Source organism: Glutamicibacter sp. ZJUTW, assembly GCF_008370855.1.
Lineage (GTDB): Bacteria > Actinomycetota > Actinomycetes > Actinomycetales > Micrococcaceae > Glutamicibacter > Glutamicibacter nicotianae.
This window is the reverse complement of the sequence record NZ_CP043624.1, coordinates 624,615-682,001: the sequence shown is the minus strand read 5'-3', so window position 1 is coordinate 682,001 and position 57,387 is coordinate 624,615. Positions and strand designations below refer to the sequence as shown.

At 64.0% G+C, this 57,387-nt stretch carries 50 protein-coding genes (1 of these 50 cut by a window edge); 20 read left to right on the top strand and 30 right to left on the bottom strand.

Translation table 11 applies throughout. The annotated features are described in order from the left end of the window. Positions 1-612, top strand: partial view of a histidine phosphatase family protein gene (locus F0M17_RS03285; protein WP_149596381.1) — the 3' portion only. It extends 57 nt beyond the left edge of the window; the window shows 612 of its 669 coding nt (coding positions 58-669); its start codon lies off the left edge, out of view; its stop codon occupies positions 610-612. A gap of 108 nt (positions 613-720) precedes the next feature. After that, on the top strand, positions 721-3,741 hold the full coding sequence (locus F0M17_RS03280) for a glycoside hydrolase family 38 C-terminal domain-containing protein (protein WP_149596380.1): 3,021 nt from the start codon (positions 721-723) through the stop codon (positions 3,739-3,741). A gap of 93 nt (positions 3,742-3,834) precedes the next feature. On the opposite strand, the gene F0M17_RS03275 is transcribed toward F0M17_RS03280, so the two are convergent. Further along, a complete protein-coding gene (locus F0M17_RS03275; RefSeq protein WP_246857122.1) occupies positions 3,835-4,365 on the bottom strand; it encodes a hypothetical protein in 531 nt (176 codons plus the stop codon). A 206-nt stretch (positions 4,366-4,571) separates the two neighbouring features. Between F0M17_RS03275 and F0M17_RS03270 the strand changes: the two genes are divergently transcribed. Together F0M17_RS03270 and F0M17_RS03265 are read left to right on the top strand one after the other, a co-directional pair. Next, on the top strand, positions 4,572-5,075 hold the full coding sequence (locus F0M17_RS03270) for a sigma-70 family RNA polymerase sigma factor (protein WP_149597691.1): 504 nt from the start codon (positions 4,572-4,574) through the stop codon (positions 5,073-5,075). Then, positions 5,072-5,749: an anti-sigma factor gene (locus F0M17_RS03265; RefSeq protein WP_168201936.1), complete on the top strand. Its 678-nt coding sequence runs from the start codon at positions 5,072-5,074 to the stop codon at positions 5,747-5,749. Before F0M17_RS03270 ends, F0M17_RS03265 begins: the two co-directional genes overlap by 4 nt. Before the next feature lie 24 nt (positions 5,750-5,773). Here the strand turns inward: F0M17_RS03265 and F0M17_RS03260 are convergent, their stop codons facing one another. Together F0M17_RS03260 and purN are read right to left on the bottom strand one after the other, a co-directional pair. After that, on the bottom strand, positions 5,774-7,288 hold the full coding sequence (locus tag F0M17_RS03260; protein ID WP_149596378.1) for an SDR family oxidoreductase: 1,515 nt from the start codon (positions 7,286-7,288) through the stop codon (positions 5,774-5,776). 32 nt (positions 7,289-7,320) lie between these two features. Beyond that, positions 7,321-7,890, bottom strand: coding sequence for a phosphoribosylglycinamide formyltransferase (gene purN / locus F0M17_RS03255; RefSeq protein ID WP_038989987.1), 570 nt, complete (start codon positions 7,888-7,890; stop codon positions 7,321-7,323). A gap of 148 nt (positions 7,891-8,038) precedes the next feature. Here purN and F0M17_RS03250 point away from each other — a divergent pair, with 148 nt between their 5' ends. Both F0M17_RS03250 and F0M17_RS03245 read left to right on the top strand, forming a co-directional pair. Further along, positions 8,039-8,569, top strand: coding sequence for a DinB family protein (locus tag F0M17_RS03250; RefSeq protein WP_168201935.1), 531 nt, complete (start codon positions 8,039-8,041; stop codon positions 8,567-8,569). 105 nt (positions 8,570-8,674) lie between these two features. Beyond that, entirely contained in the window at positions 8,675-9,313 is a 639-nt protein-coding gene (locus F0M17_RS03245) for a hypothetical protein (RefSeq protein ID WP_121866231.1), read from the top strand. On the opposite strand, the gene F0M17_RS03240 is transcribed toward F0M17_RS03245, so the two are convergent. From F0M17_RS03240 to F0M17_RS03225, 4 genes are all read right to left on the bottom strand, one after another. Further along, the gene (locus tag F0M17_RS03240; RefSeq protein ID WP_038989990.1) at positions 9,310-10,599 is read right to left on the bottom strand and encodes a DUF6350 family protein; all 1,290 of its coding nucleotides are present in this window, start codon (positions 10,597-10,599) and stop codon (positions 9,310-9,312) included. The two genes, F0M17_RS03245 and F0M17_RS03240, sit on opposite strands and share 4 nt — an antisense overlap. A gap of 105 nt (positions 10,600-10,704) precedes the next feature. Continuing rightward, positions 10,705-11,514, bottom strand: a complete 810-nt coding sequence (locus tag F0M17_RS03235) for an aldolase/citrate lyase family protein (RefSeq protein WP_210416690.1) — start codon at positions 11,512-11,514, stop codon at positions 10,705-10,707. Next, positions 11,499-12,284, bottom strand: coding sequence for a 2-oxo-hept-4-ene-1,7-dioate hydratase (hpaH, locus tag F0M17_RS03230; RefSeq protein ID WP_038989991.1), 786 nt, complete (start codon positions 12,282-12,284; stop codon positions 11,499-11,501). Before hpaH ends, F0M17_RS03235 begins: the two co-directional genes overlap by 16 nt. Positions 12,285-12,535: 251 nt before the next feature. Then, on the bottom strand, positions 12,536-13,219 hold the full coding sequence (locus F0M17_RS03225; protein ID WP_149596376.1) for a CE1759 family FMN reductase: 684 nt from the start codon (positions 13,217-13,219) through the stop codon (positions 12,536-12,538). A 152-nt stretch (positions 13,220-13,371) separates the two neighbouring features. On the opposite strand from F0M17_RS03225, the gene kynA reads away from it, so the two are divergent. Further along, positions 13,372-14,238, top strand: a complete 867-nt coding sequence (gene kynA, locus F0M17_RS03220) for a tryptophan 2,3-dioxygenase (RefSeq protein WP_066140102.1) — start codon at positions 13,372-13,374, stop codon at positions 14,236-14,238. Continuing rightward, the gene (locus tag F0M17_RS03215) at positions 14,228-15,067 is read left to right on the top strand and encodes a PaaX family transcriptional regulator C-terminal domain-containing protein (RefSeq protein ID WP_121866228.1); all 840 of its coding nucleotides are present in this window, start codon (positions 14,228-14,230) and stop codon (positions 15,065-15,067) included. Before kynA ends, F0M17_RS03215 begins: the two co-directional genes overlap by 11 nt. Here the strand turns inward: F0M17_RS03215 and F0M17_RS03210 are convergent. Both F0M17_RS03210 and F0M17_RS03205 read right to left on the bottom strand, forming a co-directional pair. Beyond that, on the bottom strand, positions 15,064-16,047 hold the full coding sequence (locus F0M17_RS03210; RefSeq protein ID WP_233125294.1) for a CoA transferase: 984 nt from the start codon (positions 16,045-16,047) through the stop codon (positions 15,064-15,066). The genes F0M17_RS03215 and F0M17_RS03210 overlap by 4 nt on opposite strands. Positions 16,048-16,547: 500 nt before the next feature. Then, on the bottom strand, positions 16,548-17,255 hold the full coding sequence (locus tag F0M17_RS03205; RefSeq protein ID WP_073706525.1) for a transglycosylase family protein: 708 nt from the start codon (positions 17,253-17,255) through the stop codon (positions 16,548-16,550). Between the two features lie 646 nt (positions 17,256-17,901). On the opposite strand from F0M17_RS03205, the gene F0M17_RS03200 reads away from it, so the two are divergent. Further along, positions 17,902-19,062 carry a YihY/virulence factor BrkB family protein gene (locus F0M17_RS03200; protein WP_157801616.1) on the top strand — a complete coding sequence of 387 codons (1,161 nt, stop codon included), beginning with the start codon at positions 17,902-17,904 and terminating at the stop codon, positions 19,060-19,062. Here the strand turns inward: F0M17_RS03200 and F0M17_RS03195 are convergent. After that, a complete protein-coding gene (locus tag F0M17_RS03195; protein WP_168201934.1) occupies positions 19,045-19,764 on the bottom strand; it encodes a M50 family metallopeptidase in 720 nt (239 codons plus the stop codon). The two genes, F0M17_RS03200 and F0M17_RS03195, sit on opposite strands and share 18 nt — an antisense overlap. 158 nt (positions 19,765-19,922) lie before the next feature. On the opposite strand from F0M17_RS03195, the gene F0M17_RS03190 reads away from it, so the two are divergent. After that, positions 19,923-20,243 (top strand): hypothetical protein, encoded by a 321-nt coding sequence (locus F0M17_RS03190; RefSeq protein WP_149596374.1) that lies wholly within the window; start codon positions 19,923-19,925, stop codon positions 20,241-20,243. Positions 20,244-20,320: 77 nt separating this feature from the next. Then, positions 20,321-23,776 carry a bifunctional RecB family nuclease/DEAD/DEAH box helicase gene (locus F0M17_RS03185; protein ID WP_149596373.1) on the top strand — a complete coding sequence of 1,152 codons (3,456 nt, stop codon included), beginning with the start codon at positions 20,321-20,323 and terminating at the stop codon, positions 23,774-23,776. A 21-nt stretch (positions 23,777-23,797) separates the two neighbouring features. Here F0M17_RS03185 and F0M17_RS03180 read toward each other — a convergent pair whose 3' ends face one another. After that, positions 23,798-25,054, bottom strand: a complete 1,257-nt coding sequence (locus tag F0M17_RS03180) for a polysaccharide deacetylase (protein WP_149596372.1) — start codon at positions 25,052-25,054, stop codon at positions 23,798-23,800. A 227-nt stretch (positions 25,055-25,281) separates the two neighbouring features. Between F0M17_RS03180 and F0M17_RS03175 the strand changes: the two genes are divergently transcribed. The 3 genes from F0M17_RS03175 to F0M17_RS03165 are packed head-to-tail and all read left to right on the top strand — an operon-like array spanning position 25,282 to position 30,755. Next, positions 25,282-26,742, top strand: a complete 1,461-nt coding sequence (locus F0M17_RS03175; protein ID WP_149596371.1) for a DUF3375 domain-containing protein — start codon at positions 25,282-25,284, stop codon at positions 26,740-26,742. Then, the gene (locus tag F0M17_RS03170; protein WP_149596370.1) at positions 26,739-27,425 is read left to right on the top strand and encodes a DUF4194 domain-containing protein; all 687 of its coding nucleotides are present in this window, start codon (positions 26,739-26,741) and stop codon (positions 27,423-27,425) included. Before F0M17_RS03175 ends, F0M17_RS03170 begins: the two co-directional genes overlap by 4 nt. Before the next feature lie 3 nt (positions 27,426-27,428). Then, on the top strand, positions 27,429-30,755 hold the full coding sequence (locus F0M17_RS03165; RefSeq protein WP_149596369.1) for an ATP-binding protein: 3,327 nt from the start codon (positions 27,429-27,431) through the stop codon (positions 30,753-30,755). 73 nt (positions 30,756-30,828) lie between these two features. On the opposite strand, the gene F0M17_RS03160 is transcribed toward F0M17_RS03165, so the two are convergent. From F0M17_RS03160 to F0M17_RS03140, 5 genes are all read right to left on the bottom strand, one after another. Then, the gene (locus F0M17_RS03160; protein ID WP_128471439.1) at positions 30,829-31,173 is read right to left on the bottom strand and encodes a DUF6176 family protein; all 345 of its coding nucleotides are present in this window, start codon (positions 31,171-31,173) and stop codon (positions 30,829-30,831) included. Between the two features lie 94 nt (positions 31,174-31,267). Then, entirely contained in the window at positions 31,268-33,763 is a 2,496-nt protein-coding gene (locus tag F0M17_RS03155) for an ABC transporter permease (RefSeq protein WP_149596368.1), read from the bottom strand. A 3-nt stretch (positions 33,764-33,766) separates the two neighbouring features. Further along, positions 33,767-34,516, bottom strand: a complete 750-nt coding sequence (locus tag F0M17_RS03150; protein ID WP_149596367.1) for an ABC transporter ATP-binding protein — start codon at positions 34,514-34,516, stop codon at positions 33,767-33,769. 122 nt (positions 34,517-34,638) lie between these two features. Next, the gene (locus F0M17_RS03145) at positions 34,639-35,565 is read right to left on the bottom strand and encodes a cation diffusion facilitator family transporter (protein WP_141358236.1); all 927 of its coding nucleotides are present in this window, start codon (positions 35,563-35,565) and stop codon (positions 34,639-34,641) included. 2 nt (positions 35,566-35,567) lie between these two features. After that, on the bottom strand, positions 35,568-35,939 hold the full coding sequence (locus tag F0M17_RS03140) for a metalloregulator ArsR/SmtB family transcription factor (RefSeq protein WP_038990007.1): 372 nt from the start codon (positions 35,937-35,939) through the stop codon (positions 35,568-35,570). A gap of 81 nt (positions 35,940-36,020) precedes the next feature. Between F0M17_RS03140 and F0M17_RS03135 the strand changes: the two genes are divergently transcribed. Together F0M17_RS03135 and F0M17_RS03130 are read left to right on the top strand one after the other, a co-directional pair. Then, positions 36,021-36,614: a DNA-3-methyladenine glycosylase I gene (locus F0M17_RS03135; protein WP_038990008.1), complete on the top strand. Its 594-nt coding sequence runs from the start codon at positions 36,021-36,023 to the stop codon at positions 36,612-36,614. 4 nt (positions 36,615-36,618) lie between these two features. Next, on the top strand, positions 36,619-37,464 hold the full coding sequence (locus F0M17_RS03130; protein WP_149596366.1) for a DNA-3-methyladenine glycosylase: 846 nt from the start codon (positions 36,619-36,621) through the stop codon (positions 37,462-37,464). 326 nt (positions 37,465-37,790) lie between these two features. On the opposite strand, the gene F0M17_RS03125 is transcribed toward F0M17_RS03130, so the two are convergent. From F0M17_RS03125 to F0M17_RS03115, 3 genes are all read right to left on the bottom strand, one after another. Next, positions 37,791-38,645, bottom strand: coding sequence for a siderophore-interacting protein (locus F0M17_RS03125; protein WP_052253557.1), 855 nt, complete (start codon positions 38,643-38,645; stop codon positions 37,791-37,793). A gap of 63 nt (positions 38,646-38,708) precedes the next feature. After that, positions 38,709-39,176 (bottom strand): thioesterase family protein, encoded by a 468-nt coding sequence (locus F0M17_RS03120; protein WP_038990009.1) that lies wholly within the window; start codon positions 39,174-39,176, stop codon positions 38,709-38,711. Between the two features lie 2 nt (positions 39,177-39,178). Continuing rightward, positions 39,179-40,264, bottom strand: a complete 1,086-nt coding sequence (locus F0M17_RS03115; protein ID WP_066140152.1) for an App1 family protein — start codon at positions 40,262-40,264, stop codon at positions 39,179-39,181. A 96-nt stretch (positions 40,265-40,360) separates the two neighbouring features. Between F0M17_RS03115 and F0M17_RS03110 the strand changes: the two genes are divergently transcribed. Further along, positions 40,361-40,795, top strand: a complete 435-nt coding sequence (locus F0M17_RS03110; protein WP_038990011.1) for a pyridoxamine 5'-phosphate oxidase family protein — start codon at positions 40,361-40,363, stop codon at positions 40,793-40,795. Between the two features lie 84 nt (positions 40,796-40,879). Here the strand turns inward: F0M17_RS03110 and F0M17_RS03105 are convergent, their stop codons facing one another. The 7 genes from F0M17_RS03105 to F0M17_RS03075 form a co-directional block, all read right to left on the bottom strand. Continuing rightward, entirely contained in the window at positions 40,880-41,737 is an 858-nt protein-coding gene (locus tag F0M17_RS03105) for a 3-hydroxyacyl-CoA dehydrogenase family protein (RefSeq protein WP_149596365.1), read from the bottom strand. A 37-nt stretch (positions 41,738-41,774) separates the two neighbouring features. Beyond that, positions 41,775-43,232, bottom strand: coding sequence for an aldehyde dehydrogenase family protein (locus F0M17_RS03100; protein ID WP_149596364.1), 1,458 nt, complete (start codon positions 43,230-43,232; stop codon positions 41,775-41,777). A 33-nt stretch (positions 43,233-43,265) separates the two neighbouring features. Continuing rightward, positions 43,266-44,444: an acyl-CoA dehydrogenase family protein gene (locus tag F0M17_RS03095; protein WP_149596363.1), complete on the bottom strand. Its 1,179-nt coding sequence runs from the start codon at positions 44,442-44,444 to the stop codon at positions 43,266-43,268. A gap of 27 nt (positions 44,445-44,471) precedes the next feature. Continuing rightward, on the bottom strand, positions 44,472-45,617 hold the full coding sequence (locus tag F0M17_RS03090; RefSeq protein WP_149596362.1) for a CaiB/BaiF CoA-transferase family protein: 1,146 nt from the start codon (positions 45,615-45,617) through the stop codon (positions 44,472-44,474). 152 nt (positions 45,618-45,769) lie between these two features. Further along, on the bottom strand, positions 45,770-46,489 hold the full coding sequence (locus F0M17_RS03085; protein WP_168201933.1) for a GntR family transcriptional regulator: 720 nt from the start codon (positions 46,487-46,489) through the stop codon (positions 45,770-45,772). A gap of 46 nt (positions 46,490-46,535) precedes the next feature. Beyond that, positions 46,536-48,083 (bottom strand): MFS transporter, encoded by a 1,548-nt coding sequence (locus F0M17_RS03080; protein WP_246857120.1) that lies wholly within the window; start codon positions 48,081-48,083, stop codon positions 46,536-46,538. 4 nt (positions 48,084-48,087) lie between these two features. Continuing rightward, positions 48,088-48,618 (bottom strand): MarR family winged helix-turn-helix transcriptional regulator, encoded by a 531-nt coding sequence (locus tag F0M17_RS03075; protein ID WP_149596359.1) that lies wholly within the window; start codon positions 48,616-48,618, stop codon positions 48,088-48,090. Positions 48,619-48,719: 101 nt separating this feature from the next. Between F0M17_RS03075 and F0M17_RS03070 the strand changes: the two genes are divergently transcribed. Together F0M17_RS03070 and F0M17_RS03065 are read left to right on the top strand one after the other, a co-directional pair. Beyond that, positions 48,720-49,580 (top strand): inositol monophosphatase family protein, encoded by an 861-nt coding sequence (locus tag F0M17_RS03070; RefSeq protein WP_149596358.1) that lies wholly within the window; start codon positions 48,720-48,722, stop codon positions 49,578-49,580. A gap of 76 nt (positions 49,581-49,656) precedes the next feature. Next, the gene (locus tag F0M17_RS03065; RefSeq protein WP_149596357.1) at positions 49,657-49,869 is read left to right on the top strand and encodes a hypothetical protein; all 213 of its coding nucleotides are present in this window, start codon (positions 49,657-49,659) and stop codon (positions 49,867-49,869) included. Between the two features lie 94 nt (positions 49,870-49,963). Here F0M17_RS03065 and F0M17_RS03060 read toward each other — a convergent pair whose 3' ends face one another. The 3 genes from F0M17_RS03060 to F0M17_RS03050 form a co-directional block, all read right to left on the bottom strand. Beyond that, on the bottom strand, positions 49,964-51,607 hold the full coding sequence (locus F0M17_RS03060) for a thiamine pyrophosphate-binding protein (RefSeq protein ID WP_038990018.1): 1,644 nt from the start codon (positions 51,605-51,607) through the stop codon (positions 49,964-49,966). Continuing rightward, entirely contained in the window at positions 51,604-52,593 is a 990-nt protein-coding gene (gene speB, locus F0M17_RS03055; protein WP_038990019.1) for an agmatinase, read from the bottom strand. Before speB ends, F0M17_RS03060 begins: the two co-directional genes overlap by 4 nt. Positions 52,594-52,799: 206 nt before the next feature. Next, positions 52,800-54,158 carry an aminotransferase class III-fold pyridoxal phosphate-dependent enzyme gene (locus tag F0M17_RS03050; RefSeq protein WP_052253561.1) on the bottom strand — a complete coding sequence of 453 codons (1,359 nt, stop codon included), beginning with the start codon at positions 54,156-54,158 and terminating at the stop codon, positions 52,800-52,802. Positions 54,159-54,239: 81 nt separating this feature from the next. Here F0M17_RS03050 and F0M17_RS03045 point away from each other — a divergent pair, with 81 nt between their 5' ends. After that, on the top strand, positions 54,240-55,775 hold the full coding sequence (locus F0M17_RS03045) for a PucR family transcriptional regulator (protein WP_149596356.1): 1,536 nt from the start codon (positions 54,240-54,242) through the stop codon (positions 55,773-55,775). 58 nt (positions 55,776-55,833) lie between these two features. On the opposite strand, the gene F0M17_RS03040 is transcribed toward F0M17_RS03045, so the two are convergent. Beyond that, positions 55,834-57,363 (bottom strand): APC family permease, encoded by a 1,530-nt coding sequence (locus F0M17_RS03040; protein ID WP_149596355.1) that lies wholly within the window; start codon positions 57,361-57,363, stop codon positions 55,834-55,836. Between the last annotated feature and the right edge of the window lie 24 nt (positions 57,364-57,387).

The following is a 57,387-nucleotide window of genomic DNA, read 5'->3' as shown; positions in this document are numbered from 1 at the left end:
GATACCGCCTATCCCGGTGCCAGTCTCACCCCTCTGGGCCATCGCCAGGCTCGCGCCCTGCCGCAGGTATTCAGTAACGGGCAGCTGCAGTCGATCTACGCCTCAACGCTGAACCGCACGCAGCTCACAGCCCAGCCGCTGAGCGAGTCAATTGCAGAACCGGTGCACATCATTGACGGCCTCGAAGAGATCTCGGCGGGCGAGCTGGAAATGCTGGCAGATGAGGCATCGCGATCCGCCTATGTCATGTGCCTGCGTTCCTGGATGCACGGCGATTGGGAGCAGAACATGCCCGGCGGGCCGAACGGCTACGACTTCATCGAGCGCTATTCCAAAGCCTTGGAATCCATCGCGCAAGCGCAGGACTACTCTGGAACCGCAGCGGTTTTCAGCCATGGTGCGGCCATTCGCGTCTTCAGCGCCTGGGCCACCAAGATGTCCCCCGATGCGGCATCGCAGCTGGTCATCGAGAACACCGGCGGCTCCCTGCTGGAGCTGGGCGCCGGCGGGCAGTGGTCGCTGGCTCGCTGGGATACCGAACCGCTGGGCGGCGATTTCGTCCGCGATGCCCTCGACCAGGATGTCACCGGCGGCGAGGACGACGCGGCCTGAGCCCTGCCTTCTTCTGGCGAACGCGAGTTGGACCAGCTCAGCACCTGATATTTCGGTAGTCTGGCTAGGGAGCTCATTTTCTGCGGAGCGCACAAACGGAAGGCCCTGATGCACGACGACATTTCCCTGACCATCGGACGCGTCCGCCGCGTTCTGACCGAGCGTATCCTTCCAGCGATATATTCGGAAACCCTGCCGCTGGATCTGTCATGGCATGAGCTGCCCGGCGAGCCGGTCACCCCGGCCGAGGGCCTGGCACTGGACTACCAGCCGACCTCCGTCGGGACGCCCTGGGGCGCGGCGTGGGGCACCACGTGGTTCCACCTGCAGGGCCGGGTGCCGTCGCAGTGGGCGGGACGCCGCGTCGAAGCGGTGATTGATCTGGGCTTTGACGTCAACATGACCGGCTTCCAATGCGAGGGACTGGTGTACCGCCCGGATGGCATCACCATCAAGGCGGTCAACCCGCGCAACCAGTGGGTGCCAATCACCGCCTGCGCCGAAGGCGATGAGGTCATCGACCTGTATCTGGAAGCCGCCTCCAATCCGGTGCTGCTCGACTACCACCCGTTCCTGCCCACCGAGCAGGGCGATATCCTCACCTCCTCCTCGCGCCGCCTGTACACCACCCGCCGGATGGACCTGGCGGTCTTCGAGCCCGTGGTGCATGAGCTCTCCCTGGATCTGGAAGTGCTGCTGGATTTGCAGGAGCAGCTTGGGCAAACGCCGCGCAAGATGCAGATCCTGCAGGCCATGGACAACGCCCTGGACGTGCTGGATCTGCAGCGCATCGCGCAGACCGCGCAGGCCGCCCGCGATGAGCTGGCCGAGGTCCTGGCCGCCCCGGCGGAACACAGCGCCCACCAGATTTCGGCCATCGGCCACTCGCACATCGACTCGGCCTGGCTGTGGCCGCTGCGCGAAACCATCCGCAAGGTCTCGCGCACCTGCTCCTCGATGGTGGAGCTGCTGGGCGACGAGGAAGAATTCCTCTACGGCATGTCCAGCGCCCAGCAGTACAAGTGGCTCAAGACCCACCGCCCGGAAGTCTGGGAGCGGGTCAAGCAGGCGGTAGCCGACGGGCGTTTCCTGCCGCTGGGCGGCATGTGGGTGGAATCGGACACCGTGATGCCCTCGGGCGAATCGCTGGTCCGCCAGTTCCTCTACGGCCAGAATTTCTTCCGCAAGGAATTCGGCATCACCTCGAAGGGCGTCTGGCTGCCGGACTCCTTCGGCTACTCCCCCGCCCTGCCGCAGCTGATGCGCCGTGCCGGCTTCGAATGGTTCTTCACCCAGAAGATCTCCTGGAACCAGCAGAACAAGTTCCCGCACCACACCTTCGACTGGGAAGGCATCGACGGCTCGCGCATGTTCAGCCACTTCCCGTCGATGGACACCTACAATTCGCAGCTTTCCGGCGAGGAGGTCGCCAAGGCATCGCGCCAGTTCCGCGAAGCGCGGGTCACGAACAATTCCATCGCGCCGGTGGGCTGGGGCGATGGCGGCGGCGGCACCACCCGCGAAATGACCGGCAAGGCCAAGCGCCTGGCCAACCTGGAAGGCAGCGCGAAGGTGGCCTGGGAACACCCCAACGACTTCTTCGACCGGGCCAAGGCCGAACTGCCCAACCCTCCGGTCTGGGTCGGCGAGCTCTACCTGGAATTGCACCGCGCCACGCTGACCAGCCAGCACCAGACCAAGCAGGGCAACCGGCGCACCGAGCAGCTGCTGGTCGAAGCCGAGCTGTGGGCCGCCACCGCTGCGCTCTGCACCGGAGCCGACTATCCCTATGAACTGCTTGACGAGCTGTGGGAGACGGTGCTGCTGCACCAGTTCCACGACATCTTGCCCGGCACCTCGATTGCGTGGGTGCACCGCGAGGTCGTGGCCCGCTATGCGCAGGTGATCGAGCAGGCCGAAGCACTGATCCGCACCGCCCAGCAGCAGCTGGCCGGCGAAGGATCCACCCCGATTGCGTTCAACGGCGCAGCGTTCACCCGCAATTCCTTGGCCTTCGGACAGGCCAAGCCGGTGCAGCCTGCTGCCGCGTCCCCGGTCAGGGCAACCGCCGTGGACGGCGGATATGTCCTGGAGAACTCGCTGGTTCGTGTGGCGATCAATGCCCAGGGCCTGCTGACCTCCGCCGTGGATCTGGCCACCGGCCGCGAAACGATCGCCGCAGGCCAGGAAGCGAACCTGCTGCAATTGCACCAGGACTTCCCGAACATGTGGGATGCCTGGGACGTGGACAAGTACTACCGCAACCAGGTCACCGACTTGCGCGAGCTCGACAGCCTTGAGCTGTCTTCGCGCGAGGACGGCAGCCAGGTCGTCACGATTGCCCGCAGCTTCTCGCAGTCCACGCTGGTGCAGGAACTGTCGCTGGCTCCCGGCTCGCGGACCCTGCAGATCTCGCAGAGCACCGATTGGCATGAAGCCGAGAAGTTCCTGAAGGTCTCCTTCCCGCTGGATATCCGTGCGGAGCACGCAATTGCCGAAACGCAGTTCGGCTACCACAAGCGCGTGACCCACGTGAATACCAGCTGGGAAGCGGCGAAGTTCGAAACTTCCATGCACCGCTTCGTGCTGGCCGAGGAGCCCGGCTTCGGCGCGGCGCTGGTCAATGATTCCATCTACGGTTTCGATGTCACCCGTGATGCCAAGGACGCGGAGGTCACCACGACCATGCGGCTTTCGCTGCTGCGTGCCCCGCGCTTCCCCGACCCGGAAACCGACCAGGGCGTGCAGACCCACCGCTACGGCCTGGTGATCGGCGCAGACGTGGCCACCGCAACTGCGGCCGGCGCGTTGCTGAACAGCGAAGAGCGCGTCATCGACGGCGCGCAAGGCATGGACCCGCTGGTTACGATATCCGGCGAGGGATTGGTGGTCTCCAGCGTGAAGCTGGCGGCTGACCGCTCCGGCGATCTGGTGGTGCGCGTCTACGAATCCCTGGGACGCCGTGCCAGCGGCAGCTTGCGGGTCAATGCGCAGATCTCGCAGGCATCCACCGTGAGCCTGCTGGAAGACGAACTGGACAGGCAGTGCATCGAACTAGCCGATGGCGCAGTGCCACTGAAGCTGGGCGCGTTCGAGGTACGCACCCTGCGATTCACTGTGGCCAAGTAGCCGCAGAATCCACCAGCCGGGCCGGCACGCAGCTTCGCGTGCCGGCCCGGCCTGTTTCCCGACGATGATTGCCAGGGATTATTGGATCATTGCTTATTGGATCATCGTCCCGTCGGGAGCCACCGCGAACCAGACCCCGCCGACGCCTTGCCCGGCAGTATCCCCGGGCTTGGCATCCTGGGCAAAGGTGTACAGGGGCATGCCGTTGAGCGTCAGATGTTTTTCGCCATCGGGGCTTTCTATGGTGCCGACTTCGCCGGTGACGCCTTCCAGGACCGGCTCATCGCTCGTGGTCGTGGCAATCGGCCACTTGGCCAGGCAATCGCCGGTGCACGCGCTGCTCGACGTTCCCTTCTCATCCTTGGTGAAGTAGTACAGGGTCATGCCCTGAGAATCCACCACAACATCTCCCAAACCGGTGGAGGCAACACCCAAGTCAGCACCGGACCCGCTTTCGCTTGGCGCTTCGCTGGCGCTGTCTACCCCGCCGCCATAACCGCCACCATAACCGCCACCGCCGCCATCGCCGGAACCAGTACCGCCGCTGCATCCCGCCAGCAGCAATGCCGCGGAACACAGGACGGCCATTGCAACCGCAAACGGCTTGCTGTTCTTCTTGCCCATGGTCATTCCTCTCGTCATGCAGGCTCAGCCGCATTCTCGGGCAGCGTGCTTGCCACGCCTTCACCCACTAAGACGCAGTGAATCGTGATCTGGTTCACCGGCCAGGGAAGTTCTTATGCATACTTGGGGCATGGGTGAACTATTTGCTGTTGCGCTGCGTCTAGGGAAGTGAAGCCTTGGATCACAGGAAGCCGAACCAGAAGAAGGTGCCCTTGGATGCGCAGATAGTCTCCGATATCTACCGCGAGCACGGCGATGCCCTGCGGCGTTTTGCGCTGCGGGTGGCCCGCAGCCAGGAGGAAGCCGACGACTTGGTGCAGGAAACGGTGCTGCGGGTCTGGAGAGCCTCGCCGGAGGTCACCGGTTCGCTGCGCAGCTACCTCTTTGCCACGGCGCGCAATGTCATCATCGACAGGCATCGCCGAGCCGCCGCGAGGATCTCGGCAATCCCGCTGGGAGAAGTCGACCCCGAGTCCAGGGATTCGACCGCCGGCATCGCCGAGGCGCTGGACCGGATCTTGATGGAGGAAGCACTGATGCGCTTGAGCCTTGAGCATCGGCAGGTGGTCGTCCATCTGCATTACTTCGGTTCCACTGTGGCCCAAACGGCTCTGGAGCTGCAGATACCGGAGGGTACCGTGAAGTCCCGCGCCTACTATGCCCTGCGATCGTTGCGCGGGATCCTGGCCGAAATGGGAGTGGAGAAGTGAACGAGCATATCGACCTCGGGGCCTACCTGCTCGGCGGGTTGGCACCGGCAGAACACGCGGCATTCGAAGCGCACCTGGCCGGGTGCCAGCAATGCCAGCAGGAGGCCAAGCAGTTCGGCGCCATCGGTCCGCGGCTGCGCGCCCTGGACGAGGCCACCGCCCATGCCCTGCTCATGGAGCGGCCCGCGCAGCAGACTGCGGAGCACGGGCAGGCACCACCGGAGCGAACACTGGATGGCCTGCGGGCGCGGCGGCGGCGCCGGAGGATCGTGAAGGGCGCCGGCTTGGCAGCGGCCGTGGCAGCATCGGTGGCGCTGGGGCTCGGGCTCTCTCCGGTGCTGTTCCCCGCGCAGGCGCCGGCAACGGATGCCAGCTACGAGGTGCGCGGCGGCACCGGCGCGCAGGTGGATCTGGGGCTGAAGGCCAAGGCCTGGGGCACCGAAGTCCATTTCGACGGCCGCGACCTGCCCACCGATGGCCAGCTTTCGCTGTGGGTGCTGGATGCGGCGGGAAGCGCCGAGCAGGCCGGAGCTTGGCTGGCCACAACTACCGGCACGACGCAGATGACCGGCGCCGTGCCGGTGATGCTGAACGACATTTCGGTGATCCAGCTGCGCGATGCTGGCTCGGCGGTGCTCGCCGAGGTGCCGCTGGGCCGACAGGGTGCGTCCTAGCCCCGGCGCATCACGCGCGGCTTCCTACCACGGAGACGGCTGGTAGTCCTTGAGGAAGCAGCCGTACAGGTCGATGCCGCGCTCGCCGTCAACGATGGGCTGGTAGACCCGGGCGGCGCCGTCGATCAGATCCAGCGGGGCGTGCCAGCCTTCGGCGACCATGCGCACCTTGGCATCGTGCGGGCGCTCGTCGGTGATCCACCCGGTGTCCACCGCGGACATCAGGATCCGGTCGGTGGCGAGCATTTCCTCGGCGCTGGTGCGGGTGAGCATGTTCAGCGAGGCCTTGGCCATGTTGGTGTGCGGGTGCCCGGCGCCCTTGTAGCGGCGGGAGAACTGGCCTTCCATGGCCGAGACGTTCACGATGTACTTGCGCCGCGCCTCGGAGGCGGCCAGCGCGGGGCGCAGCCGGGAGGCCAGCAGGAAGGGCGCGGTGACATTGCACAGCTGCACTTCCAGCATTTCCAGGGCATCCACATCCCCGAGGATCTGGGTCCAGGAATTCTCCGTGACCACATCCGGCACCAGTCCCCCGGCATCGATGGCGGTGCCCGCGGCAATGCGCTCCAGGGAGGCGGAACCGGCGGTCATCGCCAGGTCCGCGAGCTGCTGCGCGTCGTACCCGCCCAGCGTGCTCGGGGCCAGCAGCGCGGAATCCTCCAGCCGGAAGGCGCTAGCCAGCGCCCGCGGGTGCTCGGCCGGCGGGTTCGCCTCGCCCCACAGCTGAGGTCCGCCCTGCCCGAAGGCCAGTTCACCGGCCAGCGGCTGCAGCTCTGATTCGATCAGTTGCTGGTAGGAGTTCGCGGTGCGGCGCACGGTCTGCGCGGCGTTGTTGATCAGGATGTCCAGCGGGCCCTCGGCCGCAATGCGGTCAGCCAGCGAGATCACCTGGGCGGGGTCGCGCAGGTCGATGCCCACGATGCGCAGCCGGTGCATCCAGTCCGCGCTGTCCTCCAATGCGGCGAAGCGCCGGGCAGCGTCCTTGGGGAAGCGCGTGGTGATGGTGGTGTGGGCACCATCGCGCAGCAGGCGCAGGGCGATATGCATGCCGATCTTCGCCCGGCCGCCGGTGAGCAGCGCGCGCTTGCCGGACAGGTCGGCGCGGGCATCGCGGCGTTCGCGCCCGGCAGCGGCGCAGTCAGGGCAGAGATAGTGGTGGAAGGCATCCACCGTGGTGTAGCGCTGCTTGCAGATGTAGCAGCCGCGCGGCTTGCGGAATTCCCCGGCACTCTGCCCTTGGGTCGGGGTGCTCAGATCCAGGCCCAGGGTCTCGTCGTCCAGCCGCTGCGGCGAGCCGGTGGCGGTCCGCTCGATCAGCGCGCGGTCAGCGGCGCTGACCTCGGCGCGCTTCTGCGACTTGCGGTAGCGCTTGGCGGCCTTGAACATGTTGCTGGTCGCGCGGCGCACGGCGATATGCCGTTCATCCGCGGAGTCCAGCGTGTGCACCACGGAGAGCACCTTCAGCGCGGTCGCCAGTTCCTCGTCGGTGAACAGTTCGGTTTCGGTTGCCTGCCCGGGCAACGGTGTCAATTCATTCATCTCCCCACCAATTTTACGTGGTGGGCCGCCGGCTAGTTTCCTTGGGCCAGATCCGCCAGGGTGGCGATGAGCAGGCGGCGCTCGACTACCTTGATGCGCTCGTGCAGGGATTCTTCGGTGTCGGTATCCTCGATGGCCACGGCTTCCTGGCGCAGGATCGGACCGGTGTCCACCCCGGCATCCGCAATGTGCACGGTGCAGCCGGTGACCTTCACACCGTAGGCCAGGGCGTCGCGCACGCCGTGGGCGCCCGGGAAGGACGGCAGCAGGGCCGGGTGGGTGTTGATGTAGGTGCCGTCGAAGGCATTGATGAACTCTTCGCCGACGATGCGCATGAATCCGGAGGACACCACATAGTCCGGGGCGTAGGACAGGCACTTTTCGGTCAGCGCATGGTTCCAGTCACCGCGGTCGGCATAGTCCTTGAAGTTCACCACGAAGGTCTCGATGCCGGCGGCAGCCGAGCGTTCCACCCCGTAGGTGCCGTGCTTGTCTGCGCCGACGGCAGCGATCTCGACGTTCTCCAGTTCGCCGCTGGCGACGGCATCGATGACTGCCTGGAGATTAGAACCGGTACCTGAAACCAAAACCACAATGCGCATGGGTTCAATTCTACGGTTCGCTTCTTGCCTCCCTTGAACCCGGACGCAATGTTGCACTGCGTTTCCTCTGCTGCCGCCATATTCGATGCCCGCGTGCTGTACCGGCCATAGACTGGCCTTAACAGCGCAGTTCGATGTGGAGGTCTTGATGAGCCAGATAGTTCCCGACGGCAAGGACTGGACAATTGTCTTGGATACGGTGTGCGAGCAGTGCGGCTATGACGTGCGCGGCATCTCGCCGGGCGATGCCATTGAGCAGCTGCCTGGACACGTGGAGCGCTACATCTCGGTACTCTCACGTCCCGATGCTGCCATCCGCACCAACCCTGCGCGCTGGAGCGAGCAGGAGTACGTGGCGCACGTCGCCGAAATGCTTGAGGTGATGACCGGGCGCTTCACCCTGATGCTGGAACGCGATGAACCGGAGTTCCCCAACTGGGACCAGGACCAGGCGGCCGAGGCGGGAAACTACAACGCGCTGGGAGCCGGTCAGGTCGCCGAGCTGCTGCGGAAGAATGCCGCGGGCTACGCCGCGATACTGGAGAGCCTGGATCCGGCGCAGTATTCCCGCCGCGGCCTGCGCTCGAACGGCGCCTCGTTTACCGTGGAAACGCTGAACCAGTATGCCTGGCATGATCTCGTGCATCACCTGTGGGATCTGGGTGTGGAAATCAGCTAACTGTGCCCGACACGGACCCAGCAGGTCAATGGAATGGGTTGTGGCCTTTGGCTAGACTTCTTGGCGTATGCGCGAAAACAGGTCTACGTAAGGAGCCAGGCGTCCATGCCAAAGGCATATTTCGGAAAAGTTTCTGCACTGGCAATCACCGGGCTGCTCACCCTGACGGCATGTTCGGCCGGGACTCCCCAGAGCGAACCAAGCGATGTTCCGGTCCCTTCGGCCGAGGAATACCTGCCGCTGCTGGCGCAAACGCAGGACGATGACGACAAGCTTCCCGAGGGCTTCGAGGATACCGAATCCTACGACCCGCAAACCCGCCACCTGCTGGCCACCTCGGACTTCGGCCGGCATTATGTCGCGGTCGGCAACGAAGGCCAACTGTGCATGGTGGCCATTCCCGAGCCGGTGGAAGAGGACGGCGACTACGAGATCGCCGGGACCACCTGCCCGACGATGGATTACGTGGTGGAGAACGGGGTTCCGCTCAAGGTCAACGGCGGCGAGAACAGCCTGGAAATCGTCACCTACCTGATGCCTGCCGGCATCAGCGGCGAGACGGTTCAGAACGCCGTCTCCGAAATGCGCGCCTCACACCCTGAGCTTGCCGCCGAGGATATCCAGGTAGTCACCGAAAACGACTCCGTGCTGCTGGTGATGGAAGAATCAACCGCCGCGACGCTGGGACAGATCACCATCAACCGCCCCGAGGGCGACCCGCTGGTGCTGGCCAGCCTGACCTAGCCTTCGAGCACCGGGTCGGTTTCGAAGAGCGGGGCAATCAGGTACCCGATGGCGGTGCCCAAGCCGATTTGCAGTGCCAGGGCGCCGGCGGTGGCCCACATGTTCGGGCCGATCTCGACCAGCCGGCCGATGGCCAGGGAACCGGAGGAGAGCCAGGAACCGGCAAGGCTCAGCAGCCCGGTCACGACCCCGGTGAAGACCGCCAAGCATGCGGTCGAGGCCCCCAGCGACAAGGCATTGAAGGGAATCCTGCGGGCAAACCAGTCTTCGAGGTGGTTCTCGCCCACGCGCAGGAAGTACCAGCCGGCCACGATGCCTGCGGCCACCGGGATCAGCAGGAACAGCCATTGGTGCGCCATGTCCCCGGAGGGCAGGGACGCGAGCATTGGAATCGACGGCAGCGGGCCCACCGTGGTTTCCAGGGTGGACAGGGTGCTGCCGGTGCCGATGCTGAACCCGCCGCCGCTGATCCACGACAAGACCCAGAACACCGCATTCGGGATGAAGGACAGCTGCACCAGGGTCAGCGCTGCCGAGCCGATCGGTCCCGGGCGCAGCTCCTGGGACACGTTGGCGACATCGGTCCAGTGCACACCGAGGTTGATGGTCAGCAGCAACCCGGAGATTCCCACGGCGGCCACATAGCCGAGGAATCCGGCAACGATGACATGCCAGACGTAGGATCCGGCCCAGCGGCGATGCGGCGAGATCCGCTGGATATAGGCGGCCGTGTCAACACCGAACAGGCGGGCCCAGGAGCCGGCTTCTCGGCGCGCGCCGATAATCAGGCCCAGCAGGGCGATGATCAGCGGGATGAAGGCGGCGGCAAGGATATTGACCCGCGCATAGGAATTATTGGCAAGGAAACCGATGCCGGTGCCGATGGCCCCGTAGGCCAGGAAGGCTCCGGCCAGCCCCTGCCAGAGCTGGTCGGTGTAGGATGCGCGGGCGATGCGCCGCCCGGCACGCAGGCAGAACAGGAAGGGCACCAGCGACAGCCCCAGGGGGATCAGCGTGAGCCATCCGGTCACCGAGCTGGGGTCCGCTTCGGGACCGAGATTCAGGATCTCCACCGGCACGCCGTGGACGAGCAGCCAGATGAGGCCGCCGAACTGCAGGATCGCCTCGAAGGAGTCTTCCAGAAAGCCCCCGCTGAAATAGACGGCGACCAGCGGCAGCGTGATCAGGGCAAGGCAAAAGACCACGGATTGCAGTATCTCGAAGACCCCCTGCAACGCCAGGGGCATTGGCCAGCCGTTGCGCAGGCGCAACATCACTGCCTTCATGGGTTTCTTTTCGCGGCTCATCATCTTCAATGGTGCCACCATTGGCGCCGACCGGCCTCGATCGACGCGCAATGATGAGCTGAAGGGTTGCCTAGAACGCCCGGGCTAGTAGCTGTCCGGGGTGGCGCCCTGCGCTTCGGAGGAGAAGCTTGCGGCCAGCGCTTCGGTGGCGCGGGCCAGCAACGCCACATCGGCGCCCACGCCGACAAAGTCCGCGCCGGCAGCCATGTATTCGCGGGCGCTCTTCTGGTCGAAGGCGTTCACCCCGGCATACTTGCCCGCGGCCTTGGCCGCCTTGATGGACTTGAGCACCGCGGCGACCACGTCCGGGTGGCTCTGCTGGCCGATCACTCCCATGGAGGCGGCCAGGTCCGATGGGCCGATGAAGATGCCGTCGACACCTTCGGTGGCGACGATGTCCTCGACGTTGCGCACCGCTTCATCCGCTTCGATCTGCACCATGATGGTGATGGTCTCGTCGGCACGGGCCAGGTAGTCGGGGATGCGGTTCCAGCGGGCCGAGCGGGCCAGCGCGGAACCGACGCCGCGCACGCCCTTGGGCGGGTACTGGCAGGCGGCAACGGCAGCCGCGGCCTGCTCGGCGTCGTTGACCATCGGGATGATCAGCGACTGCACGCCCAGGTCCAGGAACTGCTTGATGGTCACCGGGTCGTTGACCGCAGGGCGGACCACCGGCACTACCGGGTAGCTTCGCACCGCTTGCAGCTGGGCCAGGATGTTCTGCAGGTCGTTGGGCGAATGCTCGCCGTCGATGAACAGCCAATCGAAGCCTGCGCCTGCGCAGATCTCGGCGACCAGCGGGGAGACCGAGCAGACCCAGATGCCGGCCAGCGAGTGGTCGGCGTCCTTGAGCGCGTCCTTCAGCGACGGATCCGGCTCTACTCGAAATGGCATGTCACAGTTCCCAACGGTCCGTAGTCGGCAAAGACGGTGTCCCCGGCGTTGACCCACATGGGGCGGGTGAAGGAACCGGCAAGGATGATTTCCCCGGCCTTGAGCTTGTCGCCGTGCGGGGCGATCTTGTTGGCCAGCCAGTACACGCCAGCGGCGGGGTGGTTCAGCACACCGGCTGCGACGCCGGTTTCCTCGACGGTCTGGTTCTTGAACAAGATGCCGGAGACCCAGCGCAGATCGATGCTCTCGGGCTTGACCGGGTTGCCGCCGATCACCATGGCGCCCATGGCCGCGTTGTCGCTGATGGTGTCCACGATCGTGCGGCCTTCCATCTCCACGCGGGCATCGAGGATTTCCAGGGCCGGGATGACGTATTCGGTAGCGTCGAGCACATCGAAGATATTGGCCCGCGGGCCTTCGATATCCTTCTTGAGCTTGAAGGCCAGTTCCATTTCCACGCGGGCGCCGGTGAAGTCTTCCCACTTCAGCTTGGCGCCGGAATCGTAGACCATGTCGTCGAAAATGATCCCGTAGTCAGGCTCGGTAATTCCGGTAGCCATCTGCATGGCGCGGGAGGTCAGGCCGATCTTGCGGCCTACCAGCACACGGCCGGCCGCTTCGGACCGCTGGCGCCACAGGTTCTGGACGCGGTAGGAATCCTCTACCGTCATTTCTGGGTAACGCGCGGTCAGGCGCGGCACCGGAGTCCGCGTCTCGCCGGCCTGGACCAGCTCATCGGCAATGGCCGTGATTGTTTCCTCGGATAGCATCGACGGCTACACCTTTCACTACTCTTCAAACCTCGTTCAGCTGCCGTCATCTCGGAGAAATGACTTAGCTCACGGTTCTTGATCGTACCGAGGTTCGGTATTGATGGCACATCGTACTAACATATTGCTTCGCTTTCACGGCAATTCGATGCCACTGCGGAAGAAAGCATGGGTGAAGAAAATTGGCCCCGCTCCCAAGCACTCCGAATGGATGCAGGACAACGGGGCCAGAATGATGGAAGCAGGCCGGCTCAGGAACCGGATTTGAGGTTCGCCAGCAGCGCTTCGAACGGCAATGAGGTGAGCTCGTCATCGGGATCGGCGAATTCGCTGACCGATGGGGCGATGGAACGGGTGTCGCCCAAATCCGCGTCCGCGGATAGTTCGCCTTCGCTCAGCGACAGTGCCAGGACGACTTCCCGCGCAACCCGGCGAGCGCGATCGGCCAGCGTGCCGGACAGTCCCTGCCCGCCGAAATCCTCGGAGGCCGCGAAGACTGTGGTCGGCATGATCTGCGCCCGCAGGTAGGAGAAGATCGGGCGCATGGCGTAGTCAATGGCGAGCTGGTGGCGCTGGGTTCCCGCGGTGGCGGCGAGCACGACCGGCTTCCCGCTCAGCGATTTGGGGTCCAGGATATCGAGGAAGGACTTGAACAGGCCGGAGACCGAGGCGGTGAAGACCGGGGTCACTGCCACGAGCACGTCGGCACCCACTACCGCATCGATGACCTTCTGCAGGCCCGGGGCGGCGAAACCGGTGAGCATGTTGTTCGTGATCTCACCAGCATGCTCACGCAGTTCGATATTGGCCACGTCGGCCTGCACACCAGCGGCAGCCAGCTGGGTGGCAATATTCTGTCCGATTTGCCCACCGAGCAGCGAGGAGCTTGATGGGGTTCCCAGTCCACCGCTGATGACGACTACTGACTTGCTCACGGTTCCTGCCTTTCACGATTTATATGCGTATGCATGTATCAACGGCGGGGGCGCCCGAGGTATTCCCATTTGCCGAAAAACATTATGGCTCGTAGCGGGAGCCGTATTTTTCAGTATTGTGACGATCGCAATGTTATTGATAACATCAGCGTATGAGCACCCCGCAGCCCCAGACCGAGAACCAGCGCGAAATCGAAGAAGGCGTCCGCACCGATTTCAAGAACACGATGTCCTACGGCAGCTACCTCGACCTTGACCGCATCCTGTCCGCGCAGCATCCGGTCAGCGTTCCCGAGCACCACGATGAAATGCTCTTCATCATCCAGCACCAGACCAGCGAACTGTGGCTCAAGCTCATGCTCCACGAGCTCATCGAGGCTCGCCGCCTGCTGGGCGTCGACGACTTCGGCAAGGCGCTGAAATGCCTGGCCCGGGTCAAGCACATCCAGAAGACCCTGACCGAGCAGTGGTCGGTGCTGGCAACCCTGACGCCGCGCGAGTACGCGCAGTTCCGCGATTTCCTCGGCTCGTCTTCCGGCTTCCAGTCCTTCCAGTACCGTGCCGTCGAATTCATCCTGGGCAATAAGCATGAAGGCATGCTCAAGGTCCACGAGGCAGATCCCAAGGCGCACGAGCTGCTGTCCAAGCTGCTGCACGAACCAAGCCTCTACGACGTCTTCCTGGCCGCCTTGGCCCGCCATGGCTACAGCATTCCCGACGAAGTGCTGTCCCGCGACGTCACCAAGCCATGGGCGTTCCAGGAGGCGCTGGTTCCGGTCTTCAAGGACATCTACGAATCCGAGGACACCCGCTGGGGCTTCTACCAGGCCTGCGAGGACCTCGTGGATGTCGAGGACAACTTCCAGGCATGGCGCTTCCGGCACATGCGCGTCGTCCAGCGCACCATCGGCTTCAAGCGCGGCACCGGCGGTTCTTCGGGAGTCGATTTCCTCAAGCGCGCCCTGGATCTGACCTTCTTCCCGGAACTGTTCGCGGTGCGTACCGAAATTGGCAAGTAGCACCTCGCTTACCGCGCTGAGCCTCGATGATTTCGAGGCGCGAAGCGGAAGCGCGACATCGATTATCCGGACGATCACCGGCCTGTATATCAGGCACGAGAAAATACCAGTGGCGCGAACCCGCATCGTGGAGCTGGCACAGGCCGCCGGGATTTCGGCTCCTGCGGCGCAGACCGCCATCTCCCGGCTGATCGACCGCGGAGTGCTGGAAGCCGGGCAGCCATCCACCTTGGGCGTGCCGAGCGCGGCGCAGCAGATGTTCGAGCGCGGCACCCGGAGAATCTTCACGCCACGGCAGATGTCGGACGCTGATCTCTGGTGCCTGGTCGCCTACTCGCTGCCGGAGAGCCTGCGCTCCGTGCGCCATCAGGTACGCAAGCATTTCCTGCAGCTTGGCGGAGGCATGCTGGGATCCGGGTTATGGATTTTCCCCGAGTACCTGCGCGAGGAAGCCACGGCAGTGCTCATGGCTTTGGGCGCCAGAGAGCACGCGACGCTGTTCACTGCGCAGCAGCCTCACTTCCCTGGCACGCCGCGGCAGGCCGCCAGTGCGTGGTGGGATCTTGAGCGCCTGGCCGCGCTGCATCAGGCATTCCTGGAGAACACCAATTCCCTCGATGCCAGCGACAGCACTCCATCCAGCGCCTATCGGGGATATGTGGCGATGGTCGATTCATGGCGCGCGCTTCCCTACCTCGACCCCGGTTTGCCCGGATCCATGCTGCCCTCGCAGTGGCCTGGCGATGACAGCCGGGAACGCTTCTTGACGCTGTCCTCGGCATTCAAGGAACCGGCCCTGCACTTCGCCCGCTCGCTGCTGGCTTCCTAGCTCCAGGCTGGTTTGCTTTCTCCGTACGGCGCCGGCGGATGGGGATAATCCATTGCATGGCCTGCAAAGCTGAAGGGCGGTGGAACATATTCAAGCATTCCGTAAGAACTGTCCATCTGCCGCAGCTGCACGCCACTGCCGAAATCAGCAGGGCATTCGCGCTCTTCATCTAAGGCGAACAGGGCATGAGCCGTCCGAGCCAAGGAGAATCGCACCGCCCCGGTTCGCCCTTGGGCGCTGCGGGCGCCAGCCAGGGCAATGATTGCAGCAGCCAGCCCGTAGCCGGTGGCATGATCCAAGGCTTGCACCGGCAAAGCGCCGGGAGTCCTGCCGTCGCCGCTATAGGCTTGCGCAATGCCGGTGGCGGCTTGCACGACGCTGTCGAACCCGCGCCGCTGGGCCCAGGGCCCGGAATAGCCCCACGCACCCAGTTCAGCGATCATCAGCCGCGGATAGCGCTGGGCTAATTCATCCCGGCCAAGCCCGGCCGCGGCCAAGGCTCCGGGGCGATAGCCCAGGATGACGGCATCGGCATCCTGCAGCAGTTCATGGATCTTTGCCCGCCCCGCTGCGCTCTTCGCATCGAGCACCGTGCTGCGCTTGCCGAACCCGGTATCGACATGTTGCCAAGGCAGTTCCGGAAGCCGCGGACCGTCCACGCGCAAGACCTGGGCACCGAAGGCCGCGAGGGTTCTGGTGGCGGTGGGTCCGGCGATCACCCGTGTGAGATCCAGGACTTTCAACCCTTGAAGGGGCAATCCCGCACGCGGATCATATTTCCAAAACAGTGCCGAAGCGAGCGGACGCATGCTGAACTGTGCCCAGTGCCCGTTGCCTGCCACCTTGCCCTCGGCGGAGCTGAGCCACTGCTGCCGGGATCGCACCCGCGCGGCAACGCCGCCGGCCGCCACGATGCGCTCCTGGGCATCATGTGCAGGCAGGCCTGCCAGCGCATCGGCTATGCCGCTACCCGAGGACATCCCTAATGCAGATTTGAGCGCACTCTCATGATGAGGGTAATTCGCGTGCGTCCTGATCCAGCCATCGGCTGTTCGGTAGAAGCGCGAGTGCGGGGCAAAACCCTGCGTACTCTCCCCCGCGATCCGCAGGTGGGCAGAGGACGCAAAAGCAGCTGCGATGTCCGCCGTCGCTGATGCCGCCCGCAGTGGCGGAGTAGCAAGCGCATTGAGTGCAGAGCAGACCAACCCGACGGATCGTGCCGCGAGCTGCTCCACATCCAGAGGACCACCCCACCAGGCTATGGGCCCGGAAACGGGCCAGTTGCCTGCTGTCTCAAGCAACTGATGCTCATGGAACCCAGAGCCCAGGACGTGCTCCATGGACGCGCGCTCTTCTTCGGAATGCAGCATGCTGCTCAGCCTATACCTGCAAGACCACCGTTCCGCTGCCGGCCGCTTCAATACAGAAAACCCGCAGCGCGCAGAAGTACGCGATGCGGGTTTTCGGAAGCTCAGCGAAATTAGTTCGCTGGAACGTTCAGGGTCTGTCCAACCATGATGTAGTCGGGGTTGGACAGCTGGTCGTCATTCAAGACGAACAGGCCACGCCAGTCCTTGACGCCAAGCTTGTCGGCAATCTTGGCCAGGGTGTCGCCCGACTTGACGGTGTAGTCCTTGCCCGAGTCGGTCACATCAATGTTGAACACTGGTGCCTTCGGAGCTGGAGCAGCGTGCTTTGGAGCTGCCTGCTGCTTAGGAGCCTGCTTCTGGGTCGGTGCCGACTGCTGCTTCGGAGCTGCCTGCTGCTTTGGTGCGGCCTGCTGCTTAGGGGCTGCCTGCTGCTTCGGAGCCTGCTTCTGCGGAGTCGAGGAACCCGAAGGGGAACCGCTGATGCCCAGCTTTGCAGTACATGCTGGCCATGCGCCCCAGCCCTGCGATGCCTGGACCTTGGTTGCAATGCGGATCTGCTCGGCCTTCGAAGCCTGGTGCGGCATGCCCGAGCCGCCGAACGCCTTCCAGGTGGACAGCGAGAACTGCAGGCCACCGTAGTAGCCGTTGCCGGTGTTGATCGACCAGTTGCCACCGGACTCGCACTGGGCCAGCTTGTCCCAGGTGCTTGCGGCGTTTGCTGGTGCGGTTGCGGCAACGATTGCGGTGCCGGCAACTGCTACGGCGGCCAGCGAGGCTCCACCGCGACGGATCAAGTTCTTAGTCTTCTGCTGGATCATGATTCTCCAGTTGCTCTTCCCGCGCTCAGGTCTTCCTAGACCATCCTCGTGCACCGCTCAGCGTCGCATTTCGACTTTGATTAAATACTGCCCTGGCGAGCGGTTTGGAAGTCCCGGCAGTACCTGTTTCCCCATAACACTGCGAGTGTTATCGAAACGTTATGAAAGACCATAACGCACCAACCCACCACCCTCGCAACTCAGGAAACGGTCAGAAACCCCGTAAATACAGGTCAATTGGTCAGAAAAAAATTTAAAATCTGGCCGCGAAATCGCTCCGAACCCCTGATCAAGCGACGAAAATGTTACTCGGATGAAGTGGATATTTATCGGGACACTGTGATATAGCTTGCAATCCACTCACGGACGGTTTCCAGCACCCTTCAAGGCTGCTTTTCCGCATCGACGAAGCTGCACAATCTGGATCCGCTACGCAGCATGCACGGCATTCGGAACGAGGCAATTTCTCCCCGGCAGATCCCCTCGGCTCTCAACGCCCTCAAGATCTCAGCGTGCAATAAACACACCACGCAGTTCCAGCAACGTGTCAACTAAATTGCCCTTAGGTAATGTGATTCAAGAAGCCGGAACTGTAGGTTTGATTTCATCAGTCAGACAGGGGAACTCGATGCCACTGGGAAACAGCATGACGAAAGAACGGTTCAAGGAGTCCTTGAGCTGCTATCCCCGTGCCCTGCGGGAATTCTTCCGCAATGACGGGCTGGATATAGCGGCGTCTCTGTCCTACTTCATGGTCCTTGCCATGTTCCCCGGCCTCTTGGCCTTGATTTCGCTGCTGTCCTTGGCCGGTGCCAGCGAAAGCGGCACCAAATGGATCATGGAGCTGCTGGAACAAAGTCTCGCGCCGAACGGTGAATCGGCAAGCGGCGACTCGCAGCAGCTGCTCGACACCGCCGAACAGCTGCTCGCAGGCTTGGCATCCCAGGCCAGCGGAACATTCTGGGCAATCCTCGTCGGTTCACTCGGCGCCTTGTGGAGTACCTCTGGCTATGTCACGGCATTCAGCCGCGCATTGAACCGGCTTTACGGTGCACCGGAAGGCCGCCCGCAGTGGAAGCGCCGCCCGCAAATGTTCCTGATCACCGTGCTGATCATGCTCGTTGCCGTCGTAACCTTGGTGCTCCTGCTGACTTCGGGCTCCGTCGCCCGCGCAATCGGCAACATCATCGGCATGGGCGACAGCTTCGTGCTCATGCTGAATATCGCAAAGCCGCCATTGATGCTCATCATGCTGCTGCTGGTTCTGGCCTTGCTCTACTACTTCACCCCCAACGTCAAGCCGACGAAATTCCGCTGGTTCTCGCCCGGCACCCTGACCGCTCTGGTAATCCTGGGGCTCTCTGTCTTCGGCTTCGGCATCTACGTTTCGCAGTTCGCCAGCTACTCCGCCACCTATGGAACCATTGGCGGCGTGATCATCCTGGTCCTTGCTTGCTGGATCAGCAATATCGCTTTGCTCCTCGGGGCCTTGGTGGATATCGAATTCATCCGCCTCCGCCAGCTGCGTACCGGCATGCCGGCCGTTGATGATGTGCTGCTTCCGCTGCGCGATGACACTTTGATAGCGAAGCAGGAACTGGCCTCGTACAAGGACCTAGTCCAGGCCCAGGAGATCCGGATCAAGCACGGTGGCGACCCGCTGGAGGATATGGAAGCGGATCCGTCAACCAGTCCGAAACGCAAGATGAAGCTGCTGCCCATGGGGCTGGTTGCCGCGGCCGCCTGGACCGCTGGCCGAATGAAAGCCAAACGCGATTTGCGCCGGGACTCAGAACAGTCCCGTTAAGCTCAACAGCGCCCACCAGAGGCCGCCGAATCCCAGAATCGCGATCGCCAATAACCACAAGGAAGGAAAGGTTCGCGTCGCCACAGCGATCAAGTACGCATCGGACTGGGCAATATCCTTGCGCCTCCACAGGTGCACCGCGAGAAGCTTCACGAAGTCCTTCAAGCCCGCCAGCAGCAGGAACCCGGCAATCAGCAATGCCAGATACAGGTAGGCATCGACCGGCGCAAAGAAGACCACTCCCAATGCCACTGCTGCGCTGATCGTGCACACGACAAAGGCCGGCCAATTGCGGACGAAGACCAGCGCCAGCAGGAACAGCAACGCATAGATTCCCAGGGCCCGCCCGGCATAGCCCGCAGATATCCCCCACAGCATCAACGCTGAAACCCAAATGGGTGCGGGGTACCCGAAGATCCCGGCAATGATGACGGAGAACTTGCCCCGGCCGATGCTGCGCACTTCCCCGGAATGGTCCCAGCCCAACCGCAAGCCAGCCACGTACCTGCCGGTGAACAAGGCCGCTACGATATGGCCGAGCTCATGGATCAGCGTGGAGTACAGCCCGGTGATACGCCATACCGGACGCGGTACTACCAAGACCAGGATCAGGAACGCCAGGATCAGCCACTGCCACTGGTTCAAGGCCACGTCCACCGGCTGCGCGAGCCGGTCCCAAGCCTGGGCAATATCTAGATTCATTCCTGCTCCTTCGTGGCATCCAACATGACTCATTCTTGCAAGCCCGGCCTGCTACCGGCTGTCCGGCGAGCGCATTTCCCGGCTTTCTGGGAAACATCACAGGTGGCAGGCATAGTCTGCATAGCGAAACACTTTGCTATATCCCTTGGAGGAGTCTCATGTCCCGCATCGCTTCAACTGCCTTGGCCACCGCCGGTTTGCTGGGCGGCTACGCTACCGGCCGCGCCACGAAGAAGCGTCCGCTGGCCGCGGTAGTGCTCGGTGCCGCCGGCGTTGGCGCGTTCCTGCTGTGGAAGAAGGACGCCGGAACCGGCAAGGCGGTGGCCCTGGCCAGCGCGTACCTCGGCGGCTTCGGTGCGTCCCATCCGCTGGCCAAGAAAATCGGCGCGTGGCCAGCAGTGAACACGGTGACTGCCGGCGTGGCCCTGCTCTCGCTGGTGCTCGGCGGTTCCAAGAAGAAGGCAGAGGAGCTCTCCTAAACGGGAACGGTGAATCTGTCGGGGTCTGGTGCTACGTTGACTAGGTAAGAATCGAGTCAGCGAAAGGCCCAGGCCCCGTGTTCTTCCTGGATGATCAGTTCATCTTCTCAGCGAGCGACCTGTCGGTCTCTGTTGACTGCAATTACCAGTCCCTGTACCTGCTGGATGTGAAGCTCGGCCTGCGTCCCAAGCCGGATATGGCACGGGATGAGATGCTCGAACGCACGGCGGTGCTTGGCGACGCCCATGAGCAGAACGTCCTCAAGGAGCTGATCGCGACCTACGGCGACTACGACCCGCAGACGGGGACCGGCGTCAAGCAGTTCGCCGACCGTCCGCAGATGACCCCGGCAGGCCTGCGGGCCGCCCACGAAGCGACCATGGATGTGCTTCGCAACGGTGCCGATGTCATTTTCCAGGCCACCTTCTTCGACGGGGCTTTCCTTGGTTTTGCCGACTTCCTGGTCCGCCAGCCGGATGGCACCTGGGCCGTCTGGGATACCAAGCTCGCCCGCCATGCCAGGGTCAGCGCGCTGCTGCAGATCGCGGCCTACGCCGACCAGATGCTGGCAGAGGACATCCCTGTATCCACCTCGGCAACACTGGTCCTCGGCGACGGGACCCATTCGGTGCACCGCGTTGACGAGGTGCTGCCGGTTTTCCGGGCCCAACGCGAACGCTTCCTGGCCATGGTGCGGGAGCACCGTGCGAAGAACCAGCCGGTCGAGTGGAATTCCGACGAACTGCGCCTGTGCGGCCGGTGCGACTACTGCGAAGAGCAGGCCCAGGCATCACGCGACCTGCTGCTGGTTGCCGGGATGTCCATGGTGCAGCGTGAAAAGCTGCGCGCCCGCGGCATTACGACCATTGACCAGCTCGCCGGGCTCGACGCCGAGCCGCGCACCGCGCTGCAGCGCGTCACCGACCAGGCCAAGATGCAGCTGGGCCTGGCCACCGCGGATGGCAGCGCCCACGGCGTGTCCTACCGGGTGAAGAACGCCGGCCCGATCTCTTCCCTGCCGCGCCCCGACCAGGGCGATATCTTCTTCGATTTCGAGGGCGACCCGCTCTACCAGGACCCGTCCGATGGTTCCTGGGGGTTGGAATACCTCTTCGGCGTTGTCGAATACGACACCGGTGCGCCGGTATTCAAGCCGTTCTGGGCGCATAACCGCGCCGAGGAACGCCAAGCGTTCCTGGACTTCATCGCCTATGTCGAGGAGCGCCGCCAGCGCTACCCGCAGATGAAGGTCTACCACTACGCGCCCTACGAGAAGACTGCGCTGCGCAAGCTCTCCCAGGTGCACATCGCCGGCGAGGACGAAGTCGACCAGTGGCTGCGCGAGAATCTGCTCGTCGATCTCTACGAGACCGTGCGCAATGCCCTGGTGGTGTCCACCCGCTCCTACTCCATCAAGAAGCTTGAACCGCTCTACATCGGCGAGCACCTGCGCTCCGGGGATGTCACCGATGCCGGCGCGTCGGTGGTCGCCTACGCCCAGTACATGCTGGCACGGGACACGGAGAACGAGGATGCAGCTGCGTCCATCCTGGCCTCCATTGCCGACTACAACGAGTACGACTGCCTGTCCACGCTGCGCCTGCGGGATTGGCTGCTCACGCTCATCGACCAGGCGCCCGGCACGCTTCAGGACACGCCCGAGCCTCCCGCGGCTGGCGAGGAGTACGAGCCCACCCCCGAGGAGCTGAGGCTGCAGGACTACCTGGCGCAGCTGCCCCACGGCCAGGCGCTGAGCGATGATGACCGGGCGATCGCCATGGTCGCCGCCGCGACCGGGTACAACCGCCGCGAGAAGAAGCAATTCTGGTGGGAGCACTTCGACCGCCTGTCCGCGCCGATGGATGACTGGAGCGATGTCCGCGGGGTCTTCATCGTGAACTCGGGGGAAGTGCTCGAGGACTGGCATAAGGCCACCGAGCGGGCGCGCACCTACACGCGGGTGACGAAATTGCAGGGAACGCTGGCCGAAGGCTCGCTGCTCTCCCCCGGCTCTTCGGTGTTCGCCATGTTCGATGCCCCGTTGCCTGAGGGCATGGCAGTGGACGACTCCGTGCGCGGCGGCGCATTCAATGCCACGGTGGTCGAGCTCGGAGAAGGCTGGATCACCATTGCGGAGAAATCCAGCGGCAAGATTCCTGCCTACGGTGCGCTTCCCTGCGCCCTGGCACCCGACAAGCCGTTGGCGACCGTGAGCATCGATGCGGCGCTCACCGAGATCGCCCAGCAAGTTGGCGCCACCGTGCCGGTGCTCCCGCAACGGCCGGGCATCGACATCCTGCGGCGGATTCCGCCACGCCTGAAGACCCTGTCGGCGCCGGTTGAACCGGAACTGGTCGACGGCCAGGCCCAGGTCTATCCTGCCGTGGTCCAAACGCTGAAGGACCTGGACAATTCCTATCTAGCGGTGCAGGGTCCCCCGGGCACCGGCAAGACCTTCGTCGCTTCGCATGTGATCCGTGAACTCATCGACTACGGATGGAAGATCGGGGTGGTGGCCCAATCCCATGCGGTGGTTGAGAATGTGCTGCGCAAGGCCGTGGAAGCCGGGGTGGATCCCGAGGTGGTGGCCAAGGAAGTCAAGCACAAGGATCCGGTGCCTTGGACCGGCACGTCCAAGGAATCCGTGGCCGAGGTGCTGGATGCACCCGGCGGCGCGCTCATTGGAGGCACCGCCTGGACGCTGACCGGTTCGAAGGTTCCTGCCGGGAGCCTGGACTTGCTGGTGATCGATGAGGCCGGGCAGTTCTCCTTGGCCAATACGCTGGCCGTCTCCCGCGCGGCCCGCAATTTGCTGCTGCTCGGAGATCCTCAGCAGCTGCCGCAGGTCACCCAGGGCACCCATCCGCAGCCGGTGGATGAATCGGCGCTGGGCTGGCTCTCCGGTGGCGAACCGGTGCTGCCCGCCGAGTTGGGCTACTTCCTGGCGGCCTCATGGCGGATGCACCCGGCATTGTGCGCCAAGGTGTCGGCGTTGAGCTATGACCACCAGCTGTTCTCGGCGGATGCCGCCGGGCTGCGGGTGCTGGAAGGCACCGAAGCCGGGGTCGAAACGGTGTTCGTTGAGCACCGGGGCAATACCGTCAGCAGCGTGGAAGAAGCGGAGTCCATTGTCCGCTTGGTGCGCGAGCATCTGGGCATGCTGTGGAGCCCGGGCTCCGGCAAGCCGGCCCGCCCGCTGGCCGCCGACGACATCCTGGTGGTAGCCGCCTACAACGCGCAGGTGAATCTGGTGCGCGAGGTCCTGGAAGCCGAGGGGCTGCCGGATGTCAGGGTGGGAACGGTCGACAAGTTCCAAGGCCAGGAAGCCCCGGTAGTGCTGGTGACTATGGCGTGTTCCAGCGCCGCCGATGCATCGCGTGGCATCGAGTTCCTGCTCAACCGCAATCGCATCAATGTGGCGATTTCCCGCGGCCAATGGAAGGCTGTCATCGTGCGCAGCGAACGGCTCACCGATTACCTGCCGTCCAACCCGTCGACGCTCTCCCAGCTCGGTGCGTTCATGGCCTTGTAGCTTGGGTGCGGATTGGTCCGGTCACTTGCGGGCCGGATCGATCACGTCCTGAACATCGAAGAAGCTGTCCAGTACTGGACGGTCGCCGCGTTCTTCCTTGGCGAACTGCAACCCGTCCACGTTGATGCGCATCTGCCGCTGGTATTCATCTCCTTGCTGCATCCATGCGCGGATAGTTCCGTCGACGCCGTAGAAGTAGTCGAAGCCCTGTTCCTTGAAGAACTCGTAGCGGGCACCTGAGTAGCGTTGGGTCCGGGCAATATCCGATCCGAATGGATAGATGAAGTGACCGGTCTTCCCCACGATCGGTTCCACCTCGTCCTTCCACAGCTTCATGTCGCGCTTGAGCCGGCCCATGCTGTCGGTCCCGGTGGCAATGTGCCCCCACGAATGCGATGCGAACACCCAACCGCTGTCCTTCATCGCCTCGGCGATCTTCGTGGCCATCTTCTGGTCGGCTTCCAGCGTCGTGCTTTCCGGGTACTGGCTGGCCGAGGTGCGGTAGCCAAACGCCCCGTTGTAACCGGTCATCGCGACCAGGCCGCGGGCGTCACGATAGCTGAAATCGGGATGCTCGGCGATGAAGTCATCGACCATCGTGGTGACGTCGTATGCGCCAACGTGCGTTTCCCCGTCCGCATCCACATATTCGTTGCGGACCTTGCCGTCCTTGTCCAGCACCAGCTTGCTGGCGAAGCCATCGCCATCCATGTATTCGTAATAGCTCAGGTCGTCAACTGACAGAACCAGTGGCTTCTTATCCTTGGGCAGCATGATGTCCCGGTACTTCATCTGCCCCTGCTTATCGGGCGAAGCGAAGTCTTCAGGGTTGACCAGCACATAGTCGCGCTCATGCAGTTCTTCGAGAATGGCCGCGAATTCCTTCTGGGTCACCATGTAGTTGGCGTAGCCCTGTGAGCTGTTTCCGCCGTCAAAGGCCCGGTCCGGATCGACTATCAGCGAGTGGAAAAACAGGTGGGGTATCTGGTCCGGCTCGTCCCACGCCGAAACTTGGCTCTTCTCATCTTCCAGTCCGCCAACCATCTGGTTCAGCTCTTCGGCGCTGTCCTCCTTGGCGAGCTTGATCGCCGCGTCATAGTCGTATCCGTCAGCCAGCCGGTTGATCTCGGCCTTGACGCCGTCCACGCGTGCTTTTTCCTGCTCGGCCTTTTCAATGGCAGCGGGATCCGTGGACGGTGCTGAGGGAGGTTGCGCCGTGCTGCACGCGGCAAGGCCCAGCACCAGCCCGAGCGAAATCACAATGCGTAGGTTTTTCATTGGCTGCGACCTCCATGACCTCCACCGCGCCTGCAGGGCCGGAAGAAAACTAGTTGTCATCTGCTATTTTCGACCCTACACAGGTAGTGCTGGGGGTAAAACCCTTTCGCAATGAAATGTCGAAGAAGAGCGGTGCCTATCATCCAGCTTTTAGGGAGCTCACATTTTGGAAGGAGTCCAATGATTTAGAATTGATTGGTTAGGCATTTCAAAGATCAAGGAAGTACATGCAGCCCTCGCACCGCGCGAATAGTTTGTGGCTTCAGTCCCAGCAGTTCAAAAGCTCGGCAGCGTATCGGCTTCTGACCGCCCAGCCGTGGGCTGTGGCGTTCATCCGTGCAGAGTTCACCGCAGATCGTTCCCGTGTCGCATTGGAGCTTTTCCATGCCTCGCTGGATTCCTTCCTGAAGCAGGCACGCAAAAGCGATGACCAGATCCCTGCGTCCTATTCGGCCCAGGATTTCGCCGAGACCTGGGTCAAGCAGGGGATCCTGGCTCGTCCGCTGATTGACGGGCGCTTCGTCTATGAACCCAGTGCGCAGACCTTGCGCACCTTGCGCTTCTTGGCGGATTTCTCCACCGACGATTCGCATTTGAACTCCTCGCGCCTGAACACTTTGCTCTCGTCCTTGGAGTCGCTGGCCCACGAGACGGATCCGGATCCCGAAGCGCGTATCCGTGCCCTCGAATCCCAGATCGCGCTGCGCCAAGCCCAAATCGACCAGCTGCGCAGCGGGGACGATCCGGCGGTGCTCTCCCGCACCACCGCGTTGTCGGCCACCCGATCCGTGCTCGATCTGGCCTCCAGCCTGCCTGCGGATTTCCGGCGCATGCGCGACGGCGTCCAGGACATGCTCCACTCGCTGCGCGAAGGCATTCTGGATGCGTCCACTGCAAAGGGCGTCGCCGTGGGCCAGGTGCTGGAAGCCGATCGCCAATTGCGCTCCACCGCCGAAGGCGAAACCTTCAGCGGATTCACCGAGTTTTTGAATTCCCCCGAAGCGCAGCAGCGGTTCCGCGCGGCACTGGCCGAGGTCCTGGAACGCGACTTCGTCGATGATCTGGAAACCCCCGAACGCCAGATCCTCACCAACCTGTTGCGTGAACTGCGCCGCCAGGCGGCTGAAGTCCATGCCTCCTACGGCAAGCTCTCCAAGTCCCTGCACGCCTTCGTCCAGTCCGAGGACTACAAGCAGGCCGAGCTGCTGCGCCAGGCAGTGCGCGAAGCCGAACTGGCGATCAGCAAGTCCACGAGCCTGAAGCCGCGCAGCGGCCTGGCCCCCATGGAGCTGTTCGCCCCGCAGTTCGTCACCCTTGCCGGGCTTGGAGTCTATGACCCCTCCGAGCATGTGGCTCCGCCGCCGCTGGCCCAAGCGCCGGAATTCAGCGAAGCCGACATTGTGCGCAACCCGTCGACACCCCAGGCCGACATGCAGTTGCTGCGTGAATCCATCACCCGGCAGCTGGGCCAGTCCGGTTCCGGTTCGGTTCGGCTCGATGACGTCTTTGAATCATTGGATGCCGAGCAGCGGCACCTGAATACGATTCGCGCCCTGGTGGAGATCGGGCGCACCAATGGCGAGCCGCTGAACGAGAGCGACCTGCTCAGCATTGAATTCCAGCAACTCGATGGTTCTCAGCGAACCGCTATCCTGCCCGCGTTGAGCTTTACGAAGGAGCCGCTATGACCACGAGCGATTCATACGCCGCACCGATCACCGACCCGCTATTCGACGGCGATACCGGAAAGTTCACGCTGCCGCTGCGCCAGCTGCTGGTCCGGCTGCTGCGCGGCCCCTACCTGGACGGATCCACCGATCCTTCGGCGTGGCAGCTGCTGCTGGACCAGCAGCAGAGCATCAGCGATTACTTCTCCGAGATTTTCCTGGCCTTGCGGCTGGACATGGATCGCAAGATCGCCATGCTGGCCCCGGTCCAGATCGAACAGGTCCACACCTCCCCGATCGCTCCGCGCCGTCCGCTGAAGCGCGATGAAACCCTGCTGGCCCTGCGCCTGCGGCTGCTGCTGGAGCAGCATTCGGGCAGCGGCAGCGATGCGGTGATTTCGCGGGCAGGCATGCACGAGATCCTGGCCGAGCACCGCCAGGCATCGGACCGTGACGACAAGCGCTTTGCCGAATCCTGCGATGCCGCTATCACCCGCCTGCAGTCCTTGCGCCTGCTCACCGGCACCGAGCTGGAGAACGAGTTCCGCATTTCCCCGGCACTGGCGATGGCCTTGCCGATCACCAATATCCAGGACATCCCGCGCTACATTGCGGCCATCGACGCCAATGATCCGGCGTTCAGCCTGGCCGCCGATGACACTGAAGACCTCGCAGAGCAGACCCCCGAGTTGGTGCAGGAGTAACCGATGAGCATTGAAATGACTCTCCCGCTGGGCGGGGCGCTCAACCCAGGCCAGCATCGCCTGAGCCGAGTACAGATCGTCAACTGGGGCACCTTCCACGGCTTGCATGATCTGGCGGTGGACCGTGCCGGCACGCTGGTCACCGGCCATCCGGGCGTAGGCAAATCCACCCTGTTCGATGCGATGGGCCACGTCTTCTTCGCCACTCCCCGGCTGAACGAATCGGCCAATGATGCGGCCACCCGCGAGGACCGCCGCACCACGTTCTCCTATATGCGCGGGCGCAAGTTCAAGACCAGTGCCGGCACCGTCTACCAGCGTCCGGGCGCGACGTGGAGCGCCATTGTGCTCAGCTACGACGACGGCATGGGCAACACCGTGACCGCCGGCGCCGTCTTCGACCTGCCCGACGCCGGTCTGGAAGGCCAGGTCTCCAAGCACTACCTACTCTGCGAGGGCAAGGTCGATATCGCGGAGCTGGAAAACCACGGACCGCGCCGCTTCACTGTGTCCTCGCTGTCCAAGGCTCTGGCACCCAGCGAAGCCTTCGACACGCACAAGGCGTTCATCGAGCGCCTGCGCCGCCGGCTCGGAGTGGAAAGCGACAAGGCTTTCGCCCTGCTGCGCACCTTGCAGAACGGCAAGGGCCTGGCCAAGGGCGTCAACCAGTTCTTCCGCCATGAGGTGCTGGAAGAACCAGCCACGCTGAAGGCCGCCGCCGCGGCGGTGGAGGACTTCGCCCACCTGCGCGGCATCTACCGCCAGCTGGATACCGCCCGCGCCCAGCGCGACGTGCTGGCGCAGGTGCCCGAGCAGGACCAGGCCTACCGCGACTTGGCCGGGCAGATTGCCAGCACCCGGCAATTGCTCGAAAGCGACGTGAACACCCTGGAAGCCCAGGTCCGCCAACTGGTGCTGCGCAATGACCTGGCCTCCCATGAATCCGAGCTGTCCAAGCTCAAGGCCGAAGAAGCAGAGCTGCGCCAGCGCAAGGATCAGCTCGATGACCAGCTGGCGTCGCTGGAAGCCGCCCACGATTCCGCCGGCTCCGCTTCCCTGATGCTGCTGGAGCGCGAAGCCGATGTGGCCCGCAAGGCGCTGAGCGAGAAGGAAAGCCTCATCCGCACCCTGCAGCAGCAGGCGGCGGATGCCGGATTGTCCTTTGAATTCTCCGCCACCGGCTTGGATGAGCTGCGGGCCAATGCCGCGCGCACCCTGCAGCAGCTCAGCTCGATTACCCATGATGCCCAGACTGTCGAGTACGAGGCCATGGCCACCCTGGTCAACCTGCGCAAGCGCGCAGAAACCCTGGCCGAGCAGATCCGCTCCTACCAGCGCCGGGCCAGCAACATCGACGACCGGTCGATCGCCGCCCGCCGCGCCATTGCCTCGGCCTGCTCGCTCAAGGAAGAACAGCTTCCCTTCGCTGGCGAGCTCATGGATGTCTCGGCCGATGCCGGCAGCTGGCGCCTGGCCGCTGAAAAGTCCCTGCATTCGCTCGCCCGCACCCTGCTGGTTCCGGGCGAGCTGCTCGCCCAGGTCACCCACGCCATCGACCGGCTCGACGGCTTGGGCCGTGTGAGGTGGAGCGATATCTCGCAGCAGCCGCGCACCGCGCAGGCCGGCCCGGCAGACCTGGTCACCAAGCTGGACTTCGCACCGGGCGACGCCGGGGCCTGGCTGAAAGCCAAGATCACCGCCGACTATCCATTGGCCTGCGTCGAGAGCGCTGCTGCCGTGCATGTGCACCCCAAGGCGATCACCCCGGCCGGCACGATCAAGTCCGGCACCGGAACCTTTGAGCGCGACACCCGCACCCTGCCGGCGTCCGAGTACCTGCTGGGCTTCACCAACGAGTCGAAGATCGCCGAGCTGCAGTCCAAGGCGGCGCGGCTGGACGAGAAGATCATCAAGGCCCAGCAGGCTGCCGACGAGCGCAGCGCGGCGAAGAACAAGGTCGTGGCCAAGGCCCAGCTGCTGCAGGCGCTGATTGCCGACGAGCGGACTTTCGGCCAGCTCGATGCCTCCGAAGCGCTGGAGGCATTGCGCCGCAGCGAGCAGAAGCTCGGCGACGCACTGGCGCTGTCCGGGGACTCCTCCCGGGTCCGCCAGCAGATTGAAACGGCGAAGGCCGAAGCCGAAACGCTGGTCGGCGACCTCGCGCTGGTCCGCTCGCGCATTGCAGATCTTGAGCTGCAGGTGCAGCGCGCGCAGCAGATCCTCTCTGCCAGCGAAGAGCTGGATTCCGGATGGGAAGACAGCATTCCCCCGGCCTTGCACCAGCATCAGCTGCTGGGCCCGGTACTGCAGCAGGTTGCCGCCGGCGACTGCCCTGCCAGCGAGGACATCAGCGAAGCCTTTGCCGAGGTCAAGCTCCAGTTGGGCAGCCAGGTCAATTCCCTGCAGTCCCGGCGCCAGGAAATCGGTGGCGCATTGAGCGAAACCTTCCGTCGTTTCGCCCGCGAGTTCGGCACCTCCCACGCGCAAACCCACGGCACCACCGCTGAAGCCGCAGAGCACTACGCGCAGCTGCACGACCAGATTGTGGCCGATGGCCTGCCTCACCATGAGGCGCAGTTCCGCGAATACTTCGCGAACCGTTCCTACGAACGCTTCAGCGACCTGTTGCAGCTGCTGGATGAAGAGCGCCGGATGATCTCCGAGCGCATCAAGCCGCTGAACCAGATCCTCTCCGAGGTGGCCTTCGAGCATGGCTCGGTGCTCCGCCTGGAAGTGGCCAATGCGATTCCGGTGGAGGCCGGAACCTTCCGCAAGGAATTGAAGGACGCGTTGCAGGAGGCCTACACCACCAAGGACGAAAGCACCCTGGCCAGCTCGTACCAGGCGCTGGAGGCACTGGTCACCGCGCTCAGCGACCCAGCCATGGCCGCCTGGCGCTCCACCGTGCTCGATGTCCGCCAGCATGTGATGATCAGCTGCAACGAGCACAAGCCCAACGGAGAAATCGAAACCGGCCTGGAACCGGGCACGCTCTCCGGCGGCGAAGGCCAGCGCTTCACTTCCTTCATCATGGGTGCCGCATTGGCCTACCAGCTGGGCTTCGCCTCGGCCGGGTTCACCTCCTATGGCACGGTGATGATTGACGAGGCCTTCATCCAGGCCAACTCCGAATATGCGGCGGCAGGCATACGCGCGTTGCAGGAGTTCGGCTTCCATCTGGTGCTCGCGGCCCCTGAAGACAAGATCGATTTGAGCCGCCACCTGGGATCCATCACGGACATCATCAAGCATCCGGGATCCAACATTTCGGGCTTCGTGACTACCGGCCGTTCCCCGGCCATGGCCACCACGATTACCCTGCGCAGCTAGCCATCACGGCAAAAAGCACTCGGTCCAGAACTCGCCGTGCGGGTTCTGGACCGAGTGCTATTTACTATGGACGCTAGTGCATGCTGCGCTGCACGCGTTCAGGAATCATGAGCACCCGTGGGGTCAGCTCTTGGGGTGCGAAGCCAGGATCGATGCATTCCTTCCAATACTCCAGATGCACCTTGTCGACTTCATGGGCAGAATCCTGCACCTCGATGCCGCCCTCGCCTTGGATGCTGTACCAGTACAGGTAGTCGACGCCATCCAGGGTCTCGCTGAAGATCGTTTCCACATACATCTTCTCGCCCTCAAGGGTGTCCAGCACCGCGGGCATATGGCTGTTCAGGAATTCCAGCCATTCATTGACCTGCGCAGTTTTGCCTGGCAGGACGCGGAATCTGGTGAGTTCGACGTTCATGCTGAGAGCCTACCGGCCTCAGCCGAAGCCCAAAATAGACGGTGGCACTGGATGCTAGTGCTTCCAGTGCCACCGCAGCTTGGCTAGTTGCCGGCTACTCGGTAGCCAGGCCTTCAACCGGCGACAGCTTTGCTGCCCGGCGGCCCGGAGTCACCGAGGCCAACAGGGCTGCCACAATGCTGATCAGCAGGACCACCGCCAGCTGCCACCATGGGATCTCGTAGGTCATCGCACCCATGGAGGAGAGCGCCGAACGGGCTCCGAGCAGGCCGTAGGCAACGCCCAGCACCAGGCCGAGCAAGGCCGCTACACCGCCGATGAGCACCGCTTCGGTGGCCAGCATGCTGCGCAGCTGCTGCTTCTTCAGGCCCAGTGCCCGCAGCAGGGAATTCTCCCTGGTGCGCTCCAGCACCGAGAGGCTGAGCGTATTGGCGACGCCAATCAGCGCGATCAGCACCGCTACCGCCAGCAGCGCCGAGACGATTGCCAGCAGGACGTCGATGACTTGCGAGAACATGGACTTCATGACCACGCCGCCAGAGATCATCGATGAGTCCACACCGGTGATATCCGCAATTTCGCTGACCAGGTCATTGATCTTCGAGCTGGCCAACTGCTCATCGGTCTTCACCAGGATCCCGGAGAAGGCTTGCGATTCATCGATTCCGAGCTTGCTGAAGGTCTGCTTGCTCACGATGTTCCCATCCACCGTGGCAGTTGAGGACTTGATTTGAAGCGTCTGTCCGCCGATGCTCAGCGAGGTGTCCTCGGTGGGCCACTGCGTGAATACGATCTGCCCATCTTTTGGAACGATGCCCTCGGACAGCGCCACGTCGGCAAATGGCTGCGGGTCAACGGCCATCAGCTGCACCTCGTAGGTTTCTTCCGTGCTGAATTCCGCGGTCGCCGAGCCGAAGTCGTACGTGGCGGTGGCGTCGACGCCTTCCAGTTCCCCGATCTGCTCGGCGAAGTCTTGGGCCTCGGCTTCCTGCAGGCCGGTGCCCGGCAACGCGACCATCACATCCACCGGGAATTCCCCGGCGATGGAGTTGTTCAAGCTGGCCTTGGCGGTCTGCCCGCCAACCATGATCATCGACACCAGGGTGACGCCGATCAGCAGCGCCGTAGCAGTGGCCGTGGTGCGCCCGGGGTTGCGCACGGCGTTCAGCGCGGCGAGCTTGCCGGCCGTCGAGTTGCCTGCGACGGCCTTGCCGATCCCCGCCACGCTGGAGGGGACGAAGAGCGAGGCGAGCATCAGGATGCCCGGGAAGGACACCAGCCCGCCGAGGAAGGCGATGATCAGGTCCCCTTCAAGCGCGCCGTAGGCCAGCCCCGCTGCCCCGGCCAATGCCAGCAGGGCGCCGATGACGATGCGCACCTTGCCGGCCCGGTTCTTCACGCTGGCCGCATCGAAGGGGCGCAGCGCTGCCAGCGGCGCCAGCCGCATGGCACGGCGTGCCGGCAGGCTGGCGGAGATCACCGTCATCAGGATGCCGACGATGATCGGCATGATGATCCCGGCGGGGTTCAGCGCCAAGGTGGCATAGGACATCGACGGCACCAGTGCATGCAGCACCTCGATCAGCCCGGCCATCAGGGCGATGGCCAGCAGGACGCCGATCACCGAGGCGGCGATGCCAATGAGCAGGGCCTCGACGAGGACCGAACTGCGAATCTGCTTGCGCTTGGCGCCCAGGATGCGCAGCAACGCCAGTTCGCGGGTGCGCTGGGCGATCACCACGGAGAAGGTGTTGACCACGACGAGCCCGGTGACCACCAGGGCGATCAGCGCGAAGACCACGAGCACGACGGTGAGCTGGTCGGTGCCTCCGGTCATCTGCGCGACATCGTGGACGACCTTCTCGTCCGCGGTGAGGACGGCGATGTCCTTCATCTGCTGGCTGGCGAAGTGCTCCTGCAGCTGGGTTTCCAGCGCGGGCAGCGGACCCTGGGCGTTGATCACGATTTCCCCGAAGTCCTCCTGCCCATCGGCGAACTGGATCCAGGACTTCTCGCTGAGCCCGCCCAGGGCGGTGGCAGCCACCTGCGGGTTGGTGCTGGAGCGCTGGATGCCGACAATCTTCATGTTCTCGGTCTTGCCCTGCTCATTGCCCAGCGCCACGACATCGCCGATGGAGATGCCCATGTCCTCGGCGTGCGCCTCATCGACGATCATCTCGTTGCCGCTCAGGGGCGGGCGCCCTTCGAGCAGTTCCAGGCCGCCAAGCCGCTGGTTGGGATCCACCGGCTGCAGGGCCACGGTGTAGCCGTTGTCCGAAGTGTGCATCTGCCCGTAGGCGTAGCCCACGCCGTAGGCGGTGGAGACCCCGGGCAGGTCGCGGATCGCTGCGATGTCCTTCATGTCCAGCCGGGTCGGTTCATCGGCATCGCCCAGAAATTCCCAGTCCGGGTAGGCGACCAGGTCCGCATTCTTGTACGCATCGCCCAGGGAGTTGCGCAAGGTGGCCTGGGTGGAGGAATTCACCGCAAGGGTTGCGGCGAGGAAGGCGGTGCCGATGGCCACCGCCAGGATGACGGCGATATACCGCCGCGCATAGGTCTTGATATTCGAAAGCGCTACGTGCAGCATTGCCTACTCCGCCAGGGAGGCCAGGGCCTCGGTTACGGCAGCCACGGTGGGCTCCTGGATGGATCCGACAATCGTGCCGTCCTTCATCAGCAGCACATTGTCCGCATAGGAAGCGGCCACCGGGTCGTGGGTGACCATGATGATGGTCTGGCCCATCTCGCGGGTGGAGGTGCGCATCAAGGAGAGCACTTCGGCGCCGGTGCGCGAATCGAGGTTGCCGGTTGGCTCATCGCCGAAGACGACTTCCGGCCGGGTGAGCAGCGCCCGGGCTACCGCCACGCGCTGCTGCTGGCCGCCGGAGAGCTCATGCGGCTTGTGGTTCAGCCGGTCGCGCAGGCCCAGGGCCTGGATGACGGTGTTGAACCAGTCGCGGTCGTGCTTCTTGCCGGCCAGCGACAGCGGCAGCAGGATGTTGTCCTTGGCGCTGATGGTGGGCACCAGGTTGAAGGACTGGAAGACGAAGCCGATCTGCTCGCGGCGCATCTCGGTCAGCTGGTCATCGCTCAGTTCCAGCAGGTTCTTCCCGCCAATGACGATTTCGCCGGAATCGGCGGTATCCAGGCCAGCCAGGCAGTGCATCAGCGTGGATTTGCCGGAGCCCGAAGGGCCCATGATGGCGGTGAAGCGGGATCGTTCGAAGGAAACGGTGACGTTGCGCAGGGCTTCGACCCTGGTGCTGTCGTGCCCGTAGGTCTTGGTCAGGCCGCGGGCGGCGACCGCGTTCTCGGTTTTCGGCATAGTCTCGGAAGTCATATTAGAAAGACTACAAATCACCTAGCCATACCGGCATCAACCGCCAGGATCCAGTTCAGCGGGGCCAAGTCATACCAGGGGATGAGCGAAGCCGCGGTTCGCCTCCACCCGGTGCTGTCCGCCTAGCAACCGTGCTCGCGTTCGCTGAGCTGGTGCGAGGCCGGCTCGATCTGGAAGGTCGAGTGCTCGATGCTCACGGTGAAGTGGTCGGCCACGCATTGCTGCAGCTCGCGCAGCAACCCGCCGGCCGCGCCGGCGCTGAACACCGAGTCCTCGACCACCACATGGGCGGTGAGCACCGGGAGGTTGGAGGCAATCTGGCTGGCGTGCAAATCGTGCACCGCGATGACTCCGGGCAATGCTTCCAAATGCTCCCTGACCGCGATCAAATCCAAGCCCTTCGGCGTGGATTCGAGCAGGATGTGGGTGGTCTCCCCCAGCAGCTTCATGGCCCGTGGAACAATCAGGGCGCTGATCACCAGGGCCGCCACGGAGTCCGCCCGCATCCACCCGGTGAAGGTGATCACCAGTGCGGCAATGATGACGGCGACCGAGCCCAATGCGTCGTTGACCACTTCCAGGAAGGCCGCGCGCATGTTGAGGTTGTTGTTGCGACCCGCGGAAATGATCCACATGGAGATGACGTTGCCGGCCAGGCCGATGATGCCGAAGGCCAGCAGCCCGGCCGGCTGCACTTCTGCCGGGGCGAAAAGCCGGCGGACCGCGTCGACCGCGGCATAGATGCCCACCGCCAGCAGCAAGGCCGATTGGAAGGTAGCCGAGAGCACTTCGGCGCGGCGGAATCCCCAGGTGCGCTTCGTCGTGGGCTTGCGCATGATCAGGTTGGCGGCGGTCAGCGCGAGCAGGAGCCCCAGGGTATCGGTGAGCATATGCGCCGCGTCAACCAGCAAGGCCAGGGAATTGGTGAGGATCGCGCCAACCACTTCGGCGACGAGGATCGTCGCGGTGATGGCGAAGGCCCACGCCAGACGGGTCCGGTTGGCTCCTGAATGGTCATGCGAGTGGCCGTGGGAGTGGTCGTGTCCCATGCTCAGTCCTCCCTCCGGTCCGTGCCGTGGGCTTCGTGCCACTGGTGGTGGGCCGCGTCCTGCGGCAGCAGTGCCGACGCGGCGGCGGCCAGGGCATCAAGCGCTTCTTGCTGGCCCAGCGAGTAGATGCTGGCCCGCCCCTGGCTTCTGACGCGGACCAGGCCGGTGTCCTTCAGGCAGGACAGGTGCGCGCTGACCGTGCTTTGGGCCAGGCCCAGATGCTCGGTCAGTTCCCTGACCTTGTGCTCCCCGGTCCGCAGGTGGTCAAGGATCAGCAGCCTCGTCGGGTCGGCGAGCGCATGGAAGAGCGCCGCGAACTGGAGCTTGCCGTTGCGGACTTCCACTGCATCGATATCTGACTCTATTATCGCCATATAACGATGATAGGCCACGTGGCCGCGAAACGAAACGTTGCATGACACTGCGAGAATCCGGATGGATGGGAAGATGAAAATATGACTGAAGATCTCATCGTTGGCGAGGACGGGTTGGCGCGCCCTCGCTGGGCCGCTTCGAATGGCATGCTCCGCGCGTACTACGATGCCGAATGGGGCATGCCGATCACTACGGAAGCAGGCCTTTTCGAGCGGCTCAGCCTTGAATGCTTCCAGTCGGGCCTGTCCTGGGCCATTATCCTTTCCAAGCGCGAGGCATTCCGCCAGGCCTTCGAATACTTCGATCCCGAGAAAGTCGCCCTGTTCACCGAGGATGACTTCAATCGGCTGATGGAGGATGCAGGGATCGTGCGCAATCGGCTCAAGATCCGCGCAACAATCGCCAACGCCGAAGCAACCCTGATGCTTCGCGAAGAGGGCGGCCTGTCCGATTTCATCTGGTCATTCAAGCCGGAGCAGACGCCGGCTCCGCGCACCTTCACCGAGATTCCCACGCAAAGCCCGGAGTCCAAGGAGTTGGCCAAGGCGCTGAAGAAGCGGGGCTTCAAGTTCGTCGGCCCGACCACCATGTACGCCCTGATGGAAGCCATCGGCATGGTGGACACCCACCTGATCGGCTCGCACCGCCGCGGCACCTCCGGCATCTGGGCCTGAACAAATGGAACTGCGCCTGCCTGCAACGGGAACTCTGGATGCCAGCCACGCGCTGGCGGTGCTGGCATTGCATTCGCTGCCAGCCCAGGAGCGGCTGGACCCCGCTGCGGCCCAGGTCCAGCGCATCCTGCAGGTGCAGGGACACCTGGTAGAAATTTCCCTGAGGCTGGATGCCTTCGGCGTATCGCTCACCCATGACGCCCCGCCGGAATCCGTTGCCCGGCTGACCGGGATCATCAACCATTGGCTGGGGCTGCAGCAGGACACCAGTGCGGCCTATGCGGCGCTTGGTGCCCTGCCGGGCTACCAGCCGCTGGCCATGGCCTTCCCCCACCTGCGGCTGATCAGCTACCCGGATCCTTTCGAGGCCCTGGCGACCACTGTCATCGGGCAGCAGGTGTCCCTGGCGGCGGCACGGACCTTGGGTGGACGCTACGTCGATGCCTTGGGCCAGCCGCACAACTCAGGCCTTCAGGCCTTCCCCTCGGCTGCCGCAACGGCCGCCTGCACGCCTGCAGAATTGCAGCAGATCATACGCTGCCCGCTTTCGCGGGCGGTGACACTGCAATCGGTGGCCGAATGGTTTGAGCTCAGCGGGCAATTCCTGCTTGGCGACGCACCGGCATTCCTGGATCAGCTCCAGGCGCTGCGCGGGGTGGGCCCATGGACGTGCAATTACATGGCGCTGCGCGGATTGCGGGATCCGGAGATTTTCCTCGATTCGGATCTGGTCGTCCGCCGAGCCCTGGGGAAGCTTCGCGATGGCGGTGCGGTCGTCGCACCCCCGCCTCGGGGCGCTGGCTATCTGGCGACCCTACTGCTGTGGTCTTTTGATGCAGCAAATCCCTAGGGACGAGAAAGGGAGCTTATCAAGGTGTGCAATCTTGATAAGCTCCCTTTTCGACGAATCGGCTGACTGAGCAAGTCCGCCGATTCTCCATTCCCCTAATTCAAGCCGGCTACGCCCCTCACTGCTCCGAGGTGAGCAGCCCCGGGATGCAGTGAGCTAGCCGATAAATATCGGTCAAGCTTGACGCTTCTCCCGACCACACACGGGAGAAGCTCTGGAATAAGCATAACCTAAGAACCGGCAATAACGTCAATACCTATTTGCGTAATTTTTCAAATAGTTTCTTAGGTCGATCTAACTTCGGTGAATCAGGTGACAGACTCAGGCTAATCGGCGAAAATCTTGCCGATGTCCGTGCGCTTCTCGGCCTGGAACGCGTCTTCGGCGCGGCCGTAGGCCCAGTAGGCGGATAGCGACATGTCGCGGCGGTCCACTCCATGCTCGTCATAGAAGAAGTGGCGCAGCTTCTTCATCACTTCGCGCTCACCGTGGGCGAAGACCTGCACGCGGCCCTCGGGCCACGGGATCTCGCGGATCACCGACTCGAGAATGGTGCTTTCAGGGGTGAACTGCCCATTGCGGTGGATCCAGCGGATCTCCATGCCGGCCGGGGCCTGCAGCTGCATTTCATCGGCCTCGTCGGCGACCTCGATGACCACCAGGCCCTTCATCTGCGGGGACATGGATTCCAGGGATGCGGCGATGGCGGGGATGGCGGTTTCGTCTCCGGCGAAGAAGTGGAAATCGAATTCTTCCTTGGGGACGAACATGCCGCCCGGGCCCGAGAAGCAGATGGACGAGCCGATCTGCGCATCTCGCGCCCACGGGCCTGCCAGGCCCTCATCGCCGTGTACCACGAAGTCGACCTCGATGGTGCCCGCCTCCATGTCGCTGCGGCGCACGGTGTAGGTGCGGCGAACCGGCATGTCCTCAGGAGCCAGCTGCTCGCGCAGCGCCTCCATGTCGTAGGGCAGCTCGAGTCCCAGCTCGGGCTTGGCGAACAGGAATTTCACGTAGCGGTCGGTGACCGGCTTGTCGACGAAATTTGAGATGCCTGGGCCACCAAGGGTGAGCCGCACCAGATGCGGTGCGATGCTCTCACGCTTGAGGACCTGCAGGAGGACCTGAGGGCGCGCGGGGCGACCTCCAGTTTGCGGGCGACCACCAGCGGGCTGGGACACAACATCACTTCCTGTCTTAATAAGGGTAGATAGATCAATCCTAATTGACAGGAGCCCAAGTGCTTACTTCGGGAAGGTCGAGGGCCCTTCATATGCGCTGAGCCCTGCCCGTTCCTCAGGGCTCAGGCGCTGCACGCGCGAGGTCGCCGGGTCGAAATAGGCCAGGGTCGTGGCCGCTTTGACGCACAGGTGGTCTTCCACCGGGTCGCGGAATTCGTAGCAGATGTCGAAGCTCGCAGGCTTGATATTGGCAACCCAGAGGTCCACGTTGACCGGCACGTTGCGGTATTCCAGCGGACGGGAGTAGCGCACCCGATGCTCGACAACGAGGATCTGGGTTCCGACCGGCACCGCCGAGAAGATGTCGGCCTGCGGCTGGGCGCCTGGCGCCCCGGTGCCGCCGGGCACGCCGAAGCCGGCGATGCGCGCTTCTTCCATCAGCCGGATCAGGTTGACGTTATTGACATGGCCGTAGGCATCCATGTCGCCCCAGCGCATCGGCACCTGCACCCGCAGGGTGGTTCCATCCATGGCTAATCTTCCTTCAACAGGTTCGTGCTGTCGTTGCCCGCGATCCCCAGCTTGGCCAGTTCCCGCAGGATGCGTGCTCCGTCCGGCTCGTAGACCCAGCGCACCCCGGGAGTGGTCCGGCGCAGTTCATGCGAGCGCCCGCCGGCCAGCACCGCTTCGGAAGGGGTCAGTTGGCGGATCACGATCGCCCGGACCAGTTCCGGGTAGCGGCGCGCGAACTCCGCATAGATGGCCGGATCATGCTGGCCGTCATCGCCAACGAGCACCCACGAAATATGCGGGAATTCCTCGGCCAGCCGGCGCAGCTGGTCGACCTTGTGCTGCATTCCGCTGCGGAACCAGGAACGGTCGGTCGGTCCCCAATCGGTCAGCAGCAGCGGCCCCTTGGGGAACAGGTTGCGCGACATGAAGCGCTGCAGGGTCTGCGCGACATTCCATGCGCCGGTGGACAGGTAGATGGTCGGAGATCCCGGATGCTCATGCAACACCGTCTGGAGCATTACCGCCATCCCGGGGGTCGCCACGCGGGCATGCTCCGAGAGCACGAAGGAGTTCCAGGCCGCCAGCAGCGGTCGCGGCAGCGCGGTGACCACGACCGTGTCATCCACGTCGCTGATCACGCCAAACTTCTGCGCCTGGTCGATCACGAGAATCTTTGCCTGCGCGTCATCGCCGTCATGGGCCTGGAGGCGGATCTCGTTCCAGCCGGCAGGCAGGTCGACCATCAGCTTCACATCGATGACACCGCCGCGATCGGCCTGCACCTCGAAGCGATGGTCGCCCACGTCGATGCTGACCTTGCCGCCGGGGAGGATCGGGGAAATGAAGTTGCGGAAGCCGCGAATGCCATCGGCAATCACCTGGGCCTTGTGCTGCCCGTCCTCGAAGGCGCCCGGCTTGGCCAGGACCACGCGGGCGAAGACTCGGATCCAGCCGCCGTTCGGTCCGGTGGAGCCATATCCCACATAGGGCAGGATGACCGCTTGATGGCCATTGGCCAGGGCGCGCCGCGCGCGCCACCGATGCACTCCGTCTTCAATTCGCGACGCTACATGCCGTGCATCGCCATCAGCCGAAATATGACTCATGGCTCCAGTCTTTCATGCCGATGCCCGCGCAGGGGAAAACGAGAACTTGTGTCTCAGGCCCTTGCGCTTTTCTACAAAGAGTAGAAAACTGGTGCTATGAAATTCGAACACGAAATGAACAGTCCGGTCCTGGTCTTGGATGAGGACCAATCGTGGCAGCTGCTCTCGCACACCTCCCACGGACGCGTGGCGACCTCGGTTGCAGGGTTGATCGATATCGTCCCGGTGAACTACGGGGTGCACAACGGCAAATTGTTCCTGCGCACTGCGCCCGGAAACAAGCTGGCGGCCATGTCGATCAATGAAAAGATCGCCTTCGAAGCCGACGGCATCCTTTCCGATGAGGCGTGGTCGGTGGTCGTGCACGGCAGCGCCGAGGTGCTGGAGCATGAAGCGGATATCAAGGAGGCGCGCGAAAGCGGCGTCTCTCCATGGATCCCGACCCAGAAGGATTTCTGGATCCGGGTCAATGTCGATTCCATCTCCGGACGGCATTTCCAGCTCGGCGAGCAGCCAGAGGTCGCTGAATAGCTCCCCCGGAGAACCGCACGGAAAACGCCGCTGCCCACCCGATGCTGATCGGGCAGGCAGCGGCGTTTCCAGCCTGGGCCGTGCTCAGGAGTAAGGGTAGAACCCTTCCCCGCTCTTGCGCCCGAGCTTGCCGGCTGCAACTTTTTCGGTGATCAGCGGGTGCGGCTGATCGGCCGCATCGCCGGTTTCGGCGTAGGTCGCTTGGGCAATGAAATCGATGACGTCCAGGCCCACCATGTCCATCAGCTCGAACGGACCCATGGGGTGGCCCAACGCGGTCTTCGCGGTGGTGTCGATATCCTCGATGCTGGCGACTCCCGCGTGCGCCAGGTTCAGCGCCTCGGCGTTGATCGCGCCCATCATGCGGTTGGCGATGAACCCTGGGATCTCCTTGTTCACCAGCACCGGGTTCTTTCCGAGCCGGTTGGCCACCTCGGTGACGGCCTCGATGGTGGCGTCGCTGGTCTGCGCATTGCGAACCACCTCGACGCACTTCATCACCAATGCCGGATTGAAGAAATGCATATTGCACACCTGCTCCGGACGGCCGCTGGCCTCGGCCACCTTCGAGGACGGCAGCGTCGAGGAGTTCGTTGCAAGGATGGCGTGGGCCGGTGCATGCTCGCCGAGCTGCGCGAAGATCTGCTCCTTGATATCCAAGCGCTCTACCGCGGCCTCGATGACCAGGTCCGCTGTGGACGCGCCCAGGACCAGATCGGTGTCCTGGCCCAGGCGTCCCAGCGCCGCATCGGCTGTGGCCTGATCCAGCTTGCCCTTGGCCACGCGCCCGGCAGCCCAGGATTCCAGTTCGGCACGGGCGGCGTCCAGCGCGTCGGCAGAGATGTCCTGCAGCACTGTGTTGTATCCGCCCAACGCGCAGCTCATCGCAATCTGCCGGCCCATGGTGCCGGCGCCAATCACCAAAATACGTTCAATCGTCATTGATCATTACTCTCTTTGCAGTCCCGCCCGGCACCCTTCAGCCGCGCAGGTAGGTCGTCGTGGTGTGCGTGTAGAACTCGCGAGCTGCCGCTCCCTGCTCTTTCGGTCCGTAGCCAGAAGCCTTCGCACCGCCGAAAGGCACATGCGGGTCGGCGCCTGCTGACTCCGAATTTACATGCAAAATTCCCACGTCGAGAGTTTGTTGCGCTTCCAGAGCCAGCGCGAGATTCGAGGTGAACAGCGCCAAGCTCAAGCCGAATTCCGAGTCTTCCGCGGCTTCGAAGGCTTCCTGCCACCCGTTGACCCGGCGCACCGCCAGGATCGGTGCGAAGAATTCTTCCTGCCATGCGCAATTGGCCCGCCCCGCTTCCCCGTCAGGGAGCTCCAGGATGGTCGGGGCCAGGAAGCTGCCAGTGTCCGGGGCCTGCCCGCGATAATTCAGTGTCGCGCCCTGTTCCAGCGATCGTTCGATCCCCTGGGCTGCCGAGGTGGCCGACTTGGCATCCACCAGCGGACCCATGTGCACCGACGGATCCAGCGGATCCCCGGTCACCCACTGCGCGAGCCGCCCGGTGAGCTTGGCCAGGAACTCATCGGCAATGGACTCATCGAGGATCAACCGGCTGGTGGCAGTGCACTTCTGCCCGGTGGAGCGGAACGCCCCGAAGAGCACCTGCTCGCTGGCCAGGTCCAGGTCGGCGTCGGCCAGCACCACCGATGCGTTCTTGCCGCCCATTTCCGCCTGCACCGGAATCCCGCGCGCTGCCCCCGCGGCGCAGAGCTTGCGGCCCACCCCGGTGGATCCGGTGAAGGTCAGCCCGTCCAGCTGCTCATTGGCGATGAAGGCATCGCCCAGCGCTCCGGGTCCGATGACCAGATTGAGCACGCCGGCGGGCAACCCTCCATGCTCCAGGGCCTGCACCAGGCGCATGGCCAGCAGCGGCACCAGGCTGGCCGGCTTGAACACCACGGTGTTGCCGAAGACCAGCGCAGGGGCGATCTTCCACGCAGGAATCCCGATGGGGAAGTTGAAGGGCGTGATCACCCCGATCACCCCCAGCGGCTTATGCGTCACCAGGATCTGCTCCCCGGCGCGCGGGGATTGGAAGACGGTGCCGGCAGCGCGTTCGGATTCGCTGGAATAGTAGGTGAGGATCTGCGCTGCGCGCAGCACTTCGCCAATGCCTTCGGCCCGGGTCTTGCCCTCCTCGGCGGCCAGTTCCGCGCCGAAGTCCTCGGCATGCTCCGTCAGGTAGCCGGCGGCCTTGGCCAAGATCGCCCCGCGGGCTGCCATCGGGGTGGCGGCCCAGGACTTCTGCGCCGTGCGGGCGGCATCAAAGGCGGCCGCCACCTGGCCCGTGCTGGCTGCGGTGCCCTCGGCGAGGATGCTGGATTGGTCTGCGGCGGCCGTCGAGCCGATGCGCCCGCCGTCTCCGGGAACCCAGGCACCGTTGATGTAGTGCTCCAGGGTGGCAACTGTTGTCGAAAGTTCCATTGGTTTCTTTCCCGTCTACTGTGGCTTCGCGGCTTAGCGGAAGGCCGGCACGCCGGTGAGCTTGTTGCCCAGGATCAGGGTGTGCACCTCGTCGGTGCCCTCGTAGGTGCGCACCGACTCCAGGTTGTTGGCGTGGCGCAGCGGCGAGTAGTCCAGGGTGATGCCGTTGCCGCCCAGGATGGTGCGGGCTTCGCGGCAGATCGCGATGGCTTCGCGGCAGTTGTTCAGCTTGCCGACCGAGATCATGTGCAGATCCAGGTTCCCGGCGTCCTTCAACCGGCCGATGTGCAGGGCGAGCAGGAAGCCCTTGTTGATTTCCAAGGCCATATCCACCAGCTTCTGCTGGGTCATCTGGTATCCGGCCAGCGGCTTGTCGAACTGCAGGCGCTCCTGCGAGTAGGCCAAGGCCGCCTCGAAAGCGTCGCGGGCGGCGCCCATGGAACCCCACAGGATGCCGTAGCGGGCTTCGTTCAGGCAGGAGAAAGGCCCCTTCAGTCCCTTGACCTCGGGCAATACCGCAGTTCCTGGCAGGCGCACATCAACCATGTCGATGTCGCACTGGATCGAGGCGCGCATGGACAGCTTCTGCTCGATTGGCGTGGCGGTGAAGCCAGGGGTGCTGGTGGGAACGACGAATCCGCGGATGCCCTCATCGGTCTGCGCCCAGATCACTGCCACCTGGGCCACGTTGGCCAGACCGATCCAGCGCTTGGACCCGTTGATCACCCAGTCATCGCCGTCGCGGCGGGCGAAGGTCTTCATGCTCGATGGGTCCGAGCCTGCGGTGGGTTCGGTCAGCCCGAAGCAGCCAATCGCTTCGCCGGCGGCCATCTTCGGCAGCCATTCTTGCTTCTGCTCCTCGGAGCCGTGCTTGTGGATGGCGCTCATGGCCAGCGAGCCCTGGACCGAAACGAAGGTGCGCAGCCCCGAGTCGCCGGCTTCCAGCTCGGCCCCGGCGATGCCGTATTCCACGGCCGAGCGCCCCGCGCAGCCGTAGCCTTGAAGGTGCATGCCCAGCAGGCCCAGCTTGGCCATCTCCGGAACGATTTCCAGCGGGAAGACCGCGTCGTTGTACCACTTGGCGATATTCGGCTTGATGTTCTCGTTGACGAAACCGCGCACGGTATCTCGCAGCGCCAATTCCTCGGACGAGAGCAGGGAGTCGAAGTTGATCAGGTCCGCTGGGTCCAGCAGGCGTTCGATGGTGGTCATGGTGTATCTCCTTGAAAGTTCTTGCGATTAGCTGTTGGCGAAGGTGCCAAGAAGTTCCTGGTGCTCCCCGTGGGCCGGCGGGATGCTGCGGTATTGGGCTCCGGTGCGCGAGAGCCCGATGGGGCTGGCGATCTGCTCGGTCACCTCTCCGGTGGCCGGATCGGTGATCAGCGCGACCGGATCCAGGCCGAGCTCCTTGGCGAAGTCGATGGCCTCGGCGATGGAGTTGACCTTGCCGGCGGGGACTCCCGCGGCCATCAGCGCTGCCGCCCAGTGCGCGGCCGTGGCCGATGCGGTGGCCGCTTCGATGATGGCCTTCAGTTCGGTCCGGTGGGCCACGCGTGCGCTGTTGCTGCCAAAGCGCGGATCGTGGATCAGTTCCGGCTGGCCCAGGTGCTGGGCCAGGGCGGCGAACTGGCGGTCGTTGCCTACCGCGATCGCCACGACGCCATCGCTGGCTGCGAAGGTTTCATAGGGGGCGATGCTCGGGTGCGCGTTGCCCATGCGTGCCGGGGATTTTCCGGTGGCCAGCGTGCTGCTGGACTGGTTGGTCAGCCCGGCCAGCAGCGAGCCGAGCAGGTTGATGCTCACCCGCTGGCCGATGCCGCTGGAATCGCGTTCGCGCAAGGCCAGCAGGATCCCGGCCACCGCATTCTGCGCGGCCAGGACATCCACCAGGGCCACGCCCACCTTGCTCGGCGGCCCCGACGGTTCGCCGGTGATGCTCATCAGCCCGCCCACTGCCTGCACCAGCAGGTCGAAGCCGGGCAGTGCTGCACCCTGCTTTTCGCCGAATCCCGAGATGGAGCAATAGACCAGTGCCGGATTCAGTTCGCGCAGGCTCTCGTAGTCCAAGCCGAATTTTGCCAGGACGCCGGGACGGAAATTCTCCACCAGCACGTCTGCCTCGCGGATCAATTCGCGCAGGGCGTGCAGCTGTGCCGTGTCCGCAAAGTCGGCGACTACTGCCTGCTTATTGCGGTTCACCGACCAGTAGTAGGTGCTGATGCCCTGGGCGTTGACCGGCGGCTTCCAGCTGCGGGTCTCATCCCCGGCAGCGCTTTCCACCTTGAGGACGTCGGCTCCGAAGTCCGCCAACGTCATGGAGCATAGCGGTCCGGCCAGGATGCGCGAGAGGTCGATGACCTTGATCCCTTCGAGCGGTTGGCTCATTCGCTTCCACACCTTCAATCCACAAAAATTATAAGTTACATGTTGCATGCAACTCTATGTCGCGCAGATCACCTTGGCAAGGTTTTCAGATAATTCATTGCCCTCTAGCGGCCCATTGGGCTCCAGCTGGTGCCGAACGCTCAGGCTTGATGCTAGGAAATCAAAGCGTCCAACCGCTCCAAGAACGGTTGGACGTCCAGTCCCTCGGTCCGCGAGCAGACGGACTTGATCAGCATCTGCGCGGTGCGCATGACGTGATCGCGAACCGCCGTTGCGGCGGCATCCGGATCCTTGGCAAGAATCGCTGCCATGATTTCCTCGCGGTCCCCGGACAGATCCTGGCTGGACCGGGCGAAAGGCACCGTGGTCTGCCCGTGGGCCAGGACCAGGTTGCGCAACTCCCCCACCACGTTGTCGAGCTTCGCGTTGCCGGCCAGTCCCAGCAGGTAGAGGTGGAATTCCTTGTCCGCTTCCAGCGTTGCCCGGCCATCACCGGTTTCACCGATCTCGAGCATGCGTTGGTGCAGCGACTTCAGCTGCTTGATGTCATCCTCCGTCGCATTCCGCACGCCACGTGAGGCAGCAGCAGGCTCAATGGCCAGCCGCAGCTGGAAGACTTCGACAATCTCGTCCAGGGAAATCTGGTTGACGCGCACCCCGCGGTTTTTCGCCACGGTCACGATGCCCTCTTTTTCCAGCAGCTGCAGGGCCTCGCGCACCGGAGTCCGCGAGACGCCCAGCTTTTCCGAGATGCCGATGGCTGAGTAGTGCTCCCCCGGAGCCATCTCGCCGGCAACGATGGCAGCGCGGATCATCGTGGACACCTGCTCGGTCAGGGACGCCTTCTGCTGGATCGGTTGCATGCTACTCATGGTTTGAAGCTTATCCTGATTCGCCTCCGCGACAACGCCACGCCCGCTAGACCGTCTTGCGCAGCGGCACTTCCTTGATGAGCACGATGCATACGAAGGCGATAACTGCCACGGCTGCCGAAACGGTGAAGACGATACCTGTCGCCTCGCCATAGGCGGCTTCGACCACCAGCCGCAACGCATCGGGCATCCCCGAAAGATTCAGCGAATCCTCGGTGGCCGGTGCCGCGGAAAGCTGCCCCTTGGCCGCCAAGGATTCGGTGATGAGGTCAGCCACATTGCGGGACAGCAGCGCGCCGAGCACCGCGACGCCTGCCGAGCCGCCAACTGAACGGAAGAACGCCACCGAAGAGCTCGCCGCACCGATGTCGGTGACTTTCACCGTGTTCTGCACCGAGAGCACCAGGTTCTGCAGCATGAACCCCATGCCCACGCCGTTCAGGAACATGCCGCAGGCCAAGATCCAGTATTCGGTATCGTGGTGCATCGTTCCCAGCAGGCCAAGGCCGGCGATATTGAGGATTGAACCGATCAGCAGGTAGATTTTCCACCGGCCGAAGCGGGTGATCATCTGTCCCGAGAAGACCGATCCGAAGTAGTTGCCGGCGATCATCGGCAGGGTCATCAGCCCGGCCATGGTGGGCGTGGCTTCGCGGGCGATCTGGAAGTACTGGCCGATGAAGGCGCCGGTGCCGAACATTCCCACGCCGATCGAGATCGAGGCGAGGATCGCCAGCGACGTAGTCCGGGTGCAAATGATCTTCAATGGAATGATCGGTTCGTGAACCCGCGATTCCACGAGCAGCAGTGCGAGGGCCAGCAAGATGACCGTCGAGACCATGGTGTAGGTCTGCCACGAATTCCAGCCGAAGTAATCATCCTTGCCCACATAGGACACCCAGATCAGCAGGATGGAGACGGAGGTGGTCAGCAGGATGGCGCCCACCCAGTCGATGTGCACCGGGCGCTTCACGTGCTTCAGGTGCAGGGTCCGGTGGATCAGGATCATCGAGAGCAAACTGATCGGAATGCCGAAGAAGAAGCACCAGCGCCAGCCAAGCGGCGAGTCCACGATGAATCCACCCAGCAGCGGGCCTGCCGCGGTGGAGACAGCCATGACCGCGCCGAAATATCCCGAATAGCGTCCGCGCTCGCGTGGCGGAATGACCGTGCCGATGACCGCCATGCCCATGGCCGTCAGCCCGCCCATGCCGATGCCCTGGATGACCCTGGCGAACAGCAGCACTGGGATCGACCAGGCAAGCCCGGCCAGCAGCGAGCCGAGCACGAACACCAGGATGCCCGCTTGCAGCAGCTTCTTCTTGTCGAAGAGATCTGCCATCTTGCCCCAGATGGGGGTGGTGGCGGCATTGGCCAGCAGCGTGGTGCTCAAGACCCAGTTGAAGTCGGTTTGCGAGCCGCCCAGGACATCCATGATGGTCGGCAGGGCAATGGACACGATGGTCGCCGCGAGCATCGCGGCGAAGAAGGATGCCAAGACTCCAGCGATGGACTTGAGCACCTCGCGCTGGTCCATCTGCGGCTGGTCCGCGGCCACCTCGGTGAGGTCGGTAGGACGGTCTTTTTCCGGCATGCTCTTATCCAAGGTCGGTATTTTCTGCGTTGTTTCCGGTGGTGTTTTGCTCGGTGCCGAACTGATCGGTGCGCTGGGATTGGATACCGCGGATCATCGTATCGTTCAACTCGCCCAAAGCGTGGGCAACACTGGCCATGCGGGAGCTGTCCCAGTCGGGAAGGACCTGGCGCATGCGCTCCAGGCGCAATCGGTCGCGGAATTCAAGCCGCTCGCACCCCGCCTCGGTCACCCAAAGCACATGGCGGCGGGCATCGATTTGGCTGGGCCGCCTGTCAACCAGGCCCGACTGCTCCAGTTCCGCCAGGTGCCGGCTCATTGCCGCAGTGCCGATGCCGAGGACCTGGGCAAGGTCGGCAGCATGCGTGGGTTCACGGGATTTCAGCGTCTTGAGCACATGATGGGAGGCGTTGGAAACCTCGGGATCCGTCTGGTCCATATGCGAGAACACGCGTAGGATCCTGGAACTGCGCGCCAGCTCGTCGAGCAGGCTCTTGAGCTCTGAATCCGAATGGCTGTCTGGAGACTTGACCACGATCTATTGGCTGCCTATCTATTGTCTTTCCACCACAGTAAGTTTGAATAGTTGCTTTAGTCAACGTTTTGGCGTTCCGTGCCGGCGGTAAGCTGGACTTCGTGAATGATCAGCGAGTCCAAGCCCGCACCAACAACGCCGAAGAACTGCGCCTTGCAGCGCTTGAAGCAGCTCGCCAGTCCGCCGAACTGCTGCGCATTTCCTTCCGCGGCACCGTGCACGCCGAACACAAAACCAGCACGCATGATCTGGTCACCGACATCGACCGGCGCAGCCAGCGGATCATCACCGACGCGCTGCTCTCGGCCTGCCCCGGTTCCTGGGTGCTCGGCGAAGAGCGGATCTCCGGCGAGCACGGCCAGCAGGCTCCCGGCAAGGTGCAGTGGATCGTTGATCCAATTGACGGCACCAGCAATTTCGTCCACGGTGTGGCATTCTTCTGCATCTCGATCGCCGCCGCCATCGATGGCCAACTCGTTGCCGCCGCAATCCTCGATCCGATCTCCGGCGATGAATTCAGTGCCAATTCGGATACCGCATTCCTCAATGGACAAGTCCTTGAGCCCGGTGCCCGTCCCGAGCAGTCCCGCGCCAACCTGATGACCGATTACCCGGGAGCGGAATCCATGCTCACCGACGGAGATCTGTCGCTGAAGCTTCTGGGCCAGTGGATCCAGGACTTCGCCACGGTGCGGCGCAAGGTCTGCGCCGCGTTGTCCCTGGCCCATGTGGCCGCAGGCTGGTGCGATGCCGTGATCGGTTTCGATACCAAGGTGTGGGATGTGGCCGCCGGCGCGCATCTGGTGCGCATGGCCAAGGGCACGTTCCGCGGCCTGTCCTACGGGCAACCGGGGCTGGCCGACCACCACTGCCCCGGATTCATCGCCCAGGGGCCAGGTGCCGACTATCCCTCACTGGCCTCCGCTGCCGAGCAAATCCACCAGCTGCGCACCGACCGCTGAGCCAACAAAGCAGACAATATCGAAGTTATTGGCCCCACCCCTCGGCTTTGGCCGGTTTCGGACGTACCATGGCGGCATGGCACCACTAATTAACCGGACCGCACACTCCGCCGTGCGGCACCATGGTGGCGGAGGGGTGATCCTGGGAGGCATCGGAGCAATTCTGCTTTTCGCTACCTTCGCAGTGATGTTGGCAACCCAGTCCCTGGACTGGGAGCCACTGCTCATCGGCATTTGCCTGGGCGTCTCGACAGTGCTTTTCGGCGTGGTATTCCACTTCACCCACTGACCTGCACCGTTTCACCATCTATTAATCACCACGGCCCCGGACCCACCGCTCGTGAGAGCAGCGGATCCGAGGCCGTCGACGTGTCCGGATGCCTTTACAGGTGCGTGGGCGCGAACATCTTCAGCAGGGTGCGGACCACAATGACGTTCGGCCCGTCCGCCTCCAGCGCCTCGGCGAGCGCGGCACCGATGCCTTCCGGTTCCACCGCCCGGGCGGGGATGCCGAAGGACTGGGCCAGCGCCACGAAGTCGGGCCGCGCCAGCTCGGTGGCTGTGGCCTTGCCGAAGGCTCCCTCCATGTACTCGCGCAGGATGCCGTAGCCGCCATCATCGACGATCAGCCAGGTGACCGGTGCATGGTGCTGCTTGGCGGTGGCCAGCTCGGCGATGGAGTACATCGATGAGCCGTCTCCGCTGACCGCCAGCACGCGCTGCTTCGAGCCGATGGCTCCGCCGATCGCGGCGGGGAAACCGAAGCCGAGGCCGCCGGCGCCCTGCGCGGAATGGAATTCACCGTCCTTGGCGTCCCAGCAGCTCCACCCCCAGTAGGCGGCAATGGTCATGTCCCAGAAGGTCTGCATCCCTGCCGGGACCGCGGCCCGGATATCGGCCATGAACTTCCGCTCCTTGCCCAGGTCCTGGGCATCCAGGCGGGCCTGCACCTTCTCCAGGGTCTCGGCCACCACCTGCTGCGGGGTGTTCCCATGCCACGAGGCCTGGGCGGTGAAGCCGGTCTTGCGCATTTCCCCATCGAGGAATTTCAGGGCCTCGCGGGCATCGGCGCGGATGCCCAGGGCGGGGGTGTTGGATTCGAGCACGCGCGGCTCGGCATCGATCTGGATCATCTTGCCGCGCGGTTCCAGGGTGAAGTAGTTGCTGGTGACCTCGCCCAGGGATGACCCGATGACCACCAGCACGTCGGCGTCTTCCATGACCTCCGAGACGTAGCGGTCCTCGACCCACGACTGCAAGGAGAGTTCGTGCTCCCAGGGGAAGGCGCCGTTGCCGCCGGGGCTGCACAGCACCGGGGCCTGCAGCTTTTCGGCCACGGCCAGCAGCTCGGCCTGCGCCCCGGCCCGGCGCACGCCGCCGCCGGCGATGATGGCCGGGCGCTTCGCCTCGGCCAGCCAGCGCATGGCTTCGCCGATCAGCTCTTCGCGCGGCGGATGCTCGTAGGCTTCGGCCAGGGCGTCCTGCACCGGCGGCACCATCACCGGCGCGAGCAGCACGTCCTGCGGCACCTCGACCCAGACCGGCCCCATGGGCACGGTGATGGCCCGGGCCCAGGCGTCCTGGATGGCTGAGGGGATGCCGGAGGCATGGTGCACGGTCTGCTGGAACTTGGTGACATTGGCGGCCGAGGCCTTCTGGTCATCGAGCTGGTGCAGCATGCCCTTGCGGCGGGCGCCCAGCCCGTCCAGCGGGATCTGGCTGGCGACCACGACCATCGGCACACCGGTGGCGTAGGCTTCCTGCAGCCCGGCCAGGGAAGTCAGCGCCCCGGGGCCGGTGGAGAGGAACAGCACGCCCACTTCCCCGGTGGCCCGGGAGTAGCCGTCGGCGGCGAAGGCGGAGTTGTTCTCGACGCGCGAGGAGATGAATTCCAGGCTGGAGCGCGAGAGCGCGTCGAACAGTCCCAGGGCGTGCTGCCCGGGGATCCCGAACACGGTCTTGGCGCCGAGTGCGGTGAGGGTCTCGATGACCAGGTCGCCGCCGTTGCGTTGCGGTTGCTCGCTCATGAGGCATTCATTCCCTTGCTGGCGCGGAAGTCGCTGATCAGGCTGATCAGGTCGTAGGTGACGTGGCTGGCGGCCACGCCGGTCAGTTCCGCATGGTCGTAGGCGGGGGCCACTTCCACGATGTCGGCGCCGACGATGTTCAGCCCGCGCAGCCCGCGCAGGATTTCAAGCAGCTCGCGGCTGGTGATGCCGCCGGCTTCCGGGGTGCCGGTGCCCGGGGCGTGCGCCGGGTCCAGCACGTCGATGTCCACCGAGATGTACAGCGGGCGGTTGCCGATGCGGTCCCGCAGCTTGTCCACGATTTCGCGCACGCCCTGGTAGTAGACATCCGAGCTGGTCACGATGCCGAAGCCGAAGCGCTTGTCGTCTTCCAGGTCCTTCTTGCCGTACAGCGGGCCGCGGGTGCCCACGTGGCAGATCGCCTCGGTATCCAGGATGCCTTCCTCGACGGCACGGCGGAACGGGGTGCCGTGGGTGTATTCGGCGCCGAAGTAGGTGTCCCAGGTATCCAGGTGCGCGTCGAAGTGCAGCATCGCCACCGGTGCTCCGGCGCGCTGGGAGGCGGCGCGCAGCAGCGGCAGCGCGATGGTATGGTCGCCGCCCACGGTGACCAGGGTAGAGCCGTCGCTGGTCAGCTCCAGCGCGTTGTGCTCGATGGTCTCGATGGCCTCGTTGATGTTGAACGGGTTGACCGCCATGTCCCCGGCGTCTGCCACCTGGCTCTGCGCAAAGGGCGAGGTGTCGGTGGCGGGGTTGTAGGGGCGGATCAGGCGCGAGGATTCGCGCACGTGGTTGGCTCCGAAGCGGGCGCCGGGCCGGTAGGACACACCGGTATCGAAAGGCACGCCAACGATCTTGATGTCGGCCTGCTCCACCTGGTCCAGGCGCGGCAGCCGGGCGTAGGTGCCGCCTCCTGCATAGCGGGGAATCTCCGCGGCATTGATCGGTCCCAGCCGGCCATTTTCCTCGATGCGGATTTCCTTCATCGCAACTTCCTCCCCAGACGCACGAGGACCACAGCCCAAGTTGTCTAATATGAAACTTCAGTTTTCCATTATGCTATTTTGTCTGCTGGGTCACGTCAAGATCCAACGACAGGGCCAGGCAGAATGCGGGCATAAAAGGGCGCAAGCCGCAGTCCGGGAAAGGACTGCGGCTTGCGCTGGGATTCCAGGGAGGAGAAGTGAGGAGATCAGCTGGCAGCGCTGCGGATCTGCTGGGCAAGCACCCCCAATCCATCGCGCAGCAGTTCTTCGCCGATCACCAGCGGCGGCAGCAGGCGCAGCACGTTGCCGTGCGTGCCGCAGGTCAAGGTCAGCACCCCGGCGCCATGGCAGGCCTTGGACACTGCGGCGGCCACATCAGGGCGCGGCGCCAAGCTGCCCGCGTCGGCGAACTCGATAGCCAGCATAGCTCCGCGGCCGCGCACTTCGGCCACCACCGAGGTCTGCCGCACCAGCGGTTCAAGGATTTCGCGTGCCACCCGCTCAATGAGCTGGGCATTTTCCAGCAGCGCCCCGTCCTCGAACTGCTCGAAGACTGCCAGCGCCGCTTCGCAGGCCAGCGGGTTTCCGGCATAGGTGCCGCCCAGGCCTCCGGCGTGCGGGGCATTCATCAGCTCCTTGCGGCCGGTCACCGCAGACAGCGGCACTCCGTTGGCCAGCGCCTTGGCCGTGAGGATCAGATCGCCTGCCACGCCCTCGTGCTCCGAGGCAAAGAGCTTTCCGGTGCGCCCCATGCCGGCCTGGATCTCGTCGATGACCAGCACAATGCCGTGCTTGTCAGCCAGCTTGCGCAGGCCCGGGATGAACCCGGCCATCGGAACCACGAAACCTCCTTCGCCCTGGATCGGCTCGATGACCATCGCGGCGAAGGTCTGCGGGCCGTGCTCCACCAAGGTCTGCTCGACCGAGGCCAAGACCGCCTCGACGGTGGCCGCGCCGGCGGCGGGACGCAACGGGTTCGCCGAAGCGGCGCGCACAATATGCTCGGGCATCGGGCCGAAGTTCAGCTTGTACGGATTGACCTTGGCGGTCATGCCCATGGTCAGCAGCGAACGGCCATGGTAGGCCTCGTCGAAGACCAGCACGTTGGCCCGCCCGGTGGCGGCACGGGCAATCTTAACCGCGTTCTCCACGGCCTCGGCCCCGGTGGAGAACAGCGCCGTGCGCTTCTCGAAGTCGCCGGGGGTGTGCTGGTTCAACCAGCTGCACACCTGGGTGAAGGATTCGTATTCCGTGACCATGAAGCAGGTATGGGTGAAGTCCTCCAGTTGCTTGGCCACTCGTTCGGCCACACGGCGGTTGGAAGCACCCAGTGACGTCACGGCAATTCCCGAAGCGAAGTCGATCAGGCGATTGCCATCGACGTCTTCGATGATCCCGCCATCGGCCCGGTTGACGAAGACCGGCAGGGTGATGCCAAAGCCGCTGCTGACCTGCTGCACCCGCTGCTCGTGGAGCACAGCTGAGCGGGGGCCGGGAATACTGGTGGCAAGATGGCGGGTCTGGGGCAGGGCTGGCGCGTCGATGGCGGCAAGGGTTTCAGTCATGGCTCAAGCCTAGAAATCCGCGTGACACGCGTCATTGGCCATTGCATCCAAACTTGGCATCTTTCTTGGATAATCTACCCAATGATTACCCTTTTGCAGCTCGGCACGGAATTGGGTGCCGAATTCCTCCCCGCTACTGCCGGAACCTTCCGCGCCCTGCCGGTCAGCGGGGTGCATGTCTCCGAGCTGGAGGATCCCACCGCCTACTTGGATGGCGGCGAGCTGCTGCTGACCACCGGCATGCCCTTCGCTGCCAGCGCTGAAGCTTCCCGCGCCTACATGCGCCGGCTGCAGGCCAAGAAGGTATTCGCTTTGGGACTGGGGCTCGGTCCCTGGCTGCGCGCCGTGCCCGAGCATGTCGTCGAGGCCTGCGACCAGGCCGGCATTGAGCTGGGCATCGTCCCCGACCAAATCCCATTCCAGAATATTTCACGGGCTTACTGGCGCCTGGCCTCACGCGACCAGGAGTCGAACCTGATGGGCTCGTTGGGCACCCAGACTGCGCTGGCGCGGGCCGCGGTCCGTCCGGATGCCATCAATGCCGTAGTGCGCGGCTTGGCCGAAGCCCTGAAAGGCTGGGCCGCCTACCTCTCGGTCGATGCCCGCCCGGCGACCTGCTACCCGGCGTCAGCCGAAGCATTCCTGGACGAGCTCCGCCATGAATCCATGCGTTTCCGGCGCAACGGCATGCCCGCGGCGTCCACGTTCGAGGTCCAGGGCCACGAAGTGGTGCTCTACCCTATCCTTTCCGGGACCAGGATCCAGGGATATCTCGGCGTATCCGCAGGCCGCAAGCCGACCAAGGCCGACCGGCAGATCATCATGACCGCGTGCACGCTGCTGTCCCTGCGCGCCAGGCAGCGGGAATTGGCCGCCAGCACGCATCAGGCGCTCAGCGCGGCCACCGCCAAATTGCTGCTGCATGGCCAACCCGAGGCGGCGCGCCTGGTCGGGGAAGACGCCGGGTTGGACAGTTTGCCTTCCCGCGTGCGGATCCTGGTGTACCGGGCAGGAGCCAATACCGATGCCGCGACCGCACTGCATGCGTTGCCTTCGCTCCAGCGTCCAGCGGCGTTGCCCGATATCTCCGCCGCGGTCGAAGAATGCCAGCTCCACTACCAGGATGGCTCCGAAAATTATCTGGTCCTCCCCGAACCAGCGGAACATCCCGGCACAGACGCGCCGCTGGCGCCGCAGTCCGGCAGCACCACGGAACCGATGGCGCGCGAACCATTCGATTCCCCGGCACCCGAGGTCCGGGCGGTGCTCTCCCACCCGCTGAACCTGGCCGAGATCCCCGCCAATCTCCCTGCCCTGCGCCACGCGCTGGATGCTGTCCCGGTGGGGACCATGGTCCCCAGCTCCCCGGGCTTCGATGCCAGCACGGAAACCTGGGTCACAGCTCTCGCCGAATACCCGCGCGCCGATCTGCTTTCGGCGGTCACCTCCTATCTGCGCCATCGCGGGCATTGGGAGGAAGCCTCCCGCGAACTGGGCATCCACCGCAATTCCCTGCGCCACCGCATCAGCGTGGCGCAGGATGTGCTTGGCATCGACCTTGATGATCCGGATGCCGCCGCCTCGCTATGGCTGGCACTTCGCCGGACACAGAAATAAGCATGCCGCGGGATCTGGCAGTACCAGATCCCGCGGCGTGCTTCGGGTGCAGCGGACCTCAGCCCTTGAGCCGCGTTGAGTTTGGGTTCGGCGCAACGGTGCGGCGCCCCGCCACTGCATCCGGCCCGGTGGCACCGAGCTTGGCCTGCTGGCGGATGCTCAGCTTCTGCAGCAGCTCCTCTTCGGCGAATTCGCCCGGGGCGACCCCGCGGGGAACCCGTAGCAGGAAGCCCGTGCCCAGCACCCACCATGCAGCGAAGAGCAGCCACGGCTGCCAGGCGATGGCCGCCGGCATTCCCGGAAGGTACAGCGAGATCAGCCCGGCGCAGAACACCACCGACAGCACGCCGATTACCTTGCCGCCGTTGCCCGCGCCGCCCACGCGCAGCGGGCGCGGCATCTGCGGTTCGCGCTGGCGCAGGATCAGGAAGGCCACGCCCACCAGCAGGTAGGCAATCACGATCGATGGCGAGCCGGAATCCACCAGCCAGCCGAGCATGGCGGAGCCGAAGAATGGAGCCAGCACCGACAGCCCGCCAATGAAGAGCAGCGCGTGGCTCGGGGTGCGGTACTTCGGATGCAGGTAGGCGAACCAGCGCGGCAGCATTCCCGAGCTGGCCATCGCGTACATCAGCCGCGACGCACCCATCAGCAGGGAATTCCACGACGTGAGGATCCCGGCGATGCCGCCGGCGATCAGCACCTTGGCCATGATCCCGGAATTGAACAGCGCCCCCATCGCGTCAGCCGTGGCCAGCTCGGACCCGGCGAGTGCGGAAGCGCCCATTCCCGAGGAGGTGGCCAGGATGATCCCCACGTACCAGGCGGTGGCGATGAGCACCGAAACCACCACGTACTTGCCGATTTTCCGCGGCGCGATGTCGCATTCCTCGGCGGATTGCGGGATCACGTCGAAGCCGACGAACATGAACGGCACCACGATCATCACGCCGAAGAAGCCGGCAACACCGTTCTCGAAGAACGGTTCCATGTTCGTGCTCTGGCCGCCGCTGAACGCACCGGCAAGCAGCATGGCGCCGATGACAAAGAGGAAGATCACCACGAAGGTCTGCACCACACCGGCGGTCTTGATGCCGCGGATGTTGATCCAGGTGATCGCCACCGCCCCGGCTACACCGACCAGAGCCCAGGTCAGGTAGACCTCGGAACCGGCGATTTCCCATAATTTGATGTGCGAAAGATCCGGGAAGAGGTAGAGCACGGATTTGGGCAGGGCCACTGCTTCGAAAGCCACGATCGTGATATACCCACCGACGATCGCCCACGAACCGGCAAAGGACCAGCGGGCGCCCATGGCGCGCAGCAGATAGTTGTGCTCGCCTCCAGCTTTCGGCATGGCGGCAACCAATTCGGCGTAGGTCAGGCCCACGACCGCCATGATCGCGCCGCCGACCAGCATGGCCAGCGCGGCTCCTATCGGACCGGCGGTGGTGATCCAGTCGCCGGTAAGCACGACCCAGCCAAAGCCGATCATCGCGCCAACACCTATGGCCAAGGCGTCCCAGCGGCCCAGGACCTTCTTGAGTCTTGGTTCTGCGGAGTGGTTCTTTGCGGTGTTTCCTGCCATGGCATTCCCTCCTGGAAAGATGAT

Coding starts and splice junctions, on each gene's coding strand:
- F0M17_RS03280 (WP_149596380.1), top strand. CDS start 721: ATGCACGACGACATTTCCCTGACCATCGGACGCGTCCGCCGCGTTCTG.
- F0M17_RS03275 (WP_246857122.1), bottom strand. CDS start 4,365: ATGGGCAAGAAGAACAGCAAGCCGTTTGCGGTTGCAATGGCCGTCCTG.
- F0M17_RS03260 (WP_149596378.1), bottom strand. CDS start 7,288: ATGAATGAATTGACACCGTTGCCCGGGCAGGCAACCGAAACCGAACTG.
- purN (WP_038989987.1), bottom strand. CDS start 7,890: ATGCGCATTGTGGTTTTGGTTTCAGGTACCGGTTCTAATCTCCAGGCA.
- F0M17_RS03250 (WP_168201935.1), top strand. CDS start 8,039: ATGAGCCAGATAGTTCCCGACGGCAAGGACTGGACAATTGTCTTGGAT.
- F0M17_RS03245 (WP_121866231.1), top strand. CDS start 8,675: ATGCCAAAGGCATATTTCGGAAAAGTTTCTGCACTGGCAATCACCGGG.
- F0M17_RS03240 (WP_038989990.1), bottom strand. CDS start 10,599: ATGAAGGCAGTGATGTTGCGCCTGCGCAACGGCTGGCCAATGCCCCTG.
- F0M17_RS03235 (WP_210416690.1), bottom strand. CDS start 11,514: ATGCCATTTCGAGTAGAGCCGGATCCGTCGCTGAAGGACGCGCTCAAG.
- hpaH (WP_038989991.1), bottom strand. CDS start 12,284: ATGCTATCCGAGGAAACAATCACGGCCATTGCCGATGAGCTGGTCCAG.
- kynA (WP_066140102.1), top strand. CDS start 13,372: ATGAGCACCCCGCAGCCCCAGACCGAGAACCAGCGCGAAATCGAAGAA.
- F0M17_RS03210 (WP_233125294.1), bottom strand. CDS start 16,047: ATGTCCTCGGGTAGCGGCATAGCCGATGCGCTGGCAGGCCTGCCTGCA.
- F0M17_RS03205 (WP_073706525.1), bottom strand. CDS start 17,255: ATGATCCAGCAGAAGACTAAGAACTTGATCCGTCGCGGTGGAGCCTCG.
- F0M17_RS03200 (WP_157801616.1), top strand. CDS start 17,902: ATGACGAAAGAACGGTTCAAGGAGTCCTTGAGCTGCTATCCCCGTGCC.
- F0M17_RS03195 (WP_168201934.1), bottom strand. CDS start 19,764: ATGAATCTAGATATTGCCCAGGCTTGGGACCGGCTCGCGCAGCCGGTG.
- F0M17_RS03190 (WP_149596374.1), top strand. CDS start 19,923: ATGTCCCGCATCGCTTCAACTGCCTTGGCCACCGCCGGTTTGCTGGGC.
- F0M17_RS03180 (WP_149596372.1), bottom strand. CDS start 25,054: ATGAAAAACCTACGCATTGTGATTTCGCTCGGGCTGGTGCTGGGCCTT.
- F0M17_RS03175 (WP_149596371.1), top strand. CDS start 25,282: ATGCAGCCCTCGCACCGCGCGAATAGTTTGTGGCTTCAGTCCCAGCAG.
- F0M17_RS03170 (WP_149596370.1), top strand. CDS start 26,739: ATGACCACGAGCGATTCATACGCCGCACCGATCACCGACCCGCTATTC.
- F0M17_RS03165 (WP_149596369.1), top strand. CDS start 27,429: ATGAGCATTGAAATGACTCTCCCGCTGGGCGGGGCGCTCAACCCAGGC.
- F0M17_RS03160 (WP_128471439.1), bottom strand. CDS start 31,173: ATGAACGTCGAACTCACCAGATTCCGCGTCCTGCCAGGCAAAACTGCG.
- F0M17_RS03155 (WP_149596368.1), bottom strand. CDS start 33,763: ATGCTGCACGTAGCGCTTTCGAATATCAAGACCTATGCGCGGCGGTAT.
- F0M17_RS03150 (WP_149596367.1), bottom strand. CDS start 34,516: ATGACTTCCGAGACTATGCCGAAAACCGAGAACGCGGTCGCCGCCCGC.
- F0M17_RS03145 (WP_141358236.1), bottom strand. CDS start 35,565: ATGGGACACGACCACTCCCACGGCCACTCGCATGACCATTCAGGAGCC.
- F0M17_RS03140 (WP_038990007.1), bottom strand. CDS start 35,939: ATGGCGATAATAGAGTCAGATATCGATGCAGTGGAAGTCCGCAACGGC.
- F0M17_RS03135 (WP_038990008.1), top strand. CDS start 36,021: ATGACTGAAGATCTCATCGTTGGCGAGGACGGGTTGGCGCGCCCTCGC.
- F0M17_RS03130 (WP_149596366.1), top strand. CDS start 36,619: ATGGAACTGCGCCTGCCTGCAACGGGAACTCTGGATGCCAGCCACGCG.
- F0M17_RS03120 (WP_038990009.1), bottom strand. CDS start 39,176: ATGGATGGAACCACCCTGCGGGTGCAGGTGCCGATGCGCTGGGGCGAC.
- F0M17_RS03115 (WP_066140152.1), bottom strand. CDS start 40,264: ATGAGTCATATTTCGGCTGATGGCGATGCACGGCATGTAGCGTCGCGA.
- F0M17_RS03110 (WP_038990011.1), top strand. CDS start 40,361: ATGAAATTCGAACACGAAATGAACAGTCCGGTCCTGGTCTTGGATGAG.
- F0M17_RS03105 (WP_149596365.1), bottom strand. CDS start 41,737: ATGACGATTGAACGTATTTTGGTGATTGGCGCCGGCACCATGGGCCGG.
- F0M17_RS03100 (WP_149596364.1), bottom strand. CDS start 43,232: ATGGAACTTTCGACAACAGTTGCCACCCTGGAGCACTACATCAACGGT.
- F0M17_RS03095 (WP_149596363.1), bottom strand. CDS start 44,444: ATGACCACCATCGAACGCCTGCTGGACCCAGCGGACCTGATCAACTTC.
- F0M17_RS03090 (WP_149596362.1), bottom strand. CDS start 45,617: ATGAGCCAACCGCTCGAAGGGATCAAGGTCATCGACCTCTCGCGCATC.
- F0M17_RS03085 (WP_168201933.1), bottom strand. CDS start 46,489: ATGAGTAGCATGCAACCGATCCAGCAGAAGGCGTCCCTGACCGAGCAG.
- F0M17_RS03080 (WP_246857120.1), bottom strand. CDS start 48,083: ATGCCGGAAAAAGACCGTCCTACCGACCTCACCGAGGTGGCCGCGGAC.
- F0M17_RS03065 (WP_149596357.1), top strand. CDS start 49,657: ATGGCACCACTAATTAACCGGACCGCACACTCCGCCGTGCGGCACCAT.
- F0M17_RS03060 (WP_038990018.1), bottom strand. CDS start 51,607: ATGAGCGAGCAACCGCAACGCAACGGCGGCGACCTGGTCATCGAGACC.
- speB (WP_038990019.1), bottom strand. CDS start 52,593: ATGAAGGAAATCCGCATCGAGGAAAATGGCCGGCTGGGACCGATCAAT.
- F0M17_RS03050 (WP_052253561.1), bottom strand. CDS start 54,158: ATGACTGAAACCCTTGCCGCCATCGACGCGCCAGCCCTGCCCCAGACC.
- F0M17_RS03045 (WP_149596356.1), top strand. CDS start 54,240: ATGATTACCCTTTTGCAGCTCGGCACGGAATTGGGTGCCGAATTCCTC.
- F0M17_RS03040 (WP_149596355.1), bottom strand. CDS start 57,363: ATGGCAGGAAACACCGCAAAGAACCACTCCGCAGAACCAAGACTCAAG.